Annotated in this window: 60 protein-coding genes (2 of these 60 running past the window's edge); 34 read left to right on the top strand and 26 right to left on the bottom strand. The window is 69.4% G+C overall.

Annotation, left to right across the window (positions count from 1 at the left end; all coding sequences use genetic code 11):
* Positions 1-454: the 3' end of a 2-hydroxyacid dehydrogenase gene (locus RN607_RS09880; RefSeq protein WP_313542326.1), read on the top strand. It extends 497 nt beyond the left edge of the window; the window shows 454 of its 951 coding nt (coding positions 498-951); its start codon lies off the left edge, out of view; its stop codon occupies positions 452-454.
* 62 nt (positions 455-516) lie between these two features.
* On the opposite strand, the gene RN607_RS09875 is transcribed toward RN607_RS09880, so the two are convergent.
* The 6 genes from RN607_RS09875 to RN607_RS09850 all read right to left on the bottom strand — a co-directional run bounded on the left by RN607_RS09875 (position 517) and on the right by RN607_RS09850 (position 7,866).
* Positions 517-897 (bottom strand): DUF1801 domain-containing protein, encoded by a 381-nt coding sequence (locus tag RN607_RS09875; RefSeq protein ID WP_313542325.1) that lies wholly within the window; start codon positions 895-897, stop codon positions 517-519.
* A gap of 83 nt (positions 898-980) precedes the next feature.
* Complete coding sequence (locus RN607_RS09870; protein WP_313542324.1) at positions 981-2,303, bottom strand: cryptochrome/photolyase family protein; 1,323 nt, start codon at positions 2,301-2,303, stop codon at positions 981-983.
* A 155-nt stretch (positions 2,304-2,458) separates the two neighbouring features.
* A complete protein-coding gene (locus RN607_RS09865) occupies positions 2,459-3,016 on the bottom strand; it encodes an NADPH-dependent FMN reductase (RefSeq protein WP_313542323.1) in 558 nt (185 codons plus the stop codon).
* A gap of 150 nt (positions 3,017-3,166) precedes the next feature.
* Positions 3,167-3,928, bottom strand: coding sequence for a MerR family transcriptional regulator (locus RN607_RS09860; RefSeq protein WP_313542322.1), 762 nt, complete (start codon positions 3,926-3,928; stop codon positions 3,167-3,169).
* A 45-nt stretch (positions 3,929-3,973) separates the two neighbouring features.
* Positions 3,974-5,998 carry an APC family permease gene (locus tag RN607_RS09855; RefSeq protein WP_313496750.1) on the bottom strand — a complete coding sequence of 675 codons (2,025 nt, stop codon included), beginning with the start codon at positions 5,996-5,998 and terminating at the stop codon, positions 3,974-3,976.
* Positions 5,999-6,123: 125 nt separating this feature from the next.
* Positions 6,124-7,866, bottom strand: coding sequence for a choice-of-anchor I family protein (locus tag RN607_RS09850; RefSeq protein WP_313542321.1), 1,743 nt, complete (start codon positions 7,864-7,866; stop codon positions 6,124-6,126).
* Positions 7,867-8,116: 250 nt separating this feature from the next.
* On the opposite strand from RN607_RS09850, the gene ilvD reads away from it, so the two are divergent.
* Complete coding sequence (ilvD, locus tag RN607_RS09845) at positions 8,117-9,814, top strand: dihydroxy-acid dehydratase (protein ID WP_313542320.1); 1,698 nt, start codon at positions 8,117-8,119, stop codon at positions 9,812-9,814.
* Between the two features lie 188 nt (positions 9,815-10,002).
* On the opposite strand, the gene RN607_RS09840 is transcribed toward ilvD, so the two are convergent.
* Complete coding sequence (locus tag RN607_RS09840) at positions 10,003-10,983, bottom strand: DUF5692 family protein (RefSeq protein WP_313542319.1); 981 nt, start codon at positions 10,981-10,983, stop codon at positions 10,003-10,005.
* A 40-nt stretch (positions 10,984-11,023) separates the two neighbouring features.
* Complete coding sequence (locus RN607_RS09835) at positions 11,024-11,707, bottom strand: TetR/AcrR family transcriptional regulator (protein WP_313542318.1); 684 nt, start codon at positions 11,705-11,707, stop codon at positions 11,024-11,026.
* Positions 11,708-11,830: 123 nt separating this feature from the next.
* Here RN607_RS09835 and RN607_RS09830 point away from each other — a divergent pair, with 123 nt between their 5' ends.
* From RN607_RS09830 to RN607_RS09785, 10 genes are all read left to right on the top strand, one after another.
* The gene (locus tag RN607_RS09830) at positions 11,831-12,634 is read left to right on the top strand and encodes a sulfite exporter TauE/SafE family protein (RefSeq protein WP_376784258.1); all 804 of its coding nucleotides are present in this window, start codon (positions 11,831-11,833) and stop codon (positions 12,632-12,634) included.
* 296 nt (positions 12,635-12,930) lie between these two features.
* Complete coding sequence (locus RN607_RS09825; protein WP_313496740.1) at positions 12,931-14,823, top strand: acetolactate synthase large subunit; 1,893 nt, start codon at positions 12,931-12,933, stop codon at positions 14,821-14,823.
* On the top strand, positions 14,820-15,344 hold the full coding sequence (gene ilvN, locus RN607_RS09820) for an acetolactate synthase small subunit (protein WP_313496738.1): 525 nt from the start codon (positions 14,820-14,822) through the stop codon (positions 15,342-15,344). Before RN607_RS09825 ends, ilvN begins: the two co-directional genes overlap by 4 nt.
* A 125-nt stretch (positions 15,345-15,469) precedes the next feature.
* Entirely contained in the window at positions 15,470-16,501 is a 1,032-nt protein-coding gene (ilvC, locus tag RN607_RS09815; RefSeq protein WP_313542317.1) for a ketol-acid reductoisomerase, read from the top strand.
* A gap of 73 nt (positions 16,502-16,574) precedes the next feature.
* On the top strand, positions 16,575-17,594 hold the full coding sequence (locus RN607_RS09810) for a 3-isopropylmalate dehydrogenase (protein WP_313545416.1): 1,020 nt from the start codon (positions 16,575-16,577) through the stop codon (positions 17,592-17,594).
* A gap of 194 nt (positions 17,595-17,788) precedes the next feature.
* Complete coding sequence (locus RN607_RS09805) at positions 17,789-18,892, top strand: branched-chain amino acid aminotransferase (RefSeq protein ID WP_313542316.1); 1,104 nt, start codon at positions 17,789-17,791, stop codon at positions 18,890-18,892.
* 241 nt (positions 18,893-19,133) lie between these two features.
* Positions 19,134-19,583 (top strand): OsmC family protein, encoded by a 450-nt coding sequence (locus RN607_RS09800; RefSeq protein ID WP_313496732.1) that lies wholly within the window; start codon positions 19,134-19,136, stop codon positions 19,581-19,583.
* Between the two features lie 188 nt (positions 19,584-19,771).
* Positions 19,772-20,053 (top strand): SHOCT domain-containing protein, encoded by a 282-nt coding sequence (locus tag RN607_RS09795; RefSeq protein WP_313542315.1) that lies wholly within the window; start codon positions 19,772-19,774, stop codon positions 20,051-20,053.
* Positions 20,054-20,067: 14 nt separating this feature from the next.
* Complete coding sequence (locus tag RN607_RS09790; protein ID WP_313496729.1) at positions 20,068-20,778, top strand: response regulator; 711 nt, start codon at positions 20,068-20,070, stop codon at positions 20,776-20,778.
* Complete coding sequence (locus tag RN607_RS09785) at positions 20,775-21,896, top strand: sensor histidine kinase (protein ID WP_313542314.1); 1,122 nt, start codon at positions 20,775-20,777, stop codon at positions 21,894-21,896. The genes RN607_RS09790 and RN607_RS09785 overlap by 4 nt, the downstream gene beginning before the upstream one ends.
* Here RN607_RS09785 and RN607_RS09780 read toward each other — a convergent pair.
* A complete protein-coding gene (locus RN607_RS09780; RefSeq protein ID WP_313542313.1) occupies positions 21,893-23,248 on the bottom strand; it encodes a permease prefix domain 1-containing protein in 1,356 nt (451 codons plus the stop codon). The two genes, RN607_RS09785 and RN607_RS09780, sit on opposite strands and share 4 nt — an antisense overlap.
* The gene (locus tag RN607_RS09775) at positions 23,245-23,619 is read right to left on the bottom strand and encodes a PadR family transcriptional regulator (RefSeq protein ID WP_313496723.1); all 375 of its coding nucleotides are present in this window, start codon (positions 23,617-23,619) and stop codon (positions 23,245-23,247) included. Before RN607_RS09775 ends, RN607_RS09780 begins: the two co-directional genes overlap by 4 nt.
* A 132-nt stretch (positions 23,620-23,751) precedes the next feature.
* On the opposite strand from RN607_RS09775, the gene RN607_RS09770 reads away from it, so the two are divergent.
* The gene (locus RN607_RS09770) at positions 23,752-24,195 is read left to right on the top strand and encodes a YbhB/YbcL family Raf kinase inhibitor-like protein (RefSeq protein ID WP_313496721.1); all 444 of its coding nucleotides are present in this window, start codon (positions 23,752-23,754) and stop codon (positions 24,193-24,195) included.
* 88 nt (positions 24,196-24,283) lie between these two features.
* A complete protein-coding gene (locus RN607_RS09765; RefSeq protein WP_313542312.1) occupies positions 24,284-26,089 on the top strand; it encodes an AMP-dependent synthetase/ligase in 1,806 nt (601 codons plus the stop codon).
* 19 nt (positions 26,090-26,108) lie between these two features.
* On the opposite strand, the gene RN607_RS09760 is transcribed toward RN607_RS09765, so the two are convergent.
* Complete coding sequence (locus tag RN607_RS09760; protein ID WP_313542311.1) at positions 26,109-26,741, bottom strand: TetR/AcrR family transcriptional regulator; 633 nt, start codon at positions 26,739-26,741, stop codon at positions 26,109-26,111.
* A gap of 80 nt (positions 26,742-26,821) precedes the next feature.
* On the opposite strand from RN607_RS09760, the gene RN607_RS09755 reads away from it, so the two are divergent.
* The 7 genes from RN607_RS09755 (at position 26,822) to RN607_RS09725 (ending at position 32,254) form a co-directional block, all read left to right on the top strand.
* Positions 26,822-28,273, top strand: a complete 1,452-nt coding sequence (locus RN607_RS09755) for a DHA2 family efflux MFS transporter permease subunit (protein WP_313542310.1) — start codon at positions 26,822-26,824, stop codon at positions 28,271-28,273.
* A 37-nt stretch (positions 28,274-28,310) separates the two neighbouring features.
* Positions 28,311-29,270, top strand: coding sequence for an alpha/beta fold hydrolase (locus RN607_RS09750; protein ID WP_313542309.1), 960 nt, complete (start codon positions 28,311-28,313; stop codon positions 29,268-29,270).
* Positions 29,271-29,279: 9 nt separating this feature from the next.
* Positions 29,280-29,774 carry a hypothetical protein gene (locus RN607_RS09745; protein WP_313496711.1) on the top strand — a complete coding sequence of 165 codons (495 nt, stop codon included), beginning with the start codon at positions 29,280-29,282 and terminating at the stop codon, positions 29,772-29,774.
* A gap of 63 nt (positions 29,775-29,837) precedes the next feature.
* The gene (locus tag RN607_RS09740) at positions 29,838-30,695 is read left to right on the top strand and encodes an alpha/beta fold hydrolase (RefSeq protein ID WP_313542308.1); all 858 of its coding nucleotides are present in this window, start codon (positions 29,838-29,840) and stop codon (positions 30,693-30,695) included.
* 55 nt (positions 30,696-30,750) lie between these two features.
* On the top strand, positions 30,751-31,155 hold the full coding sequence (locus RN607_RS09735; protein WP_313542307.1) for a hypothetical protein: 405 nt from the start codon (positions 30,751-30,753) through the stop codon (positions 31,153-31,155).
* Between the two features lie 125 nt (positions 31,156-31,280).
* Positions 31,281-31,532: a nucleotidyltransferase domain-containing protein gene (locus RN607_RS09730; protein ID WP_313542306.1), complete on the top strand. Its 252-nt coding sequence runs from the start codon at positions 31,281-31,283 to the stop codon at positions 31,530-31,532.
* Entirely contained in the window at positions 31,529-32,254 is a 726-nt protein-coding gene (locus RN607_RS09725) for a M50 family metallopeptidase (protein WP_313542305.1), read from the top strand. Before RN607_RS09730 ends, RN607_RS09725 begins: the two co-directional genes overlap by 4 nt.
* A 42-nt stretch (positions 32,255-32,296) precedes the next feature.
* On the opposite strand, the gene RN607_RS09720 is transcribed toward RN607_RS09725, so the two are convergent.
* The 8 genes from RN607_RS09720 to RN607_RS09685 all read right to left on the bottom strand — a co-directional run bounded on the left by RN607_RS09720 (position 32,297) and on the right by RN607_RS09685 (position 37,617).
* Entirely contained in the window at positions 32,297-32,581 is a 285-nt protein-coding gene (locus tag RN607_RS09720; protein WP_313542304.1) for an immunity protein CdiI family protein, read from the bottom strand.
* A 79-nt stretch (positions 32,582-32,660) separates the two neighbouring features.
* The gene (locus RN607_RS09715; protein ID WP_313542302.1) at positions 32,661-33,593 is read right to left on the bottom strand and encodes a hypothetical protein; all 933 of its coding nucleotides are present in this window, start codon (positions 33,591-33,593) and stop codon (positions 32,661-32,663) included.
* Positions 33,571-34,173 carry a DUF6318 family protein gene (locus RN607_RS09710; protein WP_313542300.1) on the bottom strand — a complete coding sequence of 201 codons (603 nt, stop codon included), beginning with the start codon at positions 34,171-34,173 and terminating at the stop codon, positions 33,571-33,573. The genes RN607_RS09715 and RN607_RS09710 overlap by 23 nt, the downstream gene beginning before the upstream one ends.
* An 81-nt stretch (positions 34,174-34,254) precedes the next feature.
* Positions 34,255-35,016 carry an ABC transporter permease gene (locus RN607_RS09705; protein WP_313542298.1) on the bottom strand — a complete coding sequence of 254 codons (762 nt, stop codon included), beginning with the start codon at positions 35,014-35,016 and terminating at the stop codon, positions 34,255-34,257.
* Positions 35,013-35,828, bottom strand: coding sequence for an ABC transporter ATP-binding protein (locus tag RN607_RS09700; RefSeq protein ID WP_313542296.1), 816 nt, complete (start codon positions 35,826-35,828; stop codon positions 35,013-35,015). Before RN607_RS09700 ends, RN607_RS09705 begins: the two co-directional genes overlap by 4 nt.
* Positions 35,825-36,205: a DUF1048 domain-containing protein gene (locus RN607_RS09695; protein WP_313542294.1), complete on the bottom strand. Its 381-nt coding sequence runs from the start codon at positions 36,203-36,205 to the stop codon at positions 35,825-35,827. The genes RN607_RS09700 and RN607_RS09695 overlap by 4 nt, the downstream gene beginning before the upstream one ends.
* 2 nt (positions 36,206-36,207) lie before the next feature.
* A complete protein-coding gene (locus RN607_RS09690) occupies positions 36,208-36,555 on the bottom strand; it encodes a PadR family transcriptional regulator (protein ID WP_313542292.1) in 348 nt (115 codons plus the stop codon).
* A gap of 129 nt (positions 36,556-36,684) precedes the next feature.
* A complete protein-coding gene (locus RN607_RS09685; protein ID WP_313542290.1) occupies positions 36,685-37,617 on the bottom strand; it encodes an HNH endonuclease in 933 nt (310 codons plus the stop codon).
* 77 nt (positions 37,618-37,694) lie between these two features.
* Here RN607_RS09685 and RN607_RS09680 point away from each other — a divergent pair, with 77 nt between their 5' ends.
* The 6 genes from RN607_RS09680 to RN607_RS09655 all read left to right on the top strand — a co-directional run bounded on the left by RN607_RS09680 (position 37,695) and on the right by RN607_RS09655 (position 42,441).
* Entirely contained in the window at positions 37,695-38,342 is a 648-nt protein-coding gene (locus RN607_RS09680; protein WP_313542288.1) for an NADPH-dependent F420 reductase, read from the top strand.
* Between the two features lie 29 nt (positions 38,343-38,371).
* A complete protein-coding gene (locus RN607_RS09675; RefSeq protein ID WP_313542286.1) occupies positions 38,372-39,262 on the top strand; it encodes a patatin-like phospholipase family protein in 891 nt (296 codons plus the stop codon).
* A gap of 681 nt (positions 39,263-39,943) precedes the next feature.
* Positions 39,944-40,375: a MarR family winged helix-turn-helix transcriptional regulator gene (locus RN607_RS09670; RefSeq protein ID WP_313542284.1), complete on the top strand. Its 432-nt coding sequence runs from the start codon at positions 39,944-39,946 to the stop codon at positions 40,373-40,375.
* Positions 40,372-41,829: an MFS transporter gene (locus RN607_RS09665; RefSeq protein ID WP_313542282.1), complete on the top strand. Its 1,458-nt coding sequence runs from the start codon at positions 40,372-40,374 to the stop codon at positions 41,827-41,829. The genes RN607_RS09670 and RN607_RS09665 overlap by 4 nt, the downstream gene beginning before the upstream one ends.
* A gap of 40 nt (positions 41,830-41,869) precedes the next feature.
* Positions 41,870-42,076 carry a hypothetical protein gene (locus RN607_RS09660; RefSeq protein ID WP_313542280.1) on the top strand — a complete coding sequence of 69 codons (207 nt, stop codon included), beginning with the start codon at positions 41,870-41,872 and terminating at the stop codon, positions 42,074-42,076.
* Entirely contained in the window at positions 42,073-42,441 is a 369-nt protein-coding gene (locus tag RN607_RS09655; protein ID WP_313542279.1) for a type II toxin-antitoxin system death-on-curing family toxin, read from the top strand. Before RN607_RS09660 ends, RN607_RS09655 begins: the two co-directional genes overlap by 4 nt.
* A 29-nt stretch (positions 42,442-42,470) precedes the next feature.
* Here the strand turns inward: RN607_RS09655 and RN607_RS09650 are convergent, their stop codons facing one another.
* Complete coding sequence (locus RN607_RS09650) at positions 42,471-43,562, bottom strand: threonine ammonia-lyase (protein WP_313542277.1); 1,092 nt, start codon at positions 43,560-43,562, stop codon at positions 42,471-42,473.
* Positions 43,563-43,647: 85 nt separating this feature from the next.
* Here RN607_RS09650 and RN607_RS09645 point away from each other — a divergent pair, with 85 nt between their 5' ends.
* Positions 43,648-44,613, top strand: a complete 966-nt coding sequence (locus RN607_RS09645; RefSeq protein ID WP_313542275.1) for a LysR family transcriptional regulator — start codon at positions 43,648-43,650, stop codon at positions 44,611-44,613.
* A gap of 134 nt (positions 44,614-44,747) precedes the next feature.
* Here RN607_RS09645 and RN607_RS09640 read toward each other — a convergent pair whose 3' ends face one another.
* Entirely contained in the window at positions 44,748-45,113 is a 366-nt protein-coding gene (locus RN607_RS09640; protein WP_313496673.1) for a hypothetical protein, read from the bottom strand.
* Positions 45,114-45,241: 128 nt separating this feature from the next.
* On the opposite strand from RN607_RS09640, the gene RN607_RS09635 reads away from it, so the two are divergent.
* The 3 genes from RN607_RS09635 to RN607_RS09625 all read left to right on the top strand — a co-directional run bounded on the left by RN607_RS09635 (position 45,242) and on the right by RN607_RS09625 (position 47,631).
* Entirely contained in the window at positions 45,242-45,847 is a 606-nt protein-coding gene (locus RN607_RS09635; RefSeq protein ID WP_313496671.1) for a hypothetical protein, read from the top strand.
* A gap of 57 nt (positions 45,848-45,904) precedes the next feature.
* Positions 45,905-47,020, top strand: coding sequence for a branched-chain amino acid aminotransferase (locus RN607_RS09630; RefSeq protein ID WP_313496669.1), 1,116 nt, complete (start codon positions 45,905-45,907; stop codon positions 47,018-47,020).
* A gap of 65 nt (positions 47,021-47,085) precedes the next feature.
* The gene (locus tag RN607_RS09625) at positions 47,086-47,631 is read left to right on the top strand and encodes a M48 family metallopeptidase (protein WP_313542272.1); all 546 of its coding nucleotides are present in this window, start codon (positions 47,086-47,088) and stop codon (positions 47,629-47,631) included.
* Between the two features lie 322 nt (positions 47,632-47,953).
* Here RN607_RS09625 and RN607_RS09620 read toward each other — a convergent pair whose 3' ends face one another.
* The 3 genes from RN607_RS09620 to RN607_RS09610 all read right to left on the bottom strand — a co-directional run bounded on the left by RN607_RS09620 (position 47,954) and on the right by RN607_RS09610 (position 51,087).
* Complete coding sequence (locus RN607_RS09620) at positions 47,954-49,216, bottom strand: GNAT family N-acetyltransferase (protein ID WP_313542269.1); 1,263 nt, start codon at positions 49,214-49,216, stop codon at positions 47,954-47,956.
* An 83-nt stretch (positions 49,217-49,299) separates the two neighbouring features.
* Positions 49,300-50,559, bottom strand: a complete 1,260-nt coding sequence (locus RN607_RS09615) for a GNAT family N-acetyltransferase (protein WP_313542266.1) — start codon at positions 50,557-50,559, stop codon at positions 49,300-49,302.
* Positions 50,560-50,610: 51 nt separating this feature from the next.
* Positions 50,611-51,087, bottom strand: a complete 477-nt coding sequence (locus RN607_RS09610; protein WP_313542263.1) for a CoA-binding protein — start codon at positions 51,085-51,087, stop codon at positions 50,611-50,613.
* Positions 51,088-51,301: 214 nt separating this feature from the next.
* Between RN607_RS09610 and RN607_RS09605 the strand changes: the two genes are divergently transcribed.
* A complete protein-coding gene (locus RN607_RS09605) occupies positions 51,302-51,802 on the top strand; it encodes a Dps family protein (protein ID WP_313496660.1) in 501 nt (166 codons plus the stop codon).
* 280 nt (positions 51,803-52,082) lie between these two features.
* On the opposite strand, the gene epsC is transcribed toward RN607_RS09605, so the two are convergent.
* Together epsC and cysK are read right to left on the bottom strand one after the other, a co-directional pair.
* Positions 52,083-52,715, bottom strand: a complete 633-nt coding sequence (gene epsC / locus RN607_RS09600; protein WP_313496658.1) for a serine O-acetyltransferase EpsC — start codon at positions 52,713-52,715, stop codon at positions 52,083-52,085.
* 40 nt (positions 52,716-52,755) lie between these two features.
* Entirely contained in the window at positions 52,756-53,691 is a 936-nt protein-coding gene (cysK, locus tag RN607_RS09595; RefSeq protein ID WP_313496656.1) for a cysteine synthase A, read from the bottom strand.
* A 378-nt stretch (positions 53,692-54,069) separates the two neighbouring features.
* On the opposite strand from cysK, the gene RN607_RS09590 reads away from it, so the two are divergent.
* Positions 54,070-54,570: an SRPBCC family protein gene (locus RN607_RS09590; protein WP_313542260.1), complete on the top strand. Its 501-nt coding sequence runs from the start codon at positions 54,070-54,072 to the stop codon at positions 54,568-54,570.
* A gap of 96 nt (positions 54,571-54,666) precedes the next feature.
* A protein-coding gene (locus tag RN607_RS09585; RefSeq protein WP_313496653.1) for a DUF1761 domain-containing protein crosses the window boundary here: on the top strand, positions 54,667-54,765 show its 5' end (the start). It continues 321 nt past the right edge of the window; 99 of the gene's 420 nt are visible here — the first part of the coding sequence; it begins with the start codon at positions 54,667-54,669; the stop codon falls past the right edge of the window.

The following is a 54,765-nucleotide window of genomic DNA, read 5'->3' as shown; positions in this document are numbered from 1 at the left end:
CGTGGCGCGATCGGCGCGGGTGGCGCCTGACGGCACCACCGTGCACGCGGTCGCCGACCTTGCGACCGTGCTGCCCGGCTTCGACGTGGTGGTCATCGTCACGCCTCACGACGAGTCGACGGACAGGCTGGTCGACGCGGGCTTCCTCGCCGCCATGCCGGACGGTGCGCTGCTGATCAATGTGGGTCGCGGCAAGGTGGTGGACACCGACGCGTTGCTCGCGGAGCTGATTGCGGGGCGCCTCCATGCCGCGCTCGACGTGACCGACCCGGAGCCGCTGCCGCAGGGCCACCCGCTGTGGAGTGCACCGAACTGCCTGATCACGCCCCACGTGGCCGGCTTCGAGGTGCTGACCAACCGACGCTACACCGACCTGGTCCGCAGGCAGGTGGTCGCGCTGCGCGAGGGTGCCGAGGCGCCGAACGCTGTCATGGTGGGTTCCGCGCCGCGCTGACGTGGTGGGTTCTGCGCCGCGCTGACGTGGAGCGGCGGCCGCGCGCCGTGTGATGGGCCTGCTCAGGAGGCGGCGGCGGCGTGCTCCATCGAGTCCCGCCATGCGATCCAGCTCTCCACGATGGAGGACAGCTCCTCGCGGTACTCCTCCGCCTCCGCGATGGACGCGATCTTCATGACGCGGCCGGCCTTCCCGCTTCCCTCGAGGTGAGGGAACCTGCCGGGGATGAGCGCGCCGTGGTGGAACATCACCGTGGCGTGATTGCGCGAGTTGGGGAAGAACGAGGCCAGATTGCCCTTGTAGACGAACGTGGGCGTCTTCCACTTGATGCATTCCTCGATGCGGTCGTCCGACGCCAGGAGGATGAGGCGGACCCGCTGCACGACCTCGCGCATCGGGTTGTCATAGTGGGCCATCCAGGCATCCACCTCGTCATATGCCATGGCACCAAAGTAGCCGGTGCGTACGTGAAATGTGAAACACGCCACAGCGGATTGACACGAATCGATCGACGTGGCAGGGCGAATCATCCCTTTGAGGGCCGTTTTCCCTGTCTCAGGTGTGCGAGCGCCACCTCGCGCTCCACTCGGTGGTCGAGCATCGGCATCGGGTATCCGGGGGTGTCCAGCTCGGGGATCCATCTCTGACGGTAGCGGCGATCGGGGTCGAAGCGGTCGGCCTGCACGTCGGGGTTGAAGACACGGAAGAAGGGTGCCGCGTCCCGCCCGGTGCCGGCGACCCACTGCCAGTTCAGCTGGTTCTGGGCGTGGTCGTAGTCGAGCAGCGAGCGCCGGAAGTGATCGGCGCCCCGCTGCCACGGCAGATGAAGGTCCTTGACCAGGAAGCTCGCGGTCACCATCCGCACGCGGTTGTGCAAGATGCCCGTCGCCGCGAGCTGGCGCATGCCGGCGTCCACCAGGGAGAACCCGGTCTCGCCCCGTCGCCAGGCAAGGAACGACGCGTCGGCCTCGCGTCCCGTGGCCCACGCGTCCTCCGGCATCACCGGTGTGAGGGACTCGCGCTGGGCCGACGGGTGGTGGTGCAGCACGTCTCCATGGAACTCGCGCCACGCGATCTCCGACTCGAACATGCGCGCCGCGTCGGTGCGCACCTGGCCCGTGAGGGCGAGCACCGTGCGCGGGTGGAGCTGTCCGTAGGCGAGCGGCACCGAGAGGTGGGACGTGCTGTCCAGGTCGGGGCGGTCGCGCTCGGCCGCGTACCGCGGCAGATCGGAGTCCACGAAGCTGTGCAGGTCTGCGACCACCTGCGACTCGCGGAACTCGTGGCGGCTCTCGAGGGGGTCCTCGGTGTCCCCATGCGCAGCCTGCTGGTCCAGGTCGACGTCGGAGTCCAGCGGACGGAACCGCTGCGGGTCCGCCGCGCCGGCGGGGGAGCGCCAGCCGTGCTCGCGCCACGCGCGGGAGAACGGGGTGAACACCTGGTACGGCGTGCCGTCAGTCTTCAGCACACGGCCGGGCGCGATCGCATAAGGGCTGCCGACGAACCGCAGCTCGCGTCCTTCGGCGTGCAGCGCCCGCTGCACCGCGTCCTGCTCGCGGACTCCCGACGGGGTGTGCTCGCGAGCGGCCCACACCACAGGCGCGTCGGCCTCGCGGGCGGCCGCGGCGATCACGTCTGCGGCTGCGCCTCGCCGGATCGCGAGCGCGCCACCCGTGTCCTCGCGCAGGCTCCACAGGACGCGGGCCAGGTGTGCGCGGCGCCGGCCCGACCAGAGGTGGAGCGCAGGTGTCCAGGCGAACGCGGCCGCCGTGGGGCCGTCTGCTTGCGCCTGGAGCAGCGCCGGGTTGTCGGCGAGGCGCAGGTCGCGTCGGGCCCACCAGAGAGTCATGTCGGTATCAAGGCCGACGCGGGCGTGGGCATTCCTTCGGCGGGCATGCGAAGGGCCCGCCGAGCGAGGGGGGATGCTCGACGGGCCCGTGGCGGCGCGACAGTGACGAACGCGCCGCGGGTCACCTCCGCCCGGTTGCGGGGCGGGGTGCGGGGTTACGCGTTGACGGAGACCTGCGCGCCCACGAAGGCGGCAGCGGCCTCGGCGAAGCCGCGCAGGACGGCTGCGGAGGCCTCGTCCTGGACGGTGCCGTCGGCGCCGAACGCGTCGGCGTTGTACTGGAAGAAGGTCTCGGGCTGGCCCATGGTGGGGGCGTTGTAGTGGCCGAGGATCGCGCGCAGGTGCTGCTGCGCCGCTGCGGTGCCGGCGGCGCCGATCGAGGCGCCCATGATGGCGACGGGCTTGCCGTTGAACGAGCCCTGGCCCCAGGGACGGGCGGCCCAGTCGAGCGCGTTCTTGAGGACGCCGGGGATGGAGCGCGAGTACTCGGGGGTCACGATGATGACGCCGTCGACGGACGCGATGGCGTCCTTCCACGCGAGTGCGACCTCGGGGTAGGCGGCATCGTGGTCGTAGCTGTACATGGGCAGCTCGGCGAACTCGAGGAACTCGGCCTCGAAGCCCTCGGGAAGGAGAGCGGCCACGTTGTTCGCGACCGTGCGGTTGATGGAGTTCTTGGCGATCGAGCCGACGATGATTCCGATGCGGGGCATGACGAATCCTCCTCTGGAAGAGAGTGATGGGGTGAGGGGCGGCGTCCGCGCCGCTGTCCACGTCAACTTAGATGACAATTCAACTATTCCAGATGTTTGAGTGTTCAAGCAAATCGGAGCATGGAGTCCGCCTGTGTGCGGTGGAGGCGCTCACAGGTGCTCTGCCGCCCAGATCGCCGCGGCGTCGCGCAGCAGCGCCGCAGCGCCCGGCGCCACCTCGTCGTAGTTGCGGCGGAACCGCTCGTCGTCCACGTACATCTGCGTGAGTCCCGTGTAGGTCTCCTCGGTGGGGGTCCAGAACAGCGACACCCAGGCGTAGTGGCGGGCGACGATCTCCTGCACCTCCGGGCTGTCCGCCCCCAGGCCTACTCGCCTGGCGGCGCCCAACGCCTCCACCACCTCACGGTGGGTGTCCAGGTGTCGCTGCTGGCCCTCCTTGCCCAGCGCCTCCCACTTGGCGTTGGAGCGGTCGACCGCGGCGTCGCCCCACCGCTCGCGGGCCTCCGGCTCGTACTCCGCGTGGTCGAAGCCGTCGAAGATCTGCTCCGAGGTCATGGGTCGTCCCTTCTCGAGCGAGTCGATGGTGCGCGCGACGGTCGCCGCAAGCCTGGCGTAGCGGTCGCGCTCGGCGGTGAGCCCGCCCAGGTGGTCGCGCAACAGCGCCACGACGGTCGGCTGGTCGTCGGAGTCGACGATCGCCTTGATCCGGTCCAGGCCGGTGCCGAGCTCGCGCAGCACCAGGATGTGCTGCAGGCGCAGCAGCTCGGGCCTGCCGTAGTGCCTGCGACCGTCGTGCCCCGTCCACGCCGGGGCGAGCAGGCCCACGTCGGCGTAGTGGCGCAGCGTGCGGCTGGTGATCCCGCTCATGCGTGCGACCTGCGCGATGTCCCAGGTGCTGTCCGTGTCCGTCATGGAGACCAGGGTAGAAGTTGACGCCGCGTCAAGCGCAAGTTGGAGTCAAGGGCTGTTGCGACGTACGGGCGGCAGCCCGGACACGCCGCGGCGCTCGAGGCCCACGAGCGGGCGAGGCTGACGCTCGAACAGCGCCTGCGTGGAGTCGAGCAGCCAGGGCACGAGCACCACTGCGACTCCGGGGCACAGCGCAAGGCGCTTCTCGATGCGGCCCAGCTTGCGATTGTGCAGAAGCCCCTCCCACCAATGCCCGTACACGTAGTGGGGCGCGTACACCGAGACCACCTCCGAGCCGTGCTCGTCCCGATGCGACTTGATGTGCTCGATCAACGGGGTGGACACGTCGCGGTAGGGGGACTCCAGGATGGTGAGCGGCACGGCCATGCCCATCTCCTCCCACTGCGCCCTGAGCGCGCGCGCCCCAGACCGTGACGTGGCCACATGGACCGCCTCGAGAGACGCGTGCTCGGCGGCGAGCGCGTAGTCGATCGCCTTGAGCGCGGGCTTGTGCAACGTGTGGACGAGCACGATCGCGTGATCGCCCGAGGAGCCGAACCTGGTGGACCCGTCGGGTGCGATCTGCACCTCGACGGCCGCGTAGTAGCGGTTGACCTTGAGCATGAGGAACCAGAGCACGGGCATGAGGAGGAACACGAGCCAGGCGCCATGCGTGAACTTGGTGACCGTCACGATCACCAGCACGACGCTCGTCGCCGCAGCGCCGATCACGTTGACGACGCGCCGCGCATGGACCCCGCGGGTCGCTCGACCATGCCGGGAGAGGAGCTCGGCGCGCCGCGTCCAGTGGACCACCATCCCGGTCTGGCCCAGGGTGAAGCTCACGAACACGCCGATGATGTACAGCTGGATGAGCACGGTGAGCGACGCATCGGTGGCCAGCAGCAGCAGACCCGCCGCGGTCCCGAGGATCAGCACCCCGTTCGAGAACACCAGCCGGTCTCCGCGGGCGAGCATCGCCTTCGGTGCGTACCGCGCGCGGCCCAGGACCGCGCCCAGCAGGGGGAAGCCGTTGAACGCGGTGTTGGCCGCGAGCAGCAGCACGAGCGCCGTCGTGGCCTGGACCACGTAGAACCCGACGCTGCGATCCCCGCCGAGCGTGGCGGACGCGACCTGTGCGATCACGGAGCGCTGCACGTAGGTGTCGCAGCTCGTGATGCCTGAGAGCGAGCATGGGTCGGCGACGTAGTGCACGTGGGTGCGGAGCATCAGGTACGTGACGCCGACGAACAGCGTGATCGCGACCGACCCCATGGCGACGAGCGTGAGCTGCGCGTTGCGCACCTTGGGCCTGCGGAACGCCTGCACCCCGTTCGCGATCGCCTCGACGCCCGTCAGGGCGGAGCATCCCGACGCGAAGGCCCGCAGCAGCACCAGGACCATCGCCGCCTGCGACAGCTGCGCCCCGTGCTCGGCGTAGCGGGCGGACTCTGCCACGGGGAGCGACCCGGTGAGGTCGCGGACGCCTCCGACCACGATCATCACGAGCACGGACCCGATGAACAGATAGGTGGGGATCGCGAAGACCTTCGAGGCCTCGGCGACTCCTCGGAGGTTGATGGCGACCAGCGCCGCGACGCACGCCAGCGCGATCTCCACTCGCCACTCGTGGAGCCCCGGCAGCGCCGAGATGATGTTGTCCACCCCCGAGGCGACCGAGACTGCCACGGTGAGCACGTAGTCGATCAGCAGCGCCGACGCGACCACCAGGCCCGCGCGCTCGCCGAGGTTGCGTGCCGCCACCTCGTAGTCGCCTCCGCCGGACGGGTAGGCCCTGACCAGCTGTCGCGTGGACACGACCACGACGATCAGCAGCGTGACGACCGCGGTGGCCACAAGGGGCGTGAATGCGACGAGCGCGGTGCCGCCCGCCGCGAGGATGAGCAGCAGCTCCTGAGGCGCGTACGCCACGGAGGACAGCGGGTCGGACGCGAAGATCGGGAGCGCCATCCGCTTGCGCAGGAGCTGGCCCTCGTGCGCGCTGCTGGGCAGCGGTGCCCCGATGAGAAGGCGCCTCACGCGCGCCCGACGTTGAGTCACGAGCGGCAACATTACGCTCGCGGCGGTGCGTGTCAAGAGGCGAGACGTCCCGATCCGAGGGTGCTTCGGGATCGCTGAAGCGACGTCGAGGGGCCGACGGGAGACGCGCCCGCCTCCCGTCGGCCCCCGGCGTTCGTTCAGTGCTTCTTCGGCTTGCCGAGCACGCTCAGCGAGTACAGCGTGGTGGTGCCCGACACCTCGTTCGCGACCGCGAGCAGGGGCTCGCCGGACGGAGAGTCGTCAGCCGGGATGAACGTGAGGCCCTCAGGCCCCAGATCGCCCGCCGCGGCCAGCACGGTCGCCTCGTCGCCGCCGTCGCCGATCGCGTCCTCCGCGCTCACGGAGAAGTCGCGGTTGTTGACGTAGGTGACGAAGGTCGGCGCCGTCGGGCTGGTGATGTCGTAGACCATCACGCCGCCCACCCGCTCCAGGCCGATGAAGGCGTAGGTGCGACCGCTCACCTTGCCGATCGTGACGCCCTCCGGCTCGGGGCCCTTCGCATCCGAGCGGGACTCCAGGTCGGATGCGGCGTTGTCGGAGTTGAAGTAGTCGGGCTCGGCGAGCGCGGTGATCTGCTCGAAGTCGTCGCCCGAGTCGAACACCTGGACGCCGTCCGTGGTCCAGATGGAGAAGGAGCGGCCGCCGAAGGCGTAGAGCTCCTCGTAGCAGGTGCCGTCGGCGTTCAGGCCGGACGCGCGTGAGACGTCGAGGCGACCAAGCTCGTCGTTCGAGCGCTGCGCGGCGGTGAGCACGCCGTCGCACAGGGGGGCGACGCCGTCCTTGCCCAGGTCCTTGATGCGGACGGGCTCCTCGTAGTCTCCCCACTCGCGGGCATCGCCCTCGTTCGCGGTCACCAGGTAGGTGGTGCCTCGCACCTGGTAGGAAGCGATCGTGTCAGGCATGTAGAGGCCCTTGACCGGGTAGGTGGCGATGTTGATCGCGCCGTCCTTGTCGGACGCGTCGAGGCCGACTGCGGACCAGTCCTTCGCGCCCAGCGACCACATGTCCGTGACGGTCGCGGAGCGCAGGTCCACGACCGCGATCGCGTTGTTCTCCTGCAGCGTCACGTACGCCTTGCGTGACTGCTGGTCGACGGTGACGTACTCGGGCTCGAGGTTCGCAGAGACGGGGTGGACGGTGTCCACCTCCTTTCCGAACACGCGTACGCCCTCGGGCAGCGAGTCGCCCTCGTACGCGTGGAAGTCGGCGGTGCGCACGTCGGCCTGGGCCGACGCGGCGATGTCGGAGGGAAGGGCCACGACGGTGATGGTGCCCTCGGGGTCGATCGTGTACGTCGCGTCGTCCGGCTCGCCCTCGTCGGCGGTGACGGCCTTCGAGCCGTCGGGCGTGATCGCGACCATGTCCGGCTGCGCCCCCACACGCACCGCGCCCAGCGAGGTGCCGTCGCCCGCGGCGTCGAAGAAGACGAGCCAGCCGGCGTCCGTCTTCGGGTCGTTCTCCACCGCGACCACCACCAGGCCGTCCTCGCGGACGGCGACCGAGTTGGCCTGCGCCGTCGACGGGATGGCCGCGCCGTCGGACGCGGTGGCCCCCGCGGTGACCAGGTCGAACAGCTCCGTCGGGTGGGTGGGGTCGGACGCGTCGAGCACGCGGATCCGCCCGGTGAGCGCGTCGACCGTGAAGAGGCGCTGGGTGGCTGCGTGGTACTCGACGATCTCCTGGGCAGACGCGTCGAACACGCCGGTGTCGAAGCTTCCGATCGGCTGCATCGCGAGGCTCGCGTCGTCGGCGGACCAGGTGATCGGGTCGTCGACGATGGCGGCCTGCGCAGGCGCGGCGACCGCGGCGCAGGTGGCCACCAGAGCCGCGACGACGGCGAGGCGTCGTGCCTTTGGTCGGGAGTGGGGGAGCAGGGACATGGGGACTCCTTGGCTCGACCGGCGCCGCACGGGTTCCTCGTCGGGCCGGTGTCTCGGATACGAGGAGAGATCCTCGGCTCCCCTCGCCTTCTCCACGGTAGGGATCCGAGGGGGGCGTGGAGGTGGGCGAGGGGTGAACCTTCGATGAACATGCGGTGACCGTCGGGAGAAGTTGACGCGGCGTCAAGCGCTAGGCCCGATTTCGTGCCGTGGCGGGAACGCGCGTCGGCCCGGTCCTAGACTCGGGCTCATGACAGAGACGCCCGACATCAAGCCCCGTTCCCGCCAGGTGACCGACGGCCTCGAGGCGACTGCCTCGCGCGGCATGCTTCGTGCCGTGGGCCTCGGCGACGACGACTTCGCCAAGCCCCAGATCGGCATCGCGAGCTCGTGGAACGAGATCACCCCCTGCAACCTCTCGCTCCAGCGCCTGGCGCAGGGCTCCAAGGAGGGCGTGCACGCCGCCGGCGGCTATCCGCTGGAGTTCGGCACCATCTCCGTCTCCGACGGCATCTCCATGGGCCACGAGGGCATGCACTACTCGCTCGTGTCGCGCGACCTGATCGCCGACTCGGTCGAGACCGTGATGCTGGCCGAACGCCTGGACGGCTCCGTGCTGCTGGCCGGCTGCGACAAGTCGCTGCCTGGCATGCTGATGGCTGCGGCGCGTCTGGACCTCGCGTCGGTGTTCCTCTACGCCGGCTCGATCATGCCCGGCCACGTGAAGCTGTCCGACGGCACCGAGAAGGACGTCACGATCATCGACGCGTTCGAGGCGGTGGGTGCGTGCGCCGCGGGCCTCATGTCGGAGGAGGACCGTCTCACGATCGAGAAGGCCATCTGCCCCGGCGAGGGCGCCTGTGGCGGCATGTACACCGCCAACACCATGGCGTCCGTGGGTGAGGCGCTCGGCATGTCGATCCCCGGCTCCGCGTCGCCGCCCAGCCCTGACCGACGCCGCGACTACTACGCGCACAAGTCCGGCGAGGCGGTGGTCAACATGCTTCGCAAGGGGATCACGGCGCGCGACATCATGACCAAGGAGGCCCTCGAGAACGCGATCGCGGTCGTCATGGCGTTCGGCGGCTCCACCAACGCGGTGCTGCACCTGCTCGCGATCGCGAACGAGGCGGAGGTGGACCTCACCCTCGACGACTTCGCCCGCATCGCTGCGGACGTCCCGCACCTGGGAGACCTCAAGCCGTTCGGTCAGTTCGTCATGAACGACGTGGACCGCGTGGGCGGCGTGCCCGCCGTGATGAACACGCTGCTCGAGGCGGGTCTCATGCACGGCGACGTCATGACCGTCACCGGCAAGACGCTCGCCGAGAACATGGCCGAGCTCAAGCCGGCCACCATCGACGGCCGCGTGGTCCGTGCGCTCAACAACCCGATCCACAAGTCGGGCGGCATCACGATCCTCAAGGGCTCGCTGGCCCCCGAGGGCGCCGTCGTGAAGTCGGCCGGCTTCGACGACTCGGTGTTCGAGGCCACCGCGCGCGTCTTCGACCGTGAGCGCGCGGCGCTCGACGCGCTCGAGGCCGGCGACATCAAGAAGGGCGACTGCGTCGTCATCCGCTACGAGGGCCCCAAGGGCGGCCCCGGCATGCGCGAGATGCTCGCCATCACCGCTGCCATCAAGGGCGCCGGCCTGGGCAAGGACGTGCTGCTCATCACGGACGGCCGCTTCTCCGGAGGGACGACGGGCCTGTGCGTCGGCCACATCGCTCCCGAGGCCGTGGACGCCGGGCCGATCGCGTTCGTCAAGGATGGCGACAAGATCACGCTCAACGTGTCCGACGGCACGCTCGAGCTGCATGTGCCCGAGGAGGAGATGGCCGCCCGCAAGGAGGGCTGGGAGCCGATCGCGCCGCGCTTCACGAAGGGCGTGCTGGGCCGCTACCAGAAGCTCGTGCAGTCGGCGTCGAAGGGCGCCATCCTCGCCTGATCCGGCCCGCCCGGATCCTGTGAGCACCTGAGTGCTCGGATCGTCGTGCCCAGTGCACTGGTGTGCTCACAGGGCGCGCGTTCCGGGATCGGGGGCGTTGCGCCTCGGACGTTTCATGTGCCCTGGCAGTCGGCCGGTGCTGAGGATCCGCCGATCCTCGATGCCGGGCGGCCGCCAGGGCGGCGGACTCAGACGGCCACGGTCTCCCGCGCCACCCCGGCCGCCGCGAGCTGCTCGGGCCGGGCGCCAGGGATCCGTTCGACCACCTGGCGGTACGCGTCGGTGTCGTCGTAGATCTCCACCTTGAGCGGGTTCCTGCGTCGCTTCGCCATCATGGTGAGCTGCAGCGCGGCGAGCGCCAGGTTGGAGGCGAGCGCCAGCCCGGACACGGTGTAGAGCGCGGCGGGATCGTGCGATGACGCGACCGAGAACGCCGAGTCGGTGACGAACGACGGCACCGCCATGGTGAACATCATCCAGAACGCGAGAGTGTGGGCCCGATGCTGCAACCAGGCGCCCTTGCGGAGGAAGAACGCGGGAATGGTGCAGCTGATGAGGAGCGCGGCGCCCGCGTAGAACGAGTGGTCGCCCACGCAGTTGTACACGTACGCGAAGTTCCACAGGTCGTACGCGATGATCCAGGGCCAGATCATGTCCGGCCAGATCATGTCCGCGATCCGGTCCTTCGCGATGTAGATGCCCATCCAGCCGGTGATGGCGAGCAGGTTGATGAGGCCGGCCACGCCGTTCATGTAGTTCCACGGTCCGGACACCATGTAGACGCCGTCGACCATGCCGTCCGCGCGCATGCCGCCCACCTGGAAGTCGCGGATGCATGCTTCGAGGATGTTCAGCGCGAGGATCGCGGGCGGGAAGATCAGCGCCCAGCGGTTCTTGGCGAGGCGCGGGATGTAGCGGATCGCGAGGAAGCCCAGGCAGCCCGTGAGCGCCGAGTAGACCTTGACCCAGTGGAACCAGGTGCCTGTGGACGATCCGGCGCCTGCGGAGTGCGGCCACGCGAAGATCGTGAGCACCACCGGGACGGCGACGAAGAAGAAGAGCCCGGCCCAGGGGCCGCGGCGGGACAGCTCGTTGAGCCCGATCAGGGCTGCGAGCACCACGAACCACATCAGCCCTTGGGCCACCGTGATCGATTCGAACAGGAACATCGCACTCTCCTCGGAGCGTGAGGCCGACGCGGCCTCGGGGTCAGCGGTCCGCGTCGCGGTCCCGCGTGGGAAGGTCCCGGTCGGGGCCCCGGGAGGGGAGCGGCGGCAGGCGCAGGGTCTGACGCACGAGGTCGGCGAGAACGTCGTCGCCGAGCGCGGGGTTGGTGCGGAGGAGCCCGATGATCCCGTGGAGGAGCAGGGCGAACGTCTCGCGCACGTGGGTGATCTCGATGGTGTGCCGGGCGGCGTAGGCGGGGATCGTCGTGTCCTCGAGCGCGTCGAGCAGGGCGGTGATCGAGCGGTCCAGGTAGCGCACGTAGAGGCCGGCGTCGTCGAACCGTGGGAGGGGGTGCGCGGTCCGCGCCGCGCCGTCGACGGTGTGGGGGAGGTTGCGGCGGAACAGCTGCAGCCAGCTGCGGACCGCGCCGTCGATGTCGCCGGGCTCGCGGGCGGCGTCCCACGCGCGCAGCTCTGCGGCGAAGTCGGCGACGCAGGCGTCGAGCACCTGGTCCACCAGCCTGTCCATGGATCCTGCGTAGTGGTAGACGAGCGAGCGGGCCACGCCCGCCTCGTCGGCGATGTGCTGGAACGTGGTCGCTCGCACGCCTTGGCGGGCGAACATGAGGCGCGCGGCGGCGACGATCTCCTCGCGTCGTTGGTCGGGCGCCTTGACGACGCGTGCGGCACGGGGCGTGCGTGGCGGGTCGGAGCGTCGCTGGTCCATACGGTGACGCTAGCGTCCATTGACACTCTGTCAATTGGGACCGAGGTCCCGATCGCGTGGGAGAGCCGCGTGCGCGTGTCGTACTACGGTGGGCATGAACCGATCGACGGAGGCACCGTGACACTGGCCCGGCCCAGCGCGCGCGTCGTGCTCACCTGCATCGGCGTGGGCCTGCTCGCCGGACTCATGTCCGGACTCTTCGGCGTGGGCGGGGGCATCGTGACGGTGCCGCTGCTCACGCTCGTGCTCGGATTCGACCACCGTCGCGCGGCGGGCACCTCGCTGGCGGCGATCGTCCCGACCGCCGCCGTCGGCGTCGTCAGCTACGCCAGCCACGGCAGCGTGGCGTGGGTCGCTGCCCTGGTCCTCGCTGTGGCGGCTGTCGTGGGGGCGCAGCTCGGCACCTGGCTGCTGCACAGGCTGCCGCTGAACGCGCTGCGGTGGGGCTTCGTGGGATTCCTCGCCGTGGTGGCCGTGATGCTGTTCGTCGTCGTGCCGTCGCGGGATGCGGGACTGCACCTGACGTGGCTCTCGGGGCTGGGCCTCGTGGTCGTGGGCCTGGCGTCGGGGGTGCTCTCCGGCCTGCTGGGCGTCGGGGGCGGGGTGGTCGTGGTGCCTGCCCTGATGCTGCTGTTCGGCACCAGCGACCTGCTGGCGCGCGGCACGTCGCTGCTCATGATGATCCCGGCGTCGGCGTCGGGGACCGTCAGCAACCTGCGCCGAGGAAACGTCGACGTGCGGGCGGCGATCCTCGTCGGAGCGTCGGCCTGCCTGACGACGGCGCTCGGGGCGCATCTCGCGAAGCTCATGGGGCCCATGGCGTCGAACGCGCTGTTCGCCGTCTTCATGGCCTTCGTCGCGGGTCACATGGTGTGGGACCTGGTGCGGCACAGGCCGGTGGACGACGACGCAGCTCCGACGCAGTGACCTCGAGGCGTCGCGCGACCGTGCGTCGCGATCCTCTCGCGTCGCATCGAGACGTCTCACTATGTAAAACGGTGAACCAATATGTGAGATTCTCGGGCGATTCGGCTTGCCCATCGTCGGTCCGGGCGTACTGTGGAGCCATGCAGGCGATCGTCGTAGTACTTCCCAGGCGCGCGGACCACTAGTCCTCGTCCAGGAATCGTCCGCGCGCATCCTCCCCGAGCCATCAGGCAAGGGGATTTTTCATGCGGGGCGGACGACGACCGCCCCTCACTCGAAGCAGAGCAGGAGAGAAGATGGCACAGGTGAAGGCGAAGCCCACCGCACCGCCGACCTCGCCGCGCCCCGCCGCCGGCGGCGACGCGACCACGGCCGCACCCGTCGGCGCCCTTCCGACGTCGTACTCGACCCCGGACCCGGAGCTCAACGGCCGTCAGATGACCGGCGCCGAGGCGATCATCCGCTCCCTGGAGAACGCCGGCGCCACCGACGTCTTCGGCCTTCCCGGCGGCGCGATCCTGCCCACCTACGACCCCCTGATGGACTCCACCAAGCTCCGTCACATCCTGGTGCGCCACGAGCAGGGCTCCGGCCACGCGGCTCAGGGCTACGCGCACGCCACGGGGAAGGTGGGCGTCTGCATCGCCACCTCCGGCCCTGGCGCCACCAACCTCGTCACGGCCATCGCCGACGCGAACATGGACTCGATCCCCATGGTCGCCATCACCGGCCAGGTGGGTGCGGCGCTGATCGGCACCGACGCCTTCCAGGAGGCCGACATCGTCGGCATCACCTCGCCCATCACCAAGCACAACGTGCTGGTGACCGACGCGGCGGAGATCCCCAAGGCGATCGCCGAGGCCTTCTACATCGCCAGCCACGGCCGTCCCGGTCCCGTGCTCGTGGACGTCGCCAAGTCCGCCCAGCAGGCCATGACGGAGTTCCAGTGGCCCGAGCGCATCGACCTGCCCGGCTTCAACTCCGGCGCACGCCCGCACGCCAAGACCATCCAGGAGGCGGCGCGCCTGCTGGCCACCGCGCGCCGTCCCGTCCTGTACGTGGGTGGCGGCGTGATCCGCTCCGGCGCCTCCGAGGGGCTGCGGAGGCTCACCGACCTGTCCGGCGCCGCCGTCGTCACCACGCTGATGGCCCGTGGGGCGCTGCCCGACTCGCACCCGCAGCACCTGGGCATGCCCGGCATGCACGGGACGGTGGCAGCGGTGGCCGCGCTGCAGAAGGCGGACCTGGTCGTGGCGCTCGGCGCCCGCTTCGACGACCGCGTCACGGGCAAGCTGTCCAGCTTCGCGCCGCACGCGACCATCGTGCACGCGGACATCGACCCCGCGGAGATCGGCAAGAACCGCGCCGTCGACGTGCCGATCGTGGGTGACCTCAAGGACGTCTTCGCGGACCTGGTGCCGGCGCTCGCCGCGGAGCACGAGCGTCACGGCAGGCCCGACCTCGAGGCCTGGTGGCACCAGCTGGACGACTGGCGCACGACGTACGCGCTGGGCTACCAGAAGACGGCCGACGGACTGTCGATCCCGCAGTACGTGATCCAGCGCCTGGGCGAGCTCAACGATCCCGACTCGACGGTCTTCACCTCCGGTGTGGGCCAGCACCAGATGTGGGCCAGCCAGTTCATCAAGTACGAGCACCCGAACACCTGGATCAACTCCGGCGGCCTCGGCACCATGGGATTCTCGGTGCCCGCCGCGATGGGGGCCAAGGTGGGTGTGCCGGACAAGACGGTGTGGGCCATCGACGGCGACGGCTGCTTCCAGATGACCAACCAGGAGCTGGTCACCTGCGCGATCAACGAGATCCCCATCAAGGTGGCGATCATCAACAACAGCTCGCTCGGCATGGTGCGCCAGTGGCAGACCCTTTTCTACGAGGGCCGTTACTCGAACACCGACCTGCACACCGGCCACGGCACCCGCCGCGTGCCCGACTTCGTGAAGCTCGCGGACGCGATGGGCTGCATCGGCCTGCGCTGCGAGTCCGACGCGGACGTGGACGCGACGATCAAGCGCGCCAACGAGATCGACGACCAGCCCGTGGTCGTCGACTTCACGGTGTCGCGCGACGCGATGGTGTGGCCCATGGTGGCCGCAGGCGTCAGCAACGACGAGATCCAGTACGCCAGGGGCGTCGCCCCTGCGTGGGAGCGCGAGGAGAACGCATGACCACCCACACCCTCTCGGTCCTGGTAGAGAACAAGCCGGGCGTGCTCGCACGAGTCGCAGGCCTGTTCAGCCGCCGGGCGTTCAACATCCACTCGCTCGCGGTGGGTCAGACGGAGCACCCGGAGATCTCCCGCATCACGGTGGTCGTTGACGTCGACGAGCTGCCGCTGGAGCAGGTCACCAAGCAGCTCAACAAGCTGGTGCATGTGCTCAAGATCGTGGAGCTCGAGCGCGACCGCTCGGTGCAGCGCGACCTGCTGCTCATCAAGGTGCGCGCCGACGCCCGTCAGCGCGCGGACGTGCTGCAGATCGTGGACCTGTTCCGCGCCCACGTGGTGGACGTCGCCCCGGACTCGGTGGTCATCGAGGCCGTCGGCACGTCCGAGAAGCTCCAGGCGCTGCTCGCTGCCCTCTCGCCGCATGACGTGCGTGAGATCGTCCAGTCCGGCACCGTGGCCATCGGCCGCGGCTCCCGGTCCATCACCGAGCGCGCGCTCGAGCGAGTCGGAGCCACCGCCTGACGTGGACGATGCGGGAGCGGCTGCCGCTCGAGGTCGGCCCGGCCACCGCATCGTCCACCTGAACCATCCGGCCCTGCGCCGGACCCTCACGTCAAGAATCCAACCCCACGAAGGAGCAAGTACGCATGGCTGAGATGTTCTACGACAAGGACGCTGATCTGTCGATCGTCCAGGGCAAGAAGGTCGCGATCGTCGGCTACGGCTCGCAGGGCCACGCCCACGCGCAGAATCTGCGCGACTCCGGCGTCGAGGTCCGCGTCGCGCTGCGCGACGGCTCGAAGTCCGCGGCGAAGGCCGAGAACGACGGCTTCACCGTCATGAACGTCGCCGACGCGTCCGCCTGGGCCGACCTCATCATGATCCTCGCGCCGGACCAGCACCAGCGCTCGATCTACAACGACGAGATCAAGCCGAACCTCGCCGCCGGCAAGACCCTCGCGTTCGCGCACGGCTTCAACATCCGCTTCGGCTACATCGAGGCCCCGGAGGGCGTCGACGTGATCCTCATCGCGCCGAAGGCGCCTGGGCACACCGTCCGCCGCGAGTTCGTCGCCGGTCGCGGCATCCCCGACATCATCGCCGTGGAGGTCGACGCGTCGGGCACCGCCTGGGCCACCGCGCTGTCCTACGCGAAGGGGATCGGTGGCACGCGCGCCGGCGTCATCAAGACCACCTTCACCGAGGAGACCGAGACCGACCTGTTCGGCGAGCAGGCCGTCCTCTGCGGTGGCATGTCGCACCTGGTCCAGACCGGGTTCGAGGTGCTCACCGAGGCCGGCTACCAGCCGGAGATCGCCTACTTCGAGGTCCTTCACGAGATGAAGCTGATCGTGGACCTCATGTGGGAGGGCGGCATCGCCAAGCAGCGCTGGTCCATCTCCGACACCGCCGAGTACGGCGACTACGTGTCCGGCCCGCGCGTCATCACCCCCGAGACGAAGGAAGCCATGAAGGGGATCCTCGCCGACATCCAGTCCGGTGCGTTCGCCACCCGCTTCATCGCGGACCAGGACGCGGGCGCGCCTGAGTTCAAGGAGCTGCGCGCCAAGGAGGAGTCGCACCCGATCGAGAAGACCGGCAAGGAGCTCCGCGCCCTGTTCTCGTGGTCGAACGCGACCGTGGACGAGGACTACGTCGACGGCTCCGCCGCGCGCTGAGGACGGGACCGTGACGCTTCTTGACAACCCTCGCGTCGGGGCTGCCGATGCGGGGACCGTCCACCGCCTCGCGGTGGTGGCCGGCGACGGCATCGGACCTGAGGTCGTGAAGGAGGGGCTCAAGTGCCTCGCGGCCGCGATCGAGGGCAGGGACATCGCGTTCGACGCGACCGAGTTCGACCTGGGCGCGGCCCGGTGGCACGCCACCGGTGAGACGCTCACGGACACGGACCTCGCCGCGATCCGTGAGCACGACGTGATCCTGCTGGGCGCGATCGGCGACCCGACGGTCCCGTCGGGTGTCCTGGAGCGCGGTGTGCTGCTGCCGCTGCGCTTCGCGCTCGATCAGTACGTGAACCTGCGTCCGTCGCGCCTGTACCCGGGGGAGGTGTCCCCGCTCGCGAACCCGGGCGACATCGACTTCGTGGTGGTGCGTGAGGGGACCGAGGGTCCGTACGTGGGAAATGGTGGCGCTCTGCGCGTCGGCACGCCCCACGAGATCGCCACCGAGGTGTCGGTCAACACGGCGTTCGGCGTGGAGCGCGTGGTCCGCTACGCGTTCGACGTGGCCACCAAGCGGGACCGCAGGCACGTGACCCTGGTGCACAAGCACAACGTGCTCGTGCACGCCGGCCACCTGTGGCGCCGCACGGTCGAGGCGGTCGCGCAGGAGTTCCCGAACGTCACCTGGGACTACCTGCACGTGGACGCCGCGACCATCAAGATGGTCACCGACCCCGCGTCGTTCGACGTGCTCGTCACGGACAACCTGTTCGGCGACATCCTGACCGATGAGGCCGCGGCTGTCTCCGGCGGCATCGGACTCGCCGCGTCGGGCAACGTCAACCCCGATCGCACCGCGCCGTCGATGTTCGAGCCGGTGCACGGCTCGGCGCCCGACATCGCGGGCCAGGGCAAGGCCGACCCGTCGGCCACGGTGCTGTCGATCGGCATGCTCTTGGACTTCCTCGGCTACGGCGACCTCGCCGCGAAGGTCGAGGAGGCCGTCGCGGCGGACGCCGCTGCGAAGGGCTCGGCGGTTCGCTCGACCTCCGAGGTCGGCGACGCGTTGGCGGCGCGCATCCGCGGCTGACGTCGCCCTCGCTCCGAGGTGGCACACCAGTGCACGGATCCCGCCCGATCCGTGCGCTCACGTGCCACCTCGGTTCTGGCGGCGGGCCAGCAGCGGCGCCAGGTGCCACTTCAGGCTCCACCACGTGGCCTCCCTGCAAGAGGCGCCGAGTAGATTCACCCTCAGAACCCCATCACCCCAGGAAGGACCTCACGATGACCACGTCAGCATCGACCGCGGAGGCCTTCCGGGTCGTCCCGAACGCCAGCCCCGCTTCCGCGCAGGAGCGCGCCACGGTGCTCGCGGACCTCAAGTTCGGCGTCAACTTCACCGACCACATGGCCCGCATCTCCTGGACCGCGGACGACGGCTGGACGGACCGTCGCGTGGAGGCGTACGGGCCGCTGCCGCTCGACCCGGCCGCGTCCGTCCTGCACTATGCGGGCGAGATCTTCGAGGGCCTCAAGGCGTACCGGTGGGCGGACGGCACCATCCGCACCTTCCGTCCGGAGGAGAACGCGAAGCGCTTCCAGCGCTCGGCGCACCGCATGGCGTTGCCTGAGCTGCCCGTCGAGGACTTCCTGGCCGCGATCCGCGCCTATGTCGCGGTCGACGGCGACTGGACGCCCACCGCCCCCGACTCGTCGCTGTACCTGCGTCCCTTCCTCATCGCGACCGACGTGTTCCTGGGGCTCCGCCAGCCCAAGAAGGCCGAGTTCCTGGTGATCGGCTCGCCCTCCGGACCGTATTTCTCGGGCGGCGTCAAGCCGGTCTCGATCTGGGTCGAGCAGGACTACCACCGTGCGGGCCCTGGCGGCACGGGCGCTGCGAAGTGCGGCGGCAACTACGCTGCGTCGCTGCTGCCGCAGATGGAGGCGTACGCCCGCGGCTACGACCAGGTGCTGTACCTGGATGCGAAGACCGACACGGTCCTCGAGGAGCTCGGCGGCATGAACGTGTTCGTGGTCCTCAAGGACGGCACGGTCGTCACCCCTGTGCTCACCGGCAACCTGCTGGAGGGCGTCACGCGCTCGTCGATCATCCAGCTGCTGAGCGACGACGACCTCAAGGTCGTGGAGCGCCCCATCACCATCGACGAGCTGCGTCAGGGTGTGGCCTCCGGCGACGTGGCCGAGGTGTTCGCGTGCGGCACCGCCGCCGTCGTCACCCCTGTGGGCAGGATGGGCGCGAAGGATTTCGAGCAGCAGGTCGGGGACGGCACGCCCGGCGCGGTGACGATGAAGGTGCGCCAGACGCTCACGGACATCCAGTACGGCCACGCGGAGGACACGTACGGCTGGATGGAGACCCTCGCCTGACGTCGCCTGGACGACGCTGACGAGCCCGCCCGATGCCTCGCTCGCAGGGGCACCGGGCGGGCTTTACGCATGCTGGCTGCTCGCGTCGGCGCGGGACGTTCGACACGGGTGCGGGCTCCGGTCGCGCCCGTGCCGTGCAGGCCCTACGGTGGAGGCAGTTCCCGCTCGGCAGTGCGACGCCGCGGGAGCCGTCACGGTCGAGATTCGATCTCCCGCGCAGGATCCTCAAAGGAGCGGACCCTTGCTCACCTTCTCAGCATCTGCAGTCTCGACCTCGGACACCGGCCTCACAGTGAAGGCTCGCGACTTCGAGTTCCGCGTGGACGAACCGGCGTCGCTCGGCGGGGGCGACCTCGGTCCCAATCCCGTGGAGTACGAGCTCGCCTCGCTGCTCGGCTGCCTCAACGTGGTGATCCACCTGGTGGCGAAGGAGCGTGGCGTGACCTTGTCCTCGTTCTCGGCGACCGCGAAGGGATCGCTCGAGCCGGCCAGGTTCCTGGGCACGTCCATGACGGCGCGTGCGGGCTACCAGTGGATCGACGTGTCGATCCAGGTGACGGGTGATGCGGATCAGCACGAGCTCGACGAGATCGCGCGCATCGCGGAGGCCAGGTGCCCCGTGTCCGACAACCTCGAGCACCCGACGCCTGTGGCGATCGCGATCCACCAGCAGGTCCCGGTCGAGGTCTGATCCAGGTTCGGTGCCACGAAGGGCCCGCCCGGTGCCGCTGCCAGAGCCGCCGGACGGGCCCTTCTGCGTGCCGGCAGCGCCGGGGATCTTCACCGAAACTTCACTGTTCCTCTGGCGAACCTGCACGGCACTCCTCGCACGATGGAGCCATTCGCGGATCATGGGGATGCGCGGAGAGGAGCAGCATCATGATGGGTTACTGGGGTCCAGGCCACGGCTACATGTCCTACGGGGTGGGCGCGGGCGGATGGCTGATGGGGCTGTTCCTGGTGGTGGGCCTGGCGGCGCTCGTGTACGTGGCGGTCAGGCTGGCCACTCGCGACCGCGCTCCGAAGGTCGACGCACCTGCCTTCACGCAGGCAGCGCCCGCGCCCACGTCGGCGCGACAGATCCTCGAGGACCGGCTGGCGCGCGGCGAGATCGACGCGGCCGAGTTCCGCGAGCGCGTGAAGGCTCTCGAGGAGGTCTGAGGGAGGATGTCCTCATGACACCTGTGCAGCCGCGCGCGCTCGTCGTCGAGGACGAGCGCGCGCTCGCTGCGCTCGTGGCGGGCTACTTGGAGAGGGACGGCTTCGAGGTGGCGGTGGCGTACGACGGCGAGGACGCGCTTCGCAGGGCGCGCGAGCTGGATCCCGACGCCGTGGTGCTGGATCTTGGCCTGCCGGGCATCGACGGCGTGGAGGTGTGCCGGCAGCTGCGCACGTTCTCCGACTGCTACGTGGTGATGCTGACGGCGCGCGCGGAGGAGGTGGACAAGCTCGTCGGCCTGTCCGTGGGTGCCGACGACTATGTCACGAAGCCGTTCAGCCCTCGCGAGCTGGTGGCGAGGCTGCGCGCGATGCTGCGGCGTCCGCGCGTGGGTGCACGCCCGCAGGAGGCGGATGCGGAGCCAGCGCTGCGGGTGGGTGACCTGCAGGTGGATGTGGCCGCGCGTGAGGTGCGGCTCGCCGGGCAGGCGGTGCCGTTGACGCGCACCGAGTTCGACGTGCTGGCGGCGCTCGCGTCACGGCCCACACGTGTGCTCACGAGGGCGATGCTGCTGGAGATCGTGTGGGGCGGCGACTGGGTGGGTGACGAGCATCTGGTGGACGTCCACATCAGGCACCTGCGCCTGAAGCTCGGGGACACTGCGGAGCAGCAGCGCTACGTGCGGACGGTGCGTGGCGTCGGGTATCGGGTCGGGACGGGCGAGTGAACGAGTCGGGCTGGTGGCGCAGGCGCGGCCTGGCGACGCGTCTGATGCTCGCGTTCGTGGCGGTGATCGCGGTGACGGGCATCACGGTGTGGCTGGTGGCCCGCGGGGTGGGTCCGGTGGTGTTCGAGCGCCGCATGATGGGCACGGTGCGTGGCGCGGTCATGGGTCGGATGATGGACGAGGACGTCGTGGAGGCGTTCCGTGCGTCGAGCGGGATGGCGCTCGGGGTCGCTCTGGTGGTGGCGGGTGCGCTCGCGGTGGTGCTGAGCGTGGTGCTCGCTCGGCGGGTGGGCGGGTCGCTCGCCACGTTGAAGGATGCGGCGCATCGGGTGTCCGGCGGTGACTTCGCGGCGCGGGTGACGTCGCCTGGGATGGGGCGTGAGTTCGACGACCTGGCGGAGTCGTTCAACAGGATGGCCCAGCAGCTGGACGAGTCGGAGCGGTTGCGGCAGCGCATGATCGGCGATGTGGCTCATGAGCTGCGCACGCCGGTGGCGACGATCACCGGGTATCTGGAGGCGCTCGAGGACGGCGTGGCGGAGCTGACCCCTGAGACGGTGGCGATGCTGCGGGCGCAGGGTGCGCGGCTGACGAGGCTGACGGAGGACCTGTCGGCGGTGTCGCGTGCCGAGAGCGGCGCGACACGCCTGACGCCCGTCCCGTCCGCGCCGGCGGATGTCCTGGCGCAGGCGCGGCTGGCAGCTCAGGACCGTGCGGCGGAGGCTGACGTGAGGCTGATGCTCGAGGTGGAGCAGGGGCTGCCGCTCGTGTCGGTGGATCCGGAGCGGATGGCGCAGGTGGTGGGCAACCTCGTGGACAACGCGTTGCGGCACACGCCTGCGGGCGGGACTGTGACGTTGCGTGCGCGTCGTGCTGCCGGGGGCGTGGAGCTGGTGGTGGCGGACACGGGCGCGGGGATCGCTCCCGAGCATCTGCCGCACGTGTTCGAGCGGTTCTACCGGGCGGATACCGCACGGGATCGGGCAGGCGGTGGGTCTGGTGTGGGCCTCGCGATCGTCGCCCGGCTGGTCGCGGCCCATGGGGGGACGGTGGCGGCGCACAGCGCCGGTCTGGGCCTGGGCTCCACGTTCACGGTGACGCTGCCGGCGGCGCCTTAGGCGAAGGCGAACAGGGGCGGCACGACGATGACGACGAGCGCGGCCCAGGCTCCGAACACCGGCACGTAGCCGGTCTGCCAGCGAAGCAGGGGAGTGAGCGGCGTGCCGCGCAGGAGGCGCCGCCCGTAGAGCCACGCGGTGACGGCCAGGTTGGCGAGCAGCACCAGGTTGACGCCCACGGTGGCCAGACGGTTCGGCGTGAGGCCGCCGTCGAGCGTGCGGGAGAGGATGGCGCTGAGCGCGACGGCGTCCAGGAGCAGCGCGGTGGTGACGAGCGCGACCTGGAGGCGGTCGGTCCAGCCCGCGGGTCCGGAGGGATCCTGGGCGGAGATCGAGTAGAGCACCAGGCCCAGCACCACGACGAGCAGCACGTCGACGGCGATGAGCACGTCGCGGCTGTCCTGGAATCCGCCGCCGACGATCGCGCCGATGAGCATCGCGACCAGTGCGAGCGTGGCGAGGGGCGCGAACACCTTGGTGAGCACCGGCGCGATGGACTCGAGCACCTCCTGCTTGGACTCGACGAGCCACGCGGCGACGATGGTCGCGCCGCCGGCACCCAGCGGCACCACCCAGAGCATGACGGCCGTGCTGATGTCGATCCCGAGTCCTTGGAACACGGCGAGCGAGATCCCTGAGAGCACGCCTCCGCCGGCCGCGAGGAGCGACATGTAGATGACCCACTCGCCGGTGAATCGGATGAAGTCCAGCCGCGCGGTGCGCGACCTCCAGTCGCCGCCGGCGTACGGGATCCCGAGGGCCACCCACAGGGCGATCGGCAGGTGGATCATGGAGAGCACGGCGGTGTCCGGCTCACCTTGGAACGGGTAGCCGATGGCGAGCGCGGCGCCCACAGCCGCTGCTGTACCAGGGACGATGATAGCGCGCAGGGTGTGGCGCCGCCACGCCAGGTACCCGGACAGCGTGAGCATCACGAGCGCAGTGGAGAGCATCACATAGGCGAAGCCGCGGTCCTGGAAGTCGCGGATCAGCAGCGACGGCGCGCGGGTCGCGAGCCCTGCGACGGCTGCGAAGGCGAGCATCGCGGGCACCTCGCCCACGCGGCGTCCGGCGCGCCCGGTCGTGCCGTCGAGCACCAGGTCGCGCCACAGCCTCTTGGAGTGCGTGCGTGCGAACTCGCGTGCCACCTGCGCCTGGCCTCCCATGCGCTTGACGGCCACGAGGAACGCCTCGTCGTCGGTGAGCCCTGCGCTCATGAGGTCGGCGATCTGTCCGCGCAGGTGGTCCTCGAGCTCGTCGGCGTCGGCGGTGGTGAGGGATCCGCGGGCGAGCACGTATTCGCGCCAGCGCGCGATCTCGGGCTCGATCGCGCTGGGTCGCGCGCCGTTCATCGGGCCACCCCCGGCGCGGGCAGGGGTGCCGCGGTCGCTTCGCGCAGGTCCTGCCAGGCGGAGTCGAGCGCGGCGGCGACGGCGGCCCACTGGCGTCGCTGCTCGCTGATCTCGCGCGTGCCGGCGGCGGTGAGCCGGTAGTAGCGGCGGCGTCGGCCGGTCTCGGACCGTCCCCAGCGCGACTCGATGTGACCGGCGTCCTCGAGGCGGTGGAGCAGGGGGTACAGCAGTCCGTCGGTCCACTCGAGCTGGCCGTCGGAGAGCTCGCGGACGCGTTTCACGATCGCGTAGCCGTAGCTCTCGCCGTCGGCGAGGATCGCGAGCACCAGCGGGGTGCTGCTCGCGGCCATCAGGTCCTTGCTCACCTTCATGCGGGCCTCCTATGCCTAGAGCAAGGATACATAGAGGTGTGAGGTATGGCGAGCGGGACGTTGGGCGCGCGAGTCGACGCTGGTCCGAGCATGATGGTGCGTGGGACGTCCCGCCGTGGGAAGGAAGCGACCATGCAGCTCAAGGATCTCGCCCTGACCAGCCCTGACATCGCCAACGGCACCAGGATCGACGAGCGGTTCGCGGGTGAGGTGGGCTCTGAGACCCCCCGCATGGTGGTGAAGGGGGTGCCCGACGACGCGGTGGAGCTCGCGATCATCTGCCACGACCCCGACGCGCCGCTCCCGCACGGGTTCACCCACTGGACGCTGTACGGCCTGCCGGCGATCGACGGCGAGATCATCCCGGACGTCGGCCGCCCGGGCCTCAACGATGACGAGAGCTTCGGCTACGTGGGGCCGTTCCCGCCGTACGGTCACGGCGATCATCGGTACTACTTCTGGGTGTACGCGCTCAAGCGGCCGGTGAGGGGTGAGCCGTCGAGGGACGAGTTCCTGCACAGGTACGCGGACGCGGTGATCGAGCAGGCGCGTCTGGTGGGGATCTACTCGCGGTAGCCGCGTGCGCGTCCCGCGGGGTTCGCCCGGCATCCGCGCAGTGCTTCGGGATGCATGAACCTACGGTTCCGTAGGTTACGCTTCGGTCATGCAGAGCCGCATGACCTCGCCCAGCCTGGCCGACATCGATGACCGACTGAATCTCACCGCGTTGCTGCACGCGCGGGCCACCGCCCGCCCGGGCGGAGTGTTCGCCGAGGCGAAGGACGGCTCGGGAGAGTGGATGCCCGTCACGCTCGGCGAGTTCGAGCAGCGGGTCCGTGCGGTGGCGAAGGGACTGATCGCCGCCGGGGTCGCCCTCGGTGACCGCGTGGGGATCATGGGCGACACGAGCCTCGAGTGGTCCGTCATGGACTTCGCGGTGCTCGCCGCGGGCGGCGTCTCGGTGCCGATCTACCCGTCGTCGTCCGAGAAGCAGTGCGCCTGGATCGTCGAGGACGCCGGGGTCACGCTGGTGGCGGCGCAGAGCGCGGAGCAGCGGGCCATGCTCGCCGGGCTGCAGCACGGGCTCGTGGCGGTCGCGCTGACGACCGAGGGTCTGTCTGACCTGGCCGATGCCGGCACGGACGTGACCGACGCCGCGCTCGACGAGCGCACGGCCGACGTCGTCCTGGGCGACCTCGCGACCATCATCTACACCTCGGGCACCACGGGCCGACCCAAGGGTGCGATGCTCACCCACGGCAACCTCGTGGTGCATGCCGCGAACGTGGAGCTCGACCCGCATTTCGGGGCGTTCGTGCAGGGTGAGACGCGGGTGCTGCTGTTCCTGCCGCTGGCGCACGTGTTCGCGCGCCTGGCCATGGTGCTCGCGCTGTCCTCCGGCGCCGTGATCGGCTACGCGTCCAGCCACAAGACACTGGCGGCGGACCTCGCATCGTTCAAGCCCACCTGGATGCCGCTGGTGCCGCGTGTGCTGGAGACCATCTACAACCGGGCCGACGCGGCGCAGACGGGGCTCAAGAAGACCGTCTTCCGATGGTCCGCCAAGGTGGCCCGCGACATGTCGGTCGCCCAGGAGTCCGGCGGGCCAGGCCTGGGTCTCAAGGCGCGCTACAAGGTGGCCGACGCCCTGGTGCTGGGCAGGATCCGGCACCTGCTCGGCGGGCGGCTGGGCTACGTGCTGGCCGGCGGGGCCAAGCTGACGCCGCAGATCGGGCACTTCTTCCGCGGACTGGGCGTCACCGTCATGCAGGGGTACGGCCTCACGGAGACGACGGCGGCGCAGATGGGCACCCCGAGCACCGGGCAGATCATGGGCACGGTGGGTCACCCGATCGCGGGCTGCGAGGTCATGGTCGCCGAGGACGGGGAGATCCTGGCCCGTGGCGTCAACCTGTTCGCCGGCTACTGGAACGCTCCGGAGGCGACCGCGGCGGTCATGCGAGACGGCTGGTTCGCCACGGGCGATCTTGGCGAGATCCACCAGGGGAGCCTCACCATCACGGGCCGCAAGAAGGAGATCCTGGTGCTCTCGTCCGGCAAGAACATCCAACCGGCCGTGCTCGAGGACTCGCTGCGCTCGCATCCTGCGATCCAGGACTCGGTGGTGATCGGCGACGGCCGCCACTTCGTCTCCGCGGTGGTGACGCTCGACCCCGTGCTGCTGCCCACGTGGCTCAAGTCCCACGACCTTCCGGACATGTGCGTGGAGGAGGCTTCGCGGCATGAGCGTGTCAGGGAGCTGATCGGGCGCGCGATCGCCACCGCGAACGAGCACGTGTCCAGGGCGGAGGCCATCCGCGAGTTCCGCATCCTCCCGCGTGAGTTCACCGAGGCGCGCGAGGAGATCACCGCATCGCTGAAGGTGCGGCGTGCTGCGGTCATGGAGCACTTCGCGGACGTGATCGAGTCGATCTACACGCCGTCGAGCAGCGGGCCCTCCGCGGCGTAGCCTGGCGGGCCGACGGTCGTCAGCGGCGCACGGACTCGGGGGCGGTCGGCGCATTCGCGGTGAGCGCGACCACGGCCTCGGTCGAGTCTCCCCACACGCATGTGAGGAGCTCCCGCGCGTCGGGCTCGGCGTCGACCACGTCGGCCATGCGCAGCGCCATGAGCGTGTTGATGAACATGCCGGATGCCATGAACCGTGTGGCGGTATCGGCATCCACGCCGGCCTCGTCGCGCACCACGCGGTAGATCTCGAGGAAGCGCTGGCGGACCACGGGTCCCACGTGCGCGTCGTGCCCCAGGGTGAACGCGTGCATGAGCGAGAGCAGGATGCCGCGGTCCTTGATCAGCGTCACGTACGCCTCGCCGAGCGCATCCGTCCTGCTGACGATGTCCTCGGTGCCGTCGAAGTGGGCGATGCCGTCGCGGAAGGTGTCGGTGATGCGGGCGTAGGCGCGTTCGATGACCGCGAGGAAGAGCTCCTGCTTGGAGCCGAAGAGCCGGACGACGTAGGCCTGGGAGACGCCGGCCGTCTTGGCGATCGCGTCCGTCGTGCCGCCTGCGAATCCGCGTTCGCCGAAGACCAGGGCCGCCGCGGCAAGGATGTGCTCGCGGGTGTCGTCGGAGGAGCTGCGGCGTTCGGGTGCGTCGTTCATCTTGACAGGTTATCAGTTGATTACTACGGTGTGGAGCTGTTGGTTATCAGCCGATTACAACAAAACCTTAGGGGAGTCCCATGACCACCACACGACGCATACCGCTCTGGCTCGTGATCGCAGCCGTCTCCGTGCCCGCCTTCATGGCCTCGCTCGACAACCTGGTCGTCACGAGCGCGCTTCCGGTCATGCAGGCCGGCCTGGACGCATCCATCGAGCAGCTGCAGTGGTTCATCAACGGCTTCTCGCTCGCGTTCGCCAGCCTGATCCTCATCGCGGTCGCAGCCGGTGACCGATGGGGCCGCAAGCGGGTCTTCCTCGGAGGCATCGCTCTGTTCACGCTCGCCTCCGTCGCGTGCGCCGTCGCCACCACTCCCGAGGCGCTGATCGTCGCCCGCGTCATCCAGGGGGCTGGGGGAGCCGCGGTGCTGCCGCTCTCCCTGCCGCTGCTGGCAGGTGCCGTCCCCAGGTCGCGGCGAGCGTTGGCGATCGGCATCTGGGGCGGAGTCGCAGGACTCGGCGTGGCGCTCGGCCCGCTGATCGGTGGCGCGGTGGTCGAGGGCCTCTCGTGGCACGCCATCTTCTGGCTCAACGTGCCCGTCGGCCTGATCGCTCTGCCGCTCGCGTGGTGGGCGCTCGACGAGTCGCGCGGTCGTAGGGCGCGCCTGGACCTCGTGGGTCTGGCGCTGTCGGCAGCCGGTGTGTTCGGCCTGGTGTTCGGCATCGTTCGCGGCAACGACACGGGCTGGACCAGCGGCGAGGTCCTGGCGGGCCTGATCGGAGGCGGCGCCCTGCTGCTCGCGTTCGTGGGCTGGGAGGCGCGCACACGGGATCCGTTGATCCCGCTTGGCCTGTTCCGCGACAGGAGCTTCACCACGGCCAACGTGGTGGTGACGCTGTTCAACCTGGGCATCTTCGGCTCGATCTTCATCCTCATCCAGTTCCTGCAGGTGGTTCAGGGCAGGTCGCCGCTGCAGGCGGGCGTCATGACGATGCCGTGGACGCTCGCGCCGCTGTTCATCGCGCCGCTGACCGGCCTCCTGGTTCCCCGGGTGGGCACCAGGGTGCTCATGGTCGCCGGAACGCTGATGCAGGCGCTCGGGCTCGCGTGGATCGCGTTCGTCATGGATCCCGACGTCGCCTACGGCGTGATGGCTCCGGCCTTCCTCCTGGCAGGCGTGGGGATGGCGCTGGTGTTCGCGCCGTCCGCGAGCGCCGTGCTCGCGAACATGGCGCCGCACGACCACGCGAAGGCGACGGGCGTGAACTCCACGCTGCGGGAGATCGGCGGCGCGCTGGGCGTCGCGGCCCTCACGGCCGTGTTCACCGGTGCGGGCGGCGAGTTCACGCCGTCGGGCTACACGGATGCGGCGGCGCCGGCGATCTGGGTGGGCGCCGGGGTGCTGCTGCTGGCCTCGCTCGCGGCGCTCGCCCTCCCCGAAGGCAAGGGTGTGCCGGCCGACGAGGCCCCCGATGTCGACGAGGACGACGACGATCCGCTTCTCACGCTGGCCACCGCGGCAGCAGAATGAGGGTCGTACGCATGTGACCCTGCGGAGGGAGCGCGCCATGGCTCGGACGGCATCTCGCAGGGACGACGCGCGGTACCGGGCAGCCGAGCAGGCCGTCTGGTCCAGCCGCGGCCTGGTGCCGGAGGAGCATCGGGTGGACGTGCCCGAGCTGGGCCTCGGCATCAGGGCGCTGGTGCATGGCGAGGGCAGGCCGGTCGTGTTCGTCCACGGCACTCCGAGCGCGGCGAACGTGTTCGTGCCGCTCGTGGAGCGTCTTGAGGGTGTCCGCGCCATCCTGATCGACAGGCCGGGCTGCGGGCTCAGCGACCCGATCGACTACACGACCATGACGCCCGGCAGGCTGCGGGAGGTGATCGGCGCGTACATGTGCGCCGTGATCGACGAGCTGGCCGGTGGGGTCGCAGACCTCATCGGCAGCTCGGCCGGTGGCATGGTGGTGCTGACGTTCGCGGCGATGCGTCCGGAGCTCGTTCGCAGCGTCGTCCTGGAGCGCATGCCTGCGGTCGAGTGGATGCGTCTGCCGGTGCCGATGCGCATGGCCACGTTCCCTCCCGTGGCGGCGGCCGTGGTGCGGCACTCCATGAAGGAACGTGACGTGCAGCAGTCCTTCAAGGAGATGGGCCACGGAGACCTGGTGAGGTCCGGGGCGATGCCGCGCGCTGACGTCGACTGGCGCATGGCGGTGGGCAACTTCAGCGACACGTTCCTGCATGAGCTGGCGCTGCTGCAGCGGGCGGCGTCGTGGCGAGGCCCGCGGCGCGGCTGGGCGGCGGGCGCGTCCACGCTCGCGCAGGTCCAGGCGCCCACGCTGTGGCTGGTCGGAGACCGTGACCCGTTCGCGCCGGCGCGAGGCGTCGCGGAGCTGGCAGCGCTCATGCCGCATGCGACCGTGGAAGCGCGTCCTGGTGAGGGCCATCTGCCGTGGGTGGACGCCCCGCGCGAGCATGCGCGGATCATCGGCGACTGGTGGGCCGGTCTCGGTGCTGGACCGTCGTAGGCTCAGGGCGTGTCCCTGGAGAGCCTGTTCCTGCGCATCGACCGCCTCGCCGGTGGCCGTGACGCACACCTGACCGTCCCCGAGGAGTCCCGGTCGCATCCCAAGACGTTGCGCGCGTTCCGCTGGATCATGGGGCTGCTCGCATTCGAGCTGGTGCTGGGAGTCGCGGCCGTGGTGTTCGCGCTCATCCTGCTGCGGCGTGGGGAGACGGTGCACTTCGCGGTGTGGATGCGTTCGCTGGTGGTGCTGGGCATCACGTCCACCCTGTTCTACTTCGCCTGGCGCGCCGCGCGCGGCTGGCGTTGGGCGTATCAGCGGCTGCGCCTGTTCGCGCAGATCTTCCCGGTGATCACCCTGGTGCTTGCCGCGATCCCGAACCTGTACCCCGCGTGGATGGTGACCGAGCAGATCGTCTTCAGCCTGGTGATGATCGGCGTGGCCGACTTCCTCACCAGCGACCACATGCGTGCGGCGTACCGTAAGCCGGAGACGGCGCAGGCCTGACGGTTCTACGGCACCGAGGCTCTGGCCAGGAAGCGACGGCGGTTCTCGGAGGTTGCACACGTCATGGAACGCAAGATCCTCAACGTCGACGGTCGAGCGGTCGGCTGGTACGACGCGGGCACCGCGACTGCCGAAGACGCGCCGGTGGTCCTCTGGCACCACGGCACCCCTAACATCGGCGAGCCGCCGGAGCCGTTGTTCGACGTGGCGCGTGAGCTGGGCGTGCGGCTCATCGGCTTGGACAGGCCCGGCTACGGCGGCTCCGACGACGCGGGTCCCCGTGCGGTGGCGGACGTCGCGTCGCTCGCTGCTGCCGTCGCTGACGCGGCTGGGGCTCACAGGTTCGGCGTCATGGGCCACTCCGGGGGAGGGCCGCACGCGCTCGCGACCGCCGCGCTGCTGCCGGACCGCCTCACGGGGGTGGTGGTGATCGCAGGCATCGGGCCGCTCGTGGCGCCGACCGCAGGGGAGGGGAGCCTGGGCACGTCCTGGTGGGACGGCATGCATGCGGCCGGCGCAGCCGAGCTGACGGCCGCGCTCCAGGGCGGTGATGCTCTCGCGGACCTGCTGGAGTCCAGCGAGTACGACCCTGCGATGTTCACGGAGAAGGACCTCGAGGCGCTCGACGGGTCGTGGCGGTGGTTCCAGAGGATCGCGGCCGCCGGCGTGGAGCACGGGTTCGCGGGGATCGTGGCCGACGACGTCGCGTACGTCCAGCCGTGGGGTTTCCGCGTGGCCGATGTGAGGGCTCCCACGCTCGTCCTGCAGGGAGACGAGGACCGCATCGTCCCGGTTCATCACGGGCGGTGGATCGCCTCGGCCATCCCGGGGGCCGAGTACCAGGAACGACCGGGCGATGGGCATCTGTCCGTCATGGAAGGCGCGGCCGACGCGCTGCGTTGGCTGAGCGGTAAGTCCTGACCAGTTGCTGTGGTAGCGGTCAGCGGTCCCGGGTGGAGGGGTCCATGATGGTCGAGTGAGCAGCACTGCGGATTCTGACGAACGGACCTATTTCTCCACGATCGAGGACGCGATCGCCGATTGGCGACCGCCGCTCGACAACATCACGGCGATCCGGGACGCGGTCCGCGTCCTGGACTACGAGCACGTGTACATCCCTGCGAGCCGTGGCTTCATCGCCCTCGAGGCGGCCGGTGGCGCGGGTGAGGTGGGCTACGTGATGCCGGACTTCGTGTCCCTGCAGCCTCTGGATGGCGAGCGCGCCGTGGTGCCGCTGCCCGTCAAGGGCACGCCCGAGCCGCCCGTGGCGAAGAAGCGTCCCAAGCCCAAGAAGATCCACGCTGTGGACGTGGTGCACGACCTGTGCCCCACCTGCTTCACCGCTCTGCCTGCGACCGGGATCTGCGCGTACTGCGAGTAGTCGCTTCTCCCCAGAGGCTTGATGCCTGCGATATACGAGCAAGATCATGGATCTATGAGAAATGGCGTGCCGGCGATAGCGCCGTTCCTGCGCTCATCCGAGACGCCTTCATCCTGCTTCCTGGCGTGGAGCACGTGATCTTGTTCGGATCGTGGGCTTCTCGGGTGGCTGGCGTCGAGGGTGCCTTCCCCGCGGACGTCGACGTGCTGCTCGTGGGTTCGCCGAACAGGCTCGACGCCTTTGATGTGGCGGAGGAGCTCGGCGACCGGCTGGGGCGTGAGGTGCAGGTCACGGTCATGACGCAGGCACAGTGGAACGCGTCTGAGGACGGTTTCGTGCGTGACATCAAGGCGAAGCCTTTCCTGGAGGTCGCGTGACGATCGCCAGCGTGTGGGATCGCCTGTGGGCGGACGTGGCCACGTCGGTGGAGGTGGCGCCGCGGACCGCGCTGATCCCGCTGCTGGCGGTGCTGGTGGTCCTCGCGGTTCCGTCGTTGTGGCATCTGGCCCGTCATGTGGTGACGATCGCTCACGAGTCTGGGCATTCGGCCGTGGCGATGCTCATGGGCCGCAGGGTGCGAGGGATCCGGCTGCACGCTGACACTTCGGGCCTCACCACGTCGATCGGCCAGGAGAGGCGTCTGCCGCTGTCGCTCATGGCGTTCGCGGGCTATCCGGCGCCTGGTGTGCTCGGGCTGGGCGCCGCGGCTCTGATTGCCGCCGGATATCCGTTGGCGCTGCTGTGGATCACCGTGCTGGTGCTGCTGATAGTGCTGGTGCAGATCCGGAACTTCTACGGGCTGCTGGTCCTGGTGGTCGTCATCGCTGCGGCGGTGGCGGTGGCGTGGTTCGCTCCCACCGAGTGGCGGGTGGGCGTGGCGTATGGCGTCGCCTGGCTGCTGATGCTGGGCTCGGTGCGCGCGGTGATCGAGTTGGCGGGGTCACGTCGACGTGGTCGCGCTGCTGGGTCGGACGCCGACGCCTTGGCGCGGTTGACCCGTGTGCCTGGGGGAGCGTGGGTCGCGTTGTTCTGGCTGGTGACGGTCGGGTGTTCCGTCGGTGGGGCGTGGCTGATGCTGGGCGGGCTGGTCTCGGCCTGACGGGTCGGGGGTCGACGGTGATGCCGGCGTGCGGCTTCCGCGTCAGTCGTGCGTCCGCTCGGTCACGGTGGTCTCCCAGAGGTCGAGCGTGAACTCGAGGTCGGGGCGTTCGTGGCGGAGCTGGTCCAGGAGGGTTGCGCCTTCGGTCGCGTTGAAGTCTGCGTGAGCTTGGGAGGGCCATCCCTGCTCGACGGTGAAGTGCTTTCCGAAGTGCGTCGCCCATGCCCGGATGCGTGCGGTGAGCTCGGGCGAAAGGCCGCTGGGTTCGTCGTCGGGGGCAAGCCCGTCATCGTTCCATAGCGGCCATGCGACGGTGTACTCGTTCATGAGGCGCATGGGATCAGCATCCATGCACTGCCGCAGGCGGCGCGAGCGGAGCGCGTGTCGTCGCGGTCCTGTCGTGTGGTCATTTGTTGAGGCAGTGGCCGTTGAGGTCGCAGTTGACGAGGTGGCTGTGGGGTGAGTAGACGGTGAGGGTGCGGGGAGTGGAGGTGCTGGTGATGGTGCCGTTGATGGTGGTCCAGGTGTTTCCGTTGATGCTGTAGGTGCCGGTCCAGGTGGTTTGCAGGGTGAGGTCGACGTTGCCAGTGACGTAGAGGTATTCGTGGCTGACGGTTTGGTTGGGGTAGGGGGTGCCGGGGTCGGTGGTGGTGGTGGTCTTTCCGTCTCCCCAGGTCCATGTGTAGGTGGTGGGGGTGGCTCGGATCTGGATGGGGATGCCGAGGAGGGTGTCGTTGATGGTGATGGGTGTGGGGTCGACGTAGACGATGGTGGGCAGGGTGGAGTAGACCCAGTCCTGGTCTGGTTGGACGGTCAGGGGTGGGACGCCGGGGTCGAGCTGCGCCCACTCGGTGAGGATCAGATCAGCGATGGTCGGTTCGGAAGTCGTCGGCTGTGCGCAGGCTTGGATGCCGACGTAACGCCATCTTCCCCAAGCTGAGTCGACGGTCTCTCGTTCGCGGATGAACGTCGCAAGGTTGCGCACCGCCCCCGCCGGGCAATCGGGCTCGCCGAAAAGGAGGTCATCACAGAGCGGGTCCCAATCCGGTTGCGAAGGATCGCAGGAGACCGACTTCGTCTCAGTGAGAGGGACAGCTCCAGCCGGGCCGGCAAGCACCGTCCCGGAAACTCCGCCTGAGTTCAAGATCTCCTGAAGGCGGACAGAGAATTCCGTTCCGTCTGCGCCTGCGGTTCCGGCAAGGTTGTGAGTCGACGTCGGTTCGCTGTCGTCTCCCGTAGCAGGCGCCTCGGCGGCATGAGCGCTCGCCGCGATTGCCGTGGCCGCGATAATGGAGAAGACCGCCGCCGTGGAGGCCCTATTGCTCAGCGATTTCGACATGTTCGACCCTCCAGTGCCTGCCGGTCCAGCTCAACTGAAGCGTCGCTGAAAACTCTCCTGCGGCGGAATTCATCGACCCGCCATCATTCCTGGTGTAGGTGAAGGCGCTTTGTGACAACGGCATCGACACGATGGCGGTACCGTCTCCATCGATCGCTCCCGTCGCAGCGGTCGTGCCGGCCCTTATCGAACCGTCCGTGAGCAGGTAGCCATCGTCCCGGTAGGCGGCAAGATCCGCCCGTGCACCTTGACAGAACTCGCATTCGGCAGCGGACAGTGAGTCCCAGGTTTGAGAGTTCGAGGTCATCAGCATGTCAACATACGCGTCAAAGAACACAGGAATTGTGGCGATCGCACCCGCTAGGTCGTCGCGTGCCGCATCCGGTGGCATCATCGCCAGCAGCTCGTCGTCGGTGAGAGCAGTCGCGCTGGGCGAAGGCGAGGCGCTCGCTGCCGTCGTCTCGGCGGCTGTGGTGGGGAAAGGGGCCTCGGTGACGATCCCGTCGTCCCCGGTACAGCCCGTCATTGCGAGCGCTCCGGCGAGCGCGATGGGTAGAAGTGTCCTTTTTGCCCCCGTCATGCCGCGACCCTAGCGTGACGCTCGTGCTCGCTGCAGCCGAGGTGAGGCTGTTGTGGACGGCCGCAGCCGTCCCCAGGAGCGTCAGCCGATCCGCCTGCGGTACGCACGCGTCGCGAAGATGTAGGCGACGGCCAGGATGCCCACGCACCAGGCCAGCGCGACCCACAGGTCCGTGCCGACCGGCTGGCCGGTCATGAGGCTGCGCAGTGCGTCGACGATGGCGGTCACCGGCTGGTTCTCGGCGAAGATGCGGACGGCCGTCGGCATCGTCTCCGTGGGAACGAACGCGGAGCTGATGAACGGCAGGAAGATCAGCGGGTACGAGAACCCGCTCGCGCCGTCGATCGAGGTGGCCTTGAGTCCCGCGATCACGGCGAGCCACGTGAGGGCGAGCGTGAACAGCACCAGGATCCCCAGCACGGCCAGCCAGTCGAGCGCCCCGGCATTGGACCTGAACCCCATCAGAGTCGCGACGCCGATGACGGCCGCAACCGCCGCGAGGTTCGCGAGCAGCGACGTCAGGACGTGTGCCCACAGGGCCGACGAGCGCGTGATGGGCATCGACTGAAGCCGTTCGAACATGCCTCCCTGCTTGTCCAGGAACAGCCGCAGCGACGTGTACGCGACCCCGGAGGCGACCGTGATGAGCAGGATGCCGGGCAGCAGGTAGGTCACGTAGGAGTCGGTGCCGACGTCGATGGCGCCGCCGAAGACGTACACGAAGAGCAGCAGCATCGCGATCGGCATGATCGCGGTGGTGATGATCGTGTCGGGGCTGCGGAGGATGTGCCGCAGCGAGCGTCCAGTGAGCGTCGCGGTGTCCGCGATGGCGTGGGCGGTCATGACTCGCTCCCTTCGGCTGCCGTGAGGGTGTGGTCGCGGGGCGTGGTGGCGCCGCCGACGACGGCCAGGTAGATCTCCTCGAGCGTGGGCTGACGCTCCACGTATTCGACGGTGGCGGGCGGCAGCAGGCGCTTGAGCTCGGCGAGGGTGCCGTCGACGATGATGCGGCCGCCGTGGAGGATGGCGATGCGGTCGGCGAGCGCCTCGGCCTCGTCGAGGTACTGGGTGGTGAGCAGCACGGTCGTGCCGCCTGCGGCGAGCTCCTTGACCATGGACCACACCTCCTGCCGGGCCGCGGGGTCCAGGCCGGTGGTGGGCTCGTCGAGGAACACGATCGACGGGTCGCCGATCAGGCTCATCGCGATGTCAAGACGCCGACGCATGCCTCCCGAATAGGTGCTCACCCGCCGCGACGCTGCATCGACGAGGGAGAACCGGGCGAGGAGTGCGTCGGCCGTGGCGTTGGCGTCGGCGACGTGGCGGAGCCTGCCGACCAGCACCAGGTTCTCGCGACCGGTGAGCAGTTCGTCGACTGCGGCGAACTGGCCGGTCAGGCTGATGGCGGCGCGCACGTCGGCCGGGCTGGAGGTGACGTCGTGCCCGTCGATGGTGGCCGTGCCGGCGTCGGCCTTGAGGAGGGTGGAGAGGATGCGGATCAGGGTGGTCTTGCCGGCGCCGTTCGCGCCGAGCAGGGCGACGATGCTGCCGCGTGCGACGTCGAGCGTCACGTCCGTGAGGACGGTGACGTCCCCGTAGGAGTGGGCGATGCCGTCGACCGAGATGGCTGGGGCCGTGAGGGTGGCGGCGGTCACGACGGGTCGCCGTCCGCGGCGTCGGGGGAGTGGAGGTAGGTGAAAGTGTCGCGCAGGCGGCTCTCGGCCTTCGCCTTCCAGTTGCCGTCGGCGTAGTTGGCGGAGAACGTCTCCACGAACTCGACGGGGTCGTCGCCGACGATGTCGTGGACCGGGGTCTTGTCGGCTGCGGCTTGCTCGAACAGGTCGGCGAGGTCCTCGAACATCTGGCTGAGGACGTCGGCGTCGTTGGAGACGATCGCGGCGTTCATCATGTACTTCTCGATGGCGGCGACGGCGGTGCGGTAGGGCTCGGGCAAGGCCTTGGCACGGGCCTTGTAGGCACGCCAGCGGCGCTTGTCTCCGATGATCTTCTCTGCGAGGTCGGTGAAACGCATGGTCAGTGACCTTCCTGCCGGGGTGCGGCGGTGTGCTGGAGCTGGGCGATGCGTGTGGCGAGGAATCCCCACGTCTCCCAGAACTCGTCGAGCTGGACGTGGCCCTCAGCGTTGAGCGAGTAGACCTTGCGGGGCGGTCCCTGCTCGGACGGCACCTTCGTCACGTCAACGAGCCCGCGCTTCTCGATGCGGACCAGCAGGGCGTAGACGGTGCCTTCGGCGATGTCGGTGAAACCTTGGTCGCGCAGACGTGCGGTGATCTCGTAGCCGTACGCGGGAGCGGTGGCAAGGATCGCCAGGACGATGCCCTCGAGCGTGCCCTTGAGCATCTCGGTGATCTGCTTGCCCACTGGGCGCCTCCTCTCGGTACTTGGTGTTGTTGAGTACCAGTAGATAGTAACGCCAAGTAGTGTGCTTGTGGCAAGCGGAAGTGAGCGTCAGGGGAGAGGTGGGGTGGTTATCAGGGATGACGGCAGGCGCTAGCCAACGGACAGGTCTACGTGGGTGGCGCCCAGAAACTCTTGATACGTGAGGTCTAGCCGCACCTGGCGCCGAGCATCGAGGCCTCGGGGAGCGGGTGCAATGTGCTTGCCCGAGAAAGCCAGCAACTCGGCGTCGAGGCGCGAACTGGGTTCGAGCGTGGAAACGGCGTCGTGCATGTGAATGACACCGTCGCCGTCAATGCCAAGTAGGTGGCGGTCGTATGCGCGGTGGTGGTTGCGGCAGAGTGCGAGACCGTTTTCGAGGTCTGGACGCCCCCAGTCGAGGTCCATGTCGGGACGAATATGGGCGGCTTCGAGGAGCGAGGGCACCGGGAGTGAACAGACCGTGCACATGTTCTTGTAGGCGGGAATTACGATCTGGCGAAACCGAGGTTGATGCAATCGGGCGTCAACCTCTCGCCTCACCCACCTCCGAAGGTCTGCGTCGTCCTCGGACAATGTGGCGGGAGTGATGCCCAGGTCGGCAAGCGCGACGGTGAATTCGAGATTCTCGCGGTCATATTCGATGACGTTGACGAGACCCACAAGCAGGTAGACGTTCTTGCGTGGACTGTAGAAGTACAGGACATGCGCGCCGCTGCCGCGAGCATGCTCCAATTTCGCATTCGAACTTCCTGCTTCTCCAGTCTTCGAGAGCGTCTCGTACGGATAGATCCACACCCCTGGGGCGATTGAACGGTCATGATACCTGCCACGCTCCGAAGTCACGATTGCGAGGGAGTCGTGCCATGTTCGGCCATCAACGTTTCTGATGCCGCGCGAATAGTCGATGAGCGGCAATCTCTCGCCGTGGATGGAGTAGTTGAGGAGCTCTTCTCGCGAAAAAGGCGCCGTCATCTCGCGGGATCGTGCACGGAGATCCGTGAAGACCTGCCACCGCAGTTCCTCAGAATCCTCAAGTCGGCGCATGCCTGCAGCTTGGCAGCTCTGAGGGTTCCTTACAAGAACCTGGAATACCCCGCCCCCATGACCCCGTTCCCTCGTACATGACAACTCTCGGCATCATCGGCGCAGGCAACATCGGCTTCAACGTGGCGAAGGCGGCGATCGCGGCGGACTACGACGTGGTGATCGCGAACTCGCGGGGCCCTGCCACACTCGCGGCCACGGTCGCCGAGTTGGGGGAGGGCGCCCGTCCCGCCACCGCCCAGGAGGCGGCCGAGGCATCGGACCTGATCCTCGTGGCTGTCCCGCTCGGCAAGGTCGACTCGCTGCCCGCGAAGGAGCTCGCAGGCAAGATTGTCATGGACGCGGGCAACTACTACCCGCAGCGCGACGGACGCATCGCCGAGCTCGACGCCAACCAGGCGACCACCGCCGAGCTCACGCAGCGCGCGCTCCCGCACTCGACGGTCGTCAAGGCGTTCAACCACATCAACGCCAAGGACATCCCGGCCCACGGCAAGCCGGCAGGCGACCCCGCCCGTCGTGCGCTCGGCATCGCCGGCGATGACCACGCTGCGAAGGCCGTCGTCGTGTCCTTCCTGGACGCCATCGGGTTCGATGCGGTGGACCTTGGCGCGCTCGCCGAGTCGTGGCGCATCGAGCGCGACACCCCCACCTACGGCGTGCCCGTCACGCGCAGCGAGTTGGAGCAGATCCTGCCGGGCGTGGAGCGCGTCACGCAGGGCTGAGCCGCCGCGCACGCTCCTAGACTCCACGCATGACCACACGCGCACTCGTCCTAGGCGGCGGCGGATCGCTGGGCAATGCCTGGGAGATCGGCGTCGTCGCCGGGCTGTATGCGGGTGGTGTCGACGTCCGCGCCGCGGACCTGATCGTCGGAACCTCCGCTGGCGCCACGGCTGCGGCCCAGATCACCTCGGAGGCGCCCGACGTGCTGCTCGCCCAGGCGCTCGCCGAGCAGTACCCATCGCGCCCCGCAGCCCCGCCCGCGGGAGCCGGCGGCGGGTCCGATGCGCCCCGTGTGAACTACGTCCAGCTCACCGGGGACATCATCACGAGCTCCACCGACCCCGTGGACATGCGACGGCGACTCGGCGCGGCCGCTCTGGCGGCCGACGGTGCGGCCAGCGCCGACGCGATCGCTGCACGGCTCGCACAGGTCGCCTCCCGCTTGCCGAGCCAGGAATGGCCGGCCCAGCGCGTCGTCCTCACCGCCGTCGACGCCGTCACCGGCGACGAGTTGCTCTACGACCGGGAGAGCGGCGTCAGCCTTGCCGACGCGGTGACGGCGAGCACCTCGATGGGCTTCGGCGGCCCTGCGCACGCCATCGACGGACGGCGTCTGCTCGACGGCGGATACCGTGCCAACGAGAACGCCGACCTCGCTGCGGGGCATGATCGCGTGCTCGTCCTCTCGCCGTTCGGGGGCCGCTCGCGGCATCCCGAGGAATGGGGCACCAGGCTCGCCGCACACGTCCAGAAGTTGTCCGCTGAGGGCAGCGACGTCCGCGCGATCTTCCCCGACGATGCCTCCGAGGAGGTGTTCGGCGGCAACATGATGAACCTCTCTCAGCGTCCCGCGGCGGCGCAGGCGGGATGCGACCAGGGTCGACGAATCTCGGGCGTCCTCGCGGACCTCTGGCACTGATCGGGGACTGTGCGCCCGCAGTCGCGTCGACTACTGCAAGTCGCGTAGGTGCAACGCTCCATCTAGACGATGTGCGGTGAGGGGCGTGTGCCTGAACCTGAAGGTGGGTGACCGCGAAGGCGGCGCATTGGACGAAGGGACATGCCATGCGATTCCTCAAGGTAGCCACGGTTGTCGTCGCCATCGGAGCGGCGGTTGCCGGTATCCGGGCGGTGCTTGGTCGAGCCGACCACGAGGAGGGCGCCTACTAGTCACGCCCATGCGTGAGCCGCCGGACCCCCTCACCTCCTGCCCCTCGGTCCGGCGGCTCGCGGCCGGGTCGCGGGCCATCCCGCGACCCTCATGAACTTGCGCGGGGCCCACCACTCATCGTCGACTGCATAGGTGGGCCTCGCGCATGCCATGTCCTCTCTTGTGGACTTCGGAGGGCGTGACGCGCACCCGTCCGGTGTACGTCGAACACGCCGGGGCGGATGTCCCCGGCTCGGTCATGCCAGGCGCGTAAACTCACATCTGCCTGGGATGATGAGGTCTCGCTGACTCGTCGCTGACACAGCCGCGGCGGGGAAACGCATAGCCGCCATCTCGCCACAAGCAAGGTTTCCTGTCCTTCTGCCCAGGGAAGGGCAAAGTCGACAGGACACCTTGCAAGGTTGCCTGTCGAAGTCGTACCGTGGAGACGTGACAGGCGACTCCCTCGAGACCGCCAGGCGGCTCCGCCTCGCGATCAACCGCATCCGGCGCCTGACGCGCCAGGCGGGCGAGCCCACGGGCGTCACCCGCTCCCAGGAGGTCGTCCTTCTCGTCCTCAGGAGAGAAGGCCCTCTCAGCACTGCCGAGCTTGCCGAGATCGAACGCGTCCGCCCCCAGTCGATGGGGGAGATCGTGCGCGGCCTCGTGGAGATCGGCATGGTGGTGAAGGCGCCGCACCCCACCGATGGGCGCCGCGAGCTGATCATCCTCACCCGAGTCGGCCGGGCCGTCGTGGAGCGCAGCAGCGCCGAGCGCGACGCCGAGCTCGCCGACCTCATCGCAAGCCGCCTGGACAACGACGACCGCGCGACTCTCGACAGCGCCCTCGAGGTGCTCGAGCGTCTGGCGGCCGATCGGTGACGGCCCGCACCACCTCTCTCGCCGACACGGCCGCCGTCGCTGCCCGCGACCTGGCGCGCGCCGAACGTTCCGGCTTCGGCCCCCGCTTCGCCGCCGCCGCCCTCACCGGCCCCGCGCTCAACCCGCTGAACACCACCATGATCGCGGTGGCACTCGTGCCCATCGCGGACGCCACCGGGGTCTCCGCCGCCACGGCACTCTGGCTCGTCGCCGGCCTCTACCTGGTCTCCAGCGTCGGCCAACCTACATGGGGCCGCCTCGCGGACCTCTTCGGGCCGCGCCGCGTCTACCTTCTTGGCCTCACGTCCGCAGCGATCGGCGGGCTGATCCCGCTCTTCATGCCCACCTTCCAGGGCGTTCTCATCGCGCGCATGCTGATCGGCCTCGGCACATCCGCGCAGTACCCGGCCGCCATGACCCTCATCTCCGACCAGCAGGCGCGCCTGCGCCGCGAGCCGCCGCATTCGCTCCTGGCCGGACTGTCGCTGGCCAGCCTGGTCTCGATCTCCGTCGGCCCCGTGCTCGGCGGTCTGCTGGTGCACTACTTCAGCTGGCGAGCCATCTTCCTGGTCAACGTGCCGGCCGCGATCCTCATCGCCGCGCTCGCCCTGCGCTTCCTTCCGCCCGACCGCTCGCGCCCCGCCGGCATCGGCCGCTCCGACCTGCCGATCCACGCGGCGCTCGACATCCCCGGCATCGTCCTGTTCGCGGGGACGACAGTGTCCTCCCTGGTCTTCCTCCTGGACATCGACGCGGGCGTGTGGTGGCTCCTGCCGGTCGCCCTCGCCTTCGCGACCGCGCTGACCCTCTGGGAGCGGCGCGCGCGGCGCCCGTTCCTCGACGTTCGGATGCTGGTCCGCAACGGCGCCCTCACCCGCACCTACCTGCGGTTCTTCCTCAGCTACATCGCGATCTTCGCCGTCACCTACACCGTCTCGCCGTGGTTGCAGGAGGTGCGCGGGTACGACGCCGACGTGGTCGGGTGGATGCTGCTGCCCGCCGCGCTGCTCGCCATGGGAGCCAACAGGATGGTCGCTCGGATGCCCAAGCCGCGCCTCGCGCTCAGCGTCGCAGCCGCCGTGCAGATCGCGGGCGGAGTGCTCATGTGGCTGTTGCACTCGGAGACGCCGCTATGGCTCGTGCTCGCCATCATCGCGATGTTCGGGGTTCCGCAGGGCCTCGTCGCCGTGTCCAACCAGGCGGCGCTGTACCGCCAGGCGCCCGTCGGTCAGGTGGGCATCGCGTCGGGCCTGTCCCGGACCTTCCTGCAGATCGGCGCCATGACCGCGTCGGCTCTGATCGCGTTGACCGTCGGCGACGCGCCGACCGACGCAGGCCTGCACCGCATCGGCGCCGTCATCGTGATCGCATCGTGCCTGGTGCTGGCCCTGGTGCTGTGGGATCGGTCGCTCTCCAACGCCGCGGACACGAGGGACGTCGACTTCGCAGATTGAACGCTTCCGAGCGGTGGTATCACGGAGGTATCATGTTCGCATGGCTATGACACTGCGCACCGATCCGACCCAGGATGCCGCGATCGAGCGTCTCGCGGAGCGCTGGCACGTTTCGAAGACGGAGGCGATTCTGCGGGCTGTGTTGGAGGCCGACTCGCAGCGGCGGCTCGAAGACGACGCTATGGAGGCCTACGCGCGAGTGAGCGTGCGCTACCGTGACGCGCTCGACCGTCTCGGTTCGGTGTGACCCGCTATCTGCCGGTCGAGGTGATCTTGCGGATCATCGACGCTGAACGCATCGGTCCGGTGCGTGACCTTGGTCTGCTGCAATCGGCCCTCGACCGGCCAGCGACGACGGTTCTCGGAGAAGACGCCTATGCGGACCTCGGGACCAAGGCGGCGGCTCTATTGCACTCGCTCTGCCTCAACCACGCGCTTGTCGATGGAAACAAGCGGATCGCGGCGCTGTGCGCGGTCGTGTTTCTGGAGATCAATGGGGTGACGTCGGGCCTCGACAATGACGGCTTATTCGAGCTCACGATGAGCGTGGCGGACGGTTCACTGCGCGACGTGGACCAGATCGCCGCGCGCCTGGCCGTCAGCGATCAGTGACGGACAGGCGGTGCCGTGACCCGAAGGGGTCAGCCTGCGGTGCGCATGAGCATGGCGAACTCGTCGTCGCTCGCGTTGCCGCCGGTGCAGGCGAACGCGGCCACCGAGGTGTCGCCGCGATCGCGGTCGGCCAAGGCTCCTGCCAGGCCTGACGCGCCCGCGCCCTCGCAGAGGGTGTGGGCGGCACCAGCCATCAGCGCGATAGCGTCGCGCATCTGCTGCTCGCTGAGCAGCAGGAAGTCGTTCAGGCCGCCGCGCAGCACCGACTGCGGCGCGTGGAAGCCGGACCCGGTCGCGAGACCTGCCGCGAACGTGTCGATGGGGCGGCTCACGATCTCGCCGGTGGCCCACGAGTCGTAGGCCGCCCGGGCGCCTGCGGCCTGCACCCCGACCACGCGAACGTGCGGGGCGATCGCGTCGCGCACCAGCACCGCTCCCGCCGCGCCCGAGCCGGATCCGATCGGCACATACAACGTCTCGATCTCCGGGTGGGCGGTGAGAAGCTCCAGGTAAACCGTCGCGTGGCCGTGAATGATCGCCGGCTCCTCGCCAGGGTTCACGAAGTACAGCCCCTCGCGCTCCGCCAGCGCGGCCGCGGCCTCGGCCGCCTCGGCCATGTTCGCTCCCGCAAGGACGGCTCGCGCGCCCAGCGCCCGCACTGCACTGACCTTCACGGGGGCCGTCGACTCAGCCATGACGATCGTCGCCGCGACGCCGTGCTTGGCGGCGGCGTAGGCGAGCGACTGGGCGTGGTTCCCCGTCGACACGGTCACCAGGCCACGCTCCCGTGCCTCGGCGGGCAGCGTCGCCAGCAGGTTGAGCCCGCCGCGCACCTTGAAGGCGCCCGTGGGCTGCACGTTCTCGTGCTTCACGACGACGCGCCGCCCCACGGCCTCATCCAGCAGCGGATACGACCACGACGGGGTGGGCGGAAGGGCGGGGGCGAGCACGTCGGCCGCCGCGAGCACGCCCTCGAAGGAGAGGCCGTGCGCAGCGGCGGCCGAGGTGCCGCGCTGGGCCGCCACGCCGGGGCGGTCGGCCTGCGCTGCCTGGCTCCCGGCCAGGGGAGAGGCGCTGCCGGCGGCGACCGCGTCGGTGGTGGGGCGAACTGTCACTGTCATGCCCCTCAGCGTGGCGCGCCGTGATCCATACGTCCAATGAAGGTTTTCTCGCTGTTCGATCGACAGCGTCTATATGATGAGGTGCATGCTCGATCTGACCCGCCTTCAGGCCCTCGTCGCGTTCGCCCGCACAGGATCCGTGAGCGCCGCCGCCGACGATCTGCACTACTCGCAGCCCACCGTGTCCCACCACCTCAAGCGGCTCGAGGCCGAGACATGCGCGGTCCTGTTCCGGCGCGTCGGCCGCAACCTGGTGCTCACCGAGGAGGGCCGACGCCTGGCCGAGCGAGGCGAGGAGATCCTCGGCCTCGTGTCCCGCGCAGGCAACGAGCTCGCCTCCGCGGTGTCGCTCCAGACCGGTCACGTGCGCCTGGCGATCTTCCCGTCGGGCATCGCCACCCTCGCACCGCGCATCGTCACGCTGATGCGCGAACGCCACCCGGGGCTGGCGCTCGAGGTGCGCGAGGCCGAGCCGCCCGAGGCTGAGGGTCTGCTGCTCGCTGACGAGGTGGATCTGGCCATCACCTTCACCTACCCGCGCGAGCAGCCGTCCGACGCGATCACCGCCGAGGTGCTCGGCGAGGACCCGTTGTACCTGGTCACGCCCCCGGTGCGGCCCGACTGCCTGGCCGGGCACTCGGCCTCCGCACGCCGCCCGTCGCGTGAACCGCTCGGGTCCCGCATCGCCATCGGTCGCCTGGCCGACTTCGCCGACGACGACTGGATGGCGGGGTGCGAACGCTGCCGCGGCTACCTGGTCGCCACCTGCGAGGATGCCGGCTTCGAGCCGCACGTCCAGTTTGCCTCCGACGACTTCGTGGCCATCCAGGCGCTCATCGCGGTGGGCCACGGCGTCTCGATGCTGCCGGGGCTCGCGCTCGCCGCCCACCGTCATCCGGATGTGGTGCTCACGCCGATCGAGGGTGCCGTCCGCACGCTGCGGCTGCTGTCCCTGGGCCGCCCGCCCCTGCCGCCCGCGCTCGAGGCGACGAGCGCCGTGGTTCGTGAGGTGGTCGACGAGGTGGTGCCGAAGGCCGTCGCCGCCGACTGACGCCCCGCGCCCCCGCGCCCCCGTCACCGCCCCGGCCGCCCGCGCCCCCGCGCACTTCCGTCACCGTCGGTTCGGGTAGAACAGTGTCGGTTCTGAGACGTCGGCGCATCTGACGGGTGAGTGAGTGCCTCTCGCTAGTCGTCCAGGCGCCCCACAGCACGCAGGAAGAACCCTGGCGCGGGCGGCGTCGGGTGGTATGCGCCCGTGGGAGCGTCGATCTTCTCGTAGATCCGCTGCGTCGCGATCGGATTCGGCGCCTTGGTGCCGCCCGCGGTGAGCGCGTAGGACACGGACAGGACCCCTCGGCAGGGACGACGCGCAGCCACCTTCTCATCGAGCCAGGCCACCGCGTCGGTCACGTCGTCACCGATCAGGTCCCATGCCTCCATGGCGCTCACGAGCCCGGCGCCCGTCCACAGCTCAGCGCGATAGCGGACCGGCCCCAGCGGTTCCTCTATCGCATTGCGCTCGTCCACGAGCTGTGCGTCGATGAGTGCCATCACATCTCCCTCACCTCGGCAGTTTCGCATGGAGCGCCCGCGCGGGCGCGGGGAGAGGAGCAACTCTGAGCGGACCGTCAGGGACCCCCCGGTTGCTGGTGTCCCACCTACGAGGAAGGATGGCCCGCATGAAGGATCTAGGGGGACTCGACCAGGCCGCGCGGCTCGCGCTCGCGGACACGCTCATCACGCGCCTGGACGGCGCTCCGTTCGGCACCGTGCCCAAGCGCGAGCTGGACGTCGCGATCTTCACCGGCCTGATCGCCGCAGGGTACGTCTCCGACACGGACCCGGTGTTCGTGACGGCGAAGCGCCTGGAGATCACTCCCGGCCGCGTGAAGTCGCTGCTGTACAGCTACCGCATGTCGCAGGACTCCGGGCCGGGGTTCGAGCGCATGCTTGCCGCCGTGCGCATCGTCTCCGTGGAGCGCGGCGGCGACGCCGTGCTCAACGTCGAGGACGCGTACTGGCGCGACGCGCTCATCGCCAGGCTCAAGGAGGTGGGCGTCTTCACCGACGGCGCGCACAACTCCGAACGGGTCGTCCTCGAAGCCGACCAGTTCCTCGCCGCCTTCGATGACGCCTTCGGCACCGATGGGACCGACGCCAAGGCCCGCATCGACGAGCTGCTGGCCGAGGACGATCGCGACGGCCAGGTGGCGTTCGTGCGCGGAATCGCGCTCAAGGCGCTCGGCGAGATGGCGCTCGCCGCGGTCAAGGCGCTCATCGCCTGACGAGCGGCGGAGGTGCCCGTGCGCGCGGAGTAGGGTGCCGAGCATGGAGTGCTGCCGATGACCTTCCCCGCGATCCCGACCGGCCGGACCCTCTCCGGCGATGCCTTCCCTCTCACGCCGAACCCGCATCCCGCGACCGACACGGAGCGCGCCGCGCTGATGACCGACCCCGTGTTCGGCAAGGTCTTCACCGACCACATGGCGCGCGCCACCTGGAGCGGCGGCAGCTGGGGAGACCGCGGCGTCGTCCCGCTCGAACCGATCCCGATGCACCCGGGCGCCGCGGTGCTCCACTACTCCCAGCAGGTCTTCGAAGGCCTCAAGGCATACCGTCACGCCGACGGCAGCATCCACCTGTTCCGGCCCACCATGAACGCGGAGCGGATGATCGACTCCGCGTATCGCCTGGCCATGCCGCCGCTGCCGGTGGACGACTTCTTGGCCGCCTGCGCCGCCCTGGTGCAGGCCGACCAGAGGTGGGTGCCCGAAGCCGACGGCGCCGCGCTCTACCTGCGCCCCTACCTCATGGCCACCGAGACCAGCCTCCTGGTCCAGCCGTCCGACACGTACGACCTGGTGGTCACCGCGTCGCCCGTCGGCGCCTACATGGGTGGTGGCGGGGGAGTGTCGATCTGGGTGTCGCGCGGCTACCACCGGGCGAATGACGGCGGCACAGGCGAGGCGAAGACCGGCGGCAACTACGCCGCCAGCATGCTGCCGCAGCAGCAGGCCAAGGAGAACGGTTGTGGCCAGGTGCTGTTCCTCGACGCCAAGGAGGACCGCTATGTCGAGGAGTTGGGCGGCATGAACCTCATGGTCGTCCTGGGCGACGGATCCGTGGCCACGCCGCGGCTGAGCGGCACGATCCTGCCTGGTATCACCCGCGACTCGGTCATGACATTGCTCGCTGATGCGGGCCGTCCCGTGCGCGAGCGCGACATCGAGATCGATGAGATCCGCGAGGGCGTCGCCTCGGGCGCGATCGTGGAGCTGTTCGCGGTCGGCACCGCCGCCGTCGTCACCCCCATCGGCGAGCTGAGGTCCGACGACTTCGCGCTCACCGTGGGCGATGGGAAGGCGGGACCGGTCGGCTCGTGGGTCAAGAAGGAGCTCACGGACATCCAGTACGGCCGCACGGCCGACGACCACGGCTGGCTGATCCGCGTCGTCTAGGCCCGTCCGTGTCGCCTGAGCGGGTGAGCGGCCTTGTCGGGGTGCGGTCGTAGTCTGTTCCCACCATGCCGACAGACCTTCCCGCCTACACCCTGGTGCGCAAGCCGGTGCGCCACGTCCGGATCGCCGTCCGCCCGCCCGATGGCGAGGTTCGGGTGTCCGCCCCGAGGCATGTGCCGAAGTCTGAGATCGACCGCTTCGTCGCCTCCCGCGCGCGGTGGATCGCGCAGCATCAGGAGCGGATCGCCGCGCTGCCGACGCCGCTCACGGCAGGACCTGAGGCGGAGCGGCTCCGAGCCGAGCTCCGTCTGCGCGTCGAGCCCTTGCTCGCGTACTGGACGGACCGCATGGGCCTGATGCCCGTGCCGCCCTACCTGATCCGGCGCATGACCACGCGGTGGGGCACCTGCAACGTGCAGACCAGGCGCATCACCTTCGCGCTCGAGCTGGCCCGGCGGGACGACGAGCAGCTGGAGTACATCGTGGTCCATGAGCTCGCGCACCTCATCGAGCGCGGGCACGACGCGCGGTTCTACGCGGTCATGGACGCGTACCTTCCGCAATGGCGGCGGATCCGTAAGGAGCTCAACGGGCTGCCGCCCTCGGTATGACCGGGCGCGTTCCACAGCTCGCACGCGTGGTGCCTGACCCGGGACCTTTCCGCGCTATGGTCGCTCCAGACGTGGGGCAGGCGGAGCCTGTTCGGTGATGAACCGCGGCGACCGTGAGGTGATCCCTCGGCGGTGGCCGGAACCTGCGGCGTGAGTGTTGGATCCTCCCGCGCCGCATGCCGGATCTCCCGTTCGGCTTCGCCGTCCCTCGTCGCCATCCTTCCGAGACGCGCGCGCTCCTGTCCACCACCAGGGTCGCGGGCGCTCGTCAGGGATGTGCCGGGTGCGGCAGGTCCTCTCCGCCGGAGCCGGGCCTTCCCCTTCAGAAGTCCCAGTTGGCCAGAGGTGCCACCGGCGACATCATCGCCACTGCAAGCTCCCGGGCCTGCCCCGCCGTGTGCTCACGGACCAGCCCCGCCGCAGCGAGCGATTCGATGCTCGTGCCTCCCAGGTACGCGGTCGAGAGGTGGCGGATGTCCATCGTAAGATCCGGCGCGGCATCTTCTGCGCGGGTGACAGTCGCGTCGCCGTTCCGCACGACGATGCGCCACGCGCCGGCGTTGTCCGGGACGTGCTTGTCCGTCAGCCCGATCGTGACGTCGCAATCGTGGAAGTACTCGCGGCTCTGGAGCGCCATCGGCACATCGAGCAACCTGACCCACAGGTTGTCCACCACCTTGGAGCGTGCACCCCGCGCGTCCTTCAGCTGATGCAGCAGAGGGTCGTCCGTCGCCAGGTTCTCCGTGTAGGTGGTCTCCACCAGGTCGAAGTCGGTGAGCGTCTGCCACAGCCGCTGGGACGCAGCCGGGGTGAGCGCGCCGAACTCTCGCACCTGGCAGACACCGTCATGGATGCCCACGCTCGACTGCGCGCGGCGGCGGAAGAACGCGTACGCGACGGGTTCGCCGCGATCCTCGACGATCGCCAGGCGCCACTTCTCCATGCCCTTGCGGTTGCCCACCGGATCGGTGAACCGGGCGTTGCGGCCGGACCCGACCGGGTTGATGATCGTGCCGGGGCGGGTGAGCCTGGCCTGCAGGCGTGAGACGAGCTCGTCGTGGGCCTCGAAGCTCGCGCGCTCCAAGCGCACGGTCAGCTGGTCCGCGCCGTCCACCGTCCACATCGCCGCGCCGCGCGGGACCTCGGCCTTCACGGTCTGCGAGCCCATGCCGTAACCGAAGCGAGAGTAGATCGCTGCCTCCATCGCGTACAGCGCGCTCACCGCCTCGCCCCGCTCGCGACAGCGCTGGAAGTGGTCGTGCATCATGGCCGTCATGAGGCCCCTGCGCCGGTGTGCGGGGTGGACCGCCAGCCACGACAGCCCCGCCGTGGGTACGCGTCGTCCACCCGGCGTCGTCATCTCGGTGCCGAAGCTGGCGTGGACAGCCGCGATCTCCCCGACGTCGCCTCGAGCGGGATCGACCACCTCGACGCCGCGGGCGCGCTCCACGGGCAGCGCGTCGACATAGTCCTGCCGGTCCTCAAGGAGCCATTCGCCTACGAACGCCCACTGAACCACCTGGAAGAACTCGTCGAGGCGGTCCTCGAAGACGGAGATGGGCTGGTATCCGGCTGACTTCTTCATCCGTCCAGGCAAGCACGGATCCGGTCGCAGGGGAAATGCAGGGGAGTAGGCCACAGTGGGGAATAGGCCCTGTGAGCCGCGTCTCAGAACATCAGGTTGCAGCTGGGGTGCTGGTCGGAACGGAAGGCACGGGACGCGCGCCTCACCGCACCTGGCGTGCACTCCTCGACACGGGCAACCGCGTGCAGAGCGGTGAGCGAGGTGCCGCCGAGCAGTGCCGTGGAGAGTGTCGAGACGTCCATCCGGATGTCACAGGATGCATCGGTGCGCTCTATCCGAGCCGGATTGTCAGCAGATGCAGTCAGTCTCCACGCGCCGTCGTTCGTGGGAAGAAGTGCATCGGTGATCCCTATCACCAGATCGATGTCGGTCGCGTAGGTCCGGCCCGTGAGCGCGGCCTCCACGTCGAGCACCCGAAGCCACATGCCGTCGCGCTCCTTCAGGCCCACCCCGCGCACGTCGTCCAGCAGCCCGAGCAGGGTCTCGTCACCGCCGACCACCACGTGGCAGGACGCCATCAGGTCCATGTCTGCGACGGCCTCGAACAGGCGTCGGGTCGCGCGTGCGTCCACCGCGCCCCACGCGTGCACGTCGACTCGACCGGCGGCGCCTGTCTCGCCCCACTGCATGGTGCGGCGGAACACGGCGAACGCCGCCGGTCCGTCGGAGTCCTCGACGATCGCGATGCGGGTCTGCTCCGCGTCGCGGTAGCTGCCCAGGGGATCCGAGAAGACCTCATGCACCATCGTGTCGCCCAGTTCGACCGGAGAGCCAGGGCGCGTCAGCCTGCGCTGCACTGCGCGCACCGCGTCGCCGTGCACGGCGACGTCGGCCGACTCGAGCCTCACCGCCAGCGCCTCCGAACCGGGGACCTCACGCAGTCGCGGTGCCCTGCCCAGATCGATCTTGCGATGCGGCGTGGCCGCGCCGTAACCGAAGCGCCCATAGATCGCGGTCTCTGCGGCGTAGAGCACGCTCACGGCCTGGCCGCGTGCACGGGCACGCGCGAAGTGGTCCCGCATCATCGTGGACAGCACTCCCCGGCGGCGATGCGAGGGATGCACGCTGACCCACGTGAGGCCCGCCGCCGGCAGGGTGCCGCCACCGGGGACGCGCAGCTCCATCGCGTGCGTTGACCGCACGCCCGCCAGCATCCCCACGCGCCCGCGTGACGAGTCGGCGACCTCCACACCGCGAGCCCGCTCCCAAGGGAACATGGCGCGGATCTCCTCCCGGCCCGAGTCGTCGAGGCGCTGGGCGAATCCCCACGTGAAGGCGGAGAGCATCTCATCGGCGCGAGTCTCATCGAACGAGACCAGGCGATATCCGGCAGGAGCGGTCATGCCGCCATCCTCGCAAAGGGGACGGCCACGTCGCGGGAGCGACGCGACGAGTCAGGCGGTCGCCGCTGCGATCCTGTCGGCCAGGCGGGCGTACTCGACCTTCAGGCACCGGTTCTGCACGACCGTCGCGCCGGCCGCAGCGGCCTTGTGGGCCGCTTCGGGATGGCGCACCCCCAGCTGCATCCAGACCACAGGCGCGCCCACCGCGATCGCCTCGTCCACCACAGGCGGCACGTGCTCCGAACGGCGGAAGACGTCGACGATGTCGACGTCGACCGGCACCTCGTCCAGCGACGAGTAGAACGCATGGCCGCGGATCTCCGTGTCGCCCGCGGCGGGATTCACCAGGTAGATCTCATAGTCCGTGTGGTCCATGAGCCAAAGCGCGATGCGGTGGCTCGTGCGCTCAGGGTTCGGCGACGCTCCCACCACGGCGACGGTGCGTGCGCGTGCGAGGACGTCGACGAGCGTGTCGTCGTCGGGCGCGTCGGACCCCAGGGGGAGGGGACAGGCGGACTCAATGGTCATGCGAGACGAAACCCTTTCGGGGCGTGGAACATTCCGGACCTGCTCATGACATCACGTGTCCGTGCTCCGAGGTGGGGACCTCGGTCGCGGCAGGCGTGTCGCAGCGGGCCGCTCCCGCCCCGAACGGGCGCAGCCGAAGGAATGTTCGCGCGTCCCACCCGGTTGCCACAAGAGGCGGGGAACCGCCCCGCACACGCACGAAGGAGGTAGGAGCATGGCGTCGACCACGCCTGTCAAGACCACCGAGAACAGCCCGAGCATCGGCCTCAGGGCCGAGGATCTGCGCGCCATCAACCAGGGCCTGACGCAGGTGCTTTCGGATACCTTCACGCTGTTCGTCAAGACGCAGGGCTACCACTGGAACGTCACCGGCCCGCACTTCCGGACCCTGCACCTCATGTTCGAGGAGCAGTACGAGGAGTTGCGCGCGGCCGCGGACGAGATCGCGGAGCGCATGCGTGCGCTCGGGTCGGGAGCACCCGGCTCGTTCGCCGAGTTCCTGGATCACGCGACCATCAAGGACAACGAGCCGAAGACCGACGCGATGGACATGGTGGTCGCGCTTCTCGCGGACCACGAGACCATCGCGCGCCTGGTGCGGCCCCTTGTCGACGTGGCGGAGGAGGCAGGCGACGGCGCGACCGCCGATCTGCTGAACGCCCGGCTGGCCGCCCATGAGAAGGCCGCCTGGATGCTGCGCACCTTCGCCGCCTGACGACACGCCCGCAGCGGTGCACCGTGCGAACGGCGGTACGGGCGGGCATCGAGGGAAAAGCAACGGGCCCCCGCCGAAGCGGGGGCCCGTTCTCCTTAGCGCGGCTGAGGGGTTCGCGCCAGGTCTGTCGTCGTCATTCCCGCGGTTCGCGACCGGCATGGGAAACAGTCCCCCTGTCGATGCGCTCTCGCGTGAAAGCGACTGCGATCAGCATAGACCGAATCTGTCACGGCGTGCAGAGAGCTGTGAGTTGATCCACATCTCCTGCACGAGGTTCACGTCAGATGTAGTACATCGCCGGTTCGAGCGGCTCGTCGTCCAGGTGGACATGGGATTCGCCCTGGTCGACGCACGACGCGGCCGTGTGCGCCTCCGTCGGCTTGGGGTGCTCGCGCACCTTCGCCGGGATGCCCACGGCCGTGGCGCCGTTCGGCACGTCCTTCACGACCACGGCGTTCGCCCCGATCCGTGAGTCCGAGCCGATGTAGACCGGGCCGAGGATGCGGGCGCCGGCTCCGATCACCACGCGGTCGCCGACGGTGGGGTGCCGCTTGCCGTGGCTCATGGACGTGCCGCCCAGGTTGATGTTGTTGAACATCAGCACGTCGTCGCCGACCACGGCCGTCTCACCGATCACGACGCCCATCCCGTGATCGATGAAGACGCGGCGTCCCAGCTGGGCGCCCGGGTGGATCTCGATCCCGGTGCGCCTGCGAGCGAACTGAGAGAGCAGACGGGCCGCCGACCGGTGGCCTGCGGTCCACCAACGGTGCGCCACACGGTGATACCAGACGGCGTGAACGCCCTGGTAGGACACCCAGATGACGAACGAAGAGGGCGCGGCGGGGTCGCGGTCCTTGGCGGAGCGGACATCCTCCGCCATGAGGGCGAGGCCTCGGGGCCTGTCCGTCATCTGGGTGCTCCTTCCGGGGTGAGGATCAGTGGGCGCAGGGTCAGTCCATCAGGTCCGCGTAGAGGACCGTGGACAGGTAGCGCTCACCGAACGAGGGGATGATCGCGACGATCGTCTTGCCTGCGTTCTCCGGCCGCTTGCCCACCTCGATGGCGGCGTGCAGGGCGGCACCGGAGGAGATGCCGACGAGCAGGCCCTCCTGTCGGGCTGCGGCGCGCGACGTCGCGATCGCCGTCTCGGCGTCCACGTCGAAGACCTCGTCATAGATCTCGGTGTTCAGGATCGGCGGGATGAAGTTGGGGCCGATGCCCTGGATCTTGTGGGGGCCGGCCTGACCGCCGTTGAGGATGGGGGACTCGGCAGGCTCCACGGCGATGATCTGGACCGACGGCTTGCGGGCCTTCAGGACCTCGCCCACGCCGGTGATCGTGCCGCCGGTGCCGATGCCGGCGACGATGATGTCCACCTCGCCGTCGGTGTCGTTCCAGATCTCCTCCGCGGTGGTCCTGCGGTGGATCTCCGGGTTCGCCTCGTTCGCGAACTGCTTGGCAAGGATCGAGCCGGGGCGCTCCGCGATCACCTTGTCGGCCGCGTCGAGCGCGCCCTGCATGCCCTCCGAGCCGGGGGTCAGGATCAGCTCGGCGCCGAACGCGCGAAGCAGCGCGCGGCGCTCCTTCGACATCGTCTCCGGCATCGTGATCACCACGTTGTAGCCGCGGGCCGCACCGACCATGGCGAGCGCGATTCCCGTGTTGCCGGACGTCGCCTCCACGATGGTGCCGCCGGGCTTCAGCTCGCCCGACGCCTCAGCGGCGTCGACGATCGCGACGCCCAGACGGTCCTTGACGGAGTTGGCAGGGTTGTAGAACTCGAGCTTGCCGAGCACGGTGGCGCCGACGCCCTCCGTGAGCTTGTTGATCCGCACGAGCGGGGTGTTGCCGATGAGCTTCGTCGCGTCGTCGTAGATGCGTGCCATGAGCAGTGGGTTTCCTTACCTGAGTGGGTTTCCGGGGTGGGTAACGCGAACGCGTCGTGATGGCATTCCTCAGCATGGCAGGGATGCCGGGGGCGAGCACTGGCAGGCGGTGCGCACCCGGGTCAGGGGTGCGGGTCGGTCGCCAGCGCTCTACAGACAGCAGCAGGCGGTGCGCATGCAGGGCATGCAGAAGACGCGGGTGGCGAGGGCAGGAGCGTGCATCGTGGTGATGCGGCTCGCGTTGCTCATCTCGCCTCCTTCCTGTGCGCTGGAGCCAGGTTAGCGCTGTCCACGAGCGCGGGGCAAGCAATCGCAGGTGCGGGACCAGGACCGACGCCCCGTAGGCTGGGCTGGTCCGTCAGCGAAGAAGGAGTGCCCGTGGCCGCCGTTCCGTACATCGAGACCCACGCCGCCGAGGGCTTCGTGCGCGCGAGCGCGCTGGAGCTGTGGAACCTGCTGACCGACCCGAAGGGGCTCGCCGACTCGCGGGACGACATCCAGGAGATCGAGCTGCTCGAGGACGACCTGGGGATCGGCGACGTCGGCGGTCGCACCCGGACCATGCTGAAGGTGGGTCGCACGGACCTGATGCTGACCGAGGAGACGGTCGAGGCCGATCGGCCGCGTCGCCTCGTTCGCCGCGCGTTGAACCCGCGCGTGACCTCCACCTCGACGTGGGAGCTCGAGGACGCTCCCGGCGGTACGAAGGTGACCGTCACGTCGGTCCTCGAGACGCAGCTGGGCATGATCCAGCGGTGGGCCGTCCAGCGCGGGCAGCTGCAGCGGGGACGCGAGGCGATCGACGCGGTGCGTGACCAGTGCGAGCAGTTCAGCGTGTACTTCGACAAGCGCCGCGAGACGCTCAGCTTCGACATCTGACCCGGCATCACGGCGCTTCGCGTGCGTCGGAGTCCGCTCAGCGCCATAATCTCCCCAGGGCTGCGCCCGGAACGCAGCCCAGGGAGGGAATGAGCCATGGAGTGGCTGTCTTTCGCAGGGGTGAGCTGGCTGGGCGTCGTCGTCGCCTTCGTCGTCTCTTTCGTCTTCGGGTGGCTCTGGTACTCGCCTCTTCTC

Source organism: Demequina capsici, from assembly GCF_032102965.1.
In the GTDB taxonomy this organism is placed as follows: domain Bacteria; phylum Actinomycetota; class Actinomycetes; order Actinomycetales; family Demequinaceae; genus Demequina; species Demequina capsici.
Note: the sequence above shows the minus strand (reverse complement) of the source record. Positions and strands in the feature narration are given on the sequence as shown.

What these genes read in the sequence shown, in the direction of transcription:
- RN607_RS09875 (WP_313542325.1), bottom strand. Translation starts at nt 897, where the DNA reads ATGGCATATGACGAGGTGGATGCCTGGATGGCCCACTATGACAACCCG.
- RN607_RS09855 (WP_313496750.1), bottom strand. Translation starts at nt 5,998, where the DNA reads ATGTTGCCGCTCGTGACTCAACGTCGGGCGCGCGTGAGGCGCCTTCTC.
- ilvC (WP_313542317.1), top strand. Translation starts at nt 15,470, where the DNA reads ATGGCTGAGATGTTCTACGACAAGGACGCTGATCTGTCGATCGTCCAG.
- RN607_RS09615 (WP_313542266.1), bottom strand. Translation starts at nt 50,559, where the DNA reads ATGACCGCTCCTGCCGGATATCGCCTGGTCTCGTTCGATGAGACTCGC.
- RN607_RS09775 (WP_313496723.1), bottom strand. Translation starts at nt 23,619, where the DNA reads ATGAAGGTGAGCAAGGACCTGATGGCCGCGAGCAGCACCCCGCTGGTG.
- RN607_RS09650 (WP_313542277.1), bottom strand. Translation starts at nt 43,562, where the DNA reads ATGACAGTGACAGTTCGCCCCACCACCGACGCGGTCGCCGCCGGCAGC.
- RN607_RS09660 (WP_313542280.1), top strand. Translation starts at nt 41,870, where the DNA reads ATGGCTATGACACTGCGCACCGATCCGACCCAGGATGCCGCGATCGAG.
- RN607_RS09765 (WP_313542312.1), top strand. Translation starts at nt 24,284, where the DNA reads ATGCAGAGCCGCATGACCTCGCCCAGCCTGGCCGACATCGATGACCGA.
- RN607_RS09850 (WP_313542321.1), bottom strand. Translation starts at nt 7,866, where the DNA reads ATGTCCCTGCTCCCCCACTCCCGACCAAAGGCACGACGCCTCGCCGTC.
- RN607_RS09825 (WP_313496740.1), top strand. Translation starts at nt 12,931, where the DNA reads ATGGCACAGGTGAAGGCGAAGCCCACCGCACCGCCGACCTCGCCGCGC.
- RN607_RS09790 (WP_313496729.1), top strand. Translation starts at nt 20,068, where the DNA reads ATGACACCTGTGCAGCCGCGCGCGCTCGTCGTCGAGGACGAGCGCGCG.
- RN607_RS09740 (WP_313542308.1), top strand. Translation starts at nt 29,838, where the DNA reads ATGGAACGCAAGATCCTCAACGTCGACGGTCGAGCGGTCGGCTGGTAC.
- RN607_RS09640 (WP_313496673.1), bottom strand. Translation starts at nt 45,113, where the DNA reads ATGGCACTCATCGACGCACAGCTCGTGGACGAGCGCAATGCGATAGAG.
- cysK (WP_313496656.1), bottom strand. Translation starts at nt 53,691, where the DNA reads ATGGCACGCATCTACGACGACGCGACGAAGCTCATCGGCAACACCCCG.
- RN607_RS09645 (WP_313542275.1), top strand. Translation starts at nt 43,648, where the DNA reads ATGCTCGATCTGACCCGCCTTCAGGCCCTCGTCGCGTTCGCCCGCACA.
- ilvD (WP_313542320.1), top strand. Translation starts at nt 8,117, where the DNA reads ATGACAGAGACGCCCGACATCAAGCCCCGTTCCCGCCAGGTGACCGAC.
- RN607_RS09835 (WP_313542318.1), bottom strand. Translation starts at nt 11,707, where the DNA reads ATGGACCAGCGACGCTCCGACCCGCCACGCACGCCCCGTGCCGCACGC.
- RN607_RS09780 (WP_313542313.1), bottom strand. Translation starts at nt 23,248, where the DNA reads ATGAACGGCGCGCGACCCAGCGCGATCGAGCCCGAGATCGCGCGCTGG.
- RN607_RS09795 (WP_313542315.1), top strand. Translation starts at nt 19,772, where the DNA reads ATGATGGGTTACTGGGGTCCAGGCCACGGCTACATGTCCTACGGGGTG.
- RN607_RS09620 (WP_313542269.1), bottom strand. Translation starts at nt 49,216, where the DNA reads ATGAAGAAGTCAGCCGGATACCAGCCCATCTCCGTCTTCGAGGACCGC.
- RN607_RS09635 (WP_313496671.1), top strand. Translation starts at nt 45,242, where the DNA reads ATGAAGGATCTAGGGGGACTCGACCAGGCCGCGCGGCTCGCGCTCGCG.
- RN607_RS09770 (WP_313496721.1), top strand. Translation starts at nt 23,752, where the DNA reads ATGCAGCTCAAGGATCTCGCCCTGACCAGCCCTGACATCGCCAACGGC.
- RN607_RS09750 (WP_313542309.1), top strand. Translation starts at nt 28,311, where the DNA reads ATGGCTCGGACGGCATCTCGCAGGGACGACGCGCGGTACCGGGCAGCC.
- ilvN (WP_313496738.1), top strand. Translation starts at nt 14,820, where the DNA reads ATGACCACCCACACCCTCTCGGTCCTGGTAGAGAACAAGCCGGGCGTG.
- RN607_RS09860 (WP_313542322.1), bottom strand. Translation starts at nt 3,928, where the DNA reads ATGACGGACACGGACAGCACCTGGGACATCGCGCAGGTCGCACGCATG.
- RN607_RS09630 (WP_313496669.1), top strand. Translation starts at nt 45,905, where the DNA reads ATGACCTTCCCCGCGATCCCGACCGGCCGGACCCTCTCCGGCGATGCC.
- RN607_RS09715 (WP_313542302.1), bottom strand. Translation starts at nt 33,593, where the DNA reads ATGTCGAAATCGCTGAGCAATAGGGCCTCCACGGCGGCGGTCTTCTCC.
- RN607_RS09605 (WP_313496660.1), top strand. Translation starts at nt 51,302, where the DNA reads ATGGCGTCGACCACGCCTGTCAAGACCACCGAGAACAGCCCGAGCATC.
- RN607_RS09685 (WP_313542290.1), bottom strand. Translation starts at nt 37,617, where the DNA reads ATGCGCCGACTTGAGGATTCTGAGGAACTGCGGTGGCAGGTCTTCACG.
- RN607_RS09720 (WP_313542304.1), bottom strand. Translation starts at nt 32,581, where the DNA reads ATGAACGAGTACACCGTCGCATGGCCGCTATGGAACGATGACGGGCTT.
- RN607_RS09755 (WP_313542310.1), top strand. Translation starts at nt 26,822, where the DNA reads ATGACCACCACACGACGCATACCGCTCTGGCTCGTGATCGCAGCCGTC.
- RN607_RS09870 (WP_313542324.1), bottom strand. Translation starts at nt 2,303, where the DNA reads ATGACTCTCTGGTGGGCCCGACGCGACCTGCGCCTCGCCGACAACCCG.
- RN607_RS09865 (WP_313542323.1), bottom strand. Translation starts at nt 3,016, where the DNA reads ATGCCCCGCATCGGAATCATCGTCGGCTCGATCGCCAAGAACTCCATC.
- RN607_RS09840 (WP_313542319.1), bottom strand. Translation starts at nt 10,983, where the DNA reads ATGTTCCTGTTCGAATCGATCACGGTGGCCCAAGGGCTGATGTGGTTC.
- RN607_RS09710 (WP_313542300.1), bottom strand. Translation starts at nt 34,173, where the DNA reads ATGACGGGGGCAAAAAGGACACTTCTACCCATCGCGCTCGCCGGAGCG.
- RN607_RS09610 (WP_313542263.1), bottom strand. Translation starts at nt 51,087, where the DNA reads ATGACCATTGAGTCCGCCTGTCCCCTCCCCCTGGGGTCCGACGCGCCC.
- RN607_RS09805 (WP_313542316.1), top strand. Translation starts at nt 17,789, where the DNA reads ATGACCACGTCAGCATCGACCGCGGAGGCCTTCCGGGTCGTCCCGAAC.
- RN607_RS09625 (WP_313542272.1), top strand. Translation starts at nt 47,086, where the DNA reads ATGCCGACAGACCTTCCCGCCTACACCCTGGTGCGCAAGCCGGTGCGC.
- RN607_RS09695 (WP_313542294.1), bottom strand. Translation starts at nt 36,205, where the DNA reads ATGCGTTTCACCGACCTCGCAGAGAAGATCATCGGAGACAAGCGCCGC.
- RN607_RS09760 (WP_313542311.1), bottom strand. Translation starts at nt 26,741, where the DNA reads ATGAACGACGCACCCGAACGCCGCAGCTCCTCCGACGACACCCGCGAG.
- RN607_RS09705 (WP_313542298.1), bottom strand. Translation starts at nt 35,016, where the DNA reads ATGACCGCCCACGCCATCGCGGACACCGCGACGCTCACTGGACGCTCG.
- RN607_RS09675 (WP_313542286.1), top strand. Translation starts at nt 38,372, where the DNA reads ATGACCACACGCGCACTCGTCCTAGGCGGCGGCGGATCGCTGGGCAAT.
- RN607_RS09680 (WP_313542288.1), top strand. Translation starts at nt 37,695, where the DNA reads ATGACAACTCTCGGCATCATCGGCGCAGGCAACATCGGCTTCAACGTG.
- epsC (WP_313496658.1), bottom strand. Translation starts at nt 52,715, where the DNA reads ATGACGGACAGGCCCCGAGGCCTCGCCCTCATGGCGGAGGATGTCCGC.